The organism is Rodentibacter haemolyticus (assembly GCF_015356115.1).
Classification (GTDB): domain Bacteria; phylum Pseudomonadota; class Gammaproteobacteria; order Enterobacterales; family Pasteurellaceae; genus Rodentibacter; species Rodentibacter haemolyticus.
Genome location: NZ_CP063056.1, coordinates 2,187,921 through 2,245,591, shown reverse-complemented (window position 1 = coordinate 2,245,591; position 57,671 = coordinate 2,187,921). Strand labels below are relative to the sequence as shown.

The 57,671-nt window shown below is 40.0% G+C and carries 53 protein-coding genes and 1 tRNA gene (2 of these 54 cut by a window edge); 19 read left to right on the top strand and 35 right to left on the bottom strand.

Translation table 11 applies throughout. From position 1 onward, the window contains the following. Window positions 1–67 (top strand) — tRNA-Asn (locus IHV77_RS10730); it begins 9 nt to the left of the window's first position. Between the two features lie 97 nt (window positions 68–164). Here the strand turns inward: IHV77_RS10730 and zevB are convergent. Next, complete coding sequence (gene zevB / locus IHV77_RS10725) at window positions 165–1,148, bottom strand: zinc transporter permease subunit ZevB (RefSeq protein ID WP_408635299.1); 984 nt, start codon at window positions 1,146–1,148, stop codon at window positions 165–167. A 7-nt stretch (window positions 1,149–1,155) separates the two neighbouring features. After that, on the bottom strand, window positions 1,156–1,737 hold the full coding sequence (zevA, locus tag IHV77_RS10720; protein ID WP_232842179.1) for a zinc transporter binding subunit ZevA: 582 nt from the start codon (window positions 1,735–1,737) through the stop codon (window positions 1,156–1,158). A gap of 395 nt (window positions 1,738–2,132) precedes the next feature. On the opposite strand from zevA, the gene ettA reads away from it, so the two are divergent. The 5 genes from ettA to IHV77_RS10695 all read left to right on the top strand — a co-directional run bounded on the left by ettA (window position 2,133) and on the right by IHV77_RS10695 (window position 6,760). Next, entirely contained in the window at window positions 2,133–3,803 is a 1,671-nt protein-coding gene (gene ettA / locus IHV77_RS10715) for an energy-dependent translational throttle protein EttA (RefSeq protein ID WP_194811942.1), read from the top strand. Window positions 3,804–3,856: 53 nt separating this feature from the next. Then, on the top strand, window positions 3,857–4,282 hold the full coding sequence (locus IHV77_RS10710; RefSeq protein ID WP_194813303.1) for a hypothetical protein: 426 nt from the start codon (window positions 3,857–3,859) through the stop codon (window positions 4,280–4,282). Window positions 4,283–4,478: 196 nt separating this feature from the next. Further along, the gene (locus IHV77_RS10705; protein ID WP_194811941.1) at window positions 4,479–5,432 is read left to right on the top strand and encodes a glycosyltransferase family 9 protein; all 954 of its coding nucleotides are present in this window, start codon (window positions 4,479–4,481) and stop codon (window positions 5,430–5,432) included. Between the two features lie 117 nt (window positions 5,433–5,549). Next, window positions 5,550–6,407, top strand: coding sequence for an FkbM family methyltransferase (locus IHV77_RS10700; protein WP_194811940.1), 858 nt, complete (start codon window positions 5,550–5,552; stop codon window positions 6,405–6,407). 11 nt (window positions 6,408–6,418) lie between these two features. Further along, window positions 6,419–6,760, top strand: a complete 342-nt coding sequence (locus IHV77_RS10695) for a SirB2 family protein (protein ID WP_194811939.1) — start codon at window positions 6,419–6,421, stop codon at window positions 6,758–6,760. Between the two features lie 47 nt (window positions 6,761–6,807). Here the strand turns inward: IHV77_RS10695 and yciH are convergent, their stop codons facing one another. From yciH to dsbC, 11 genes are all read right to left on the bottom strand, one after another. Then, window positions 6,808–7,128 (bottom strand): stress response translation initiation inhibitor YciH, encoded by a 321-nt coding sequence (yciH, locus tag IHV77_RS10690; RefSeq protein WP_194811938.1) that lies wholly within the window; start codon window positions 7,126–7,128, stop codon window positions 6,808–6,810. A gap of 2 nt (window positions 7,129–7,130) precedes the next feature. After that, complete coding sequence (gene pyrF, locus IHV77_RS10685; protein WP_194811937.1) at window positions 7,131–7,826, bottom strand: orotidine-5'-phosphate decarboxylase; 696 nt, start codon at window positions 7,824–7,826, stop codon at window positions 7,131–7,133. 24 nt (window positions 7,827–7,850) lie between these two features. Next, window positions 7,851–9,041, bottom strand: a complete 1,191-nt coding sequence (gene lapB, locus IHV77_RS10680) for a lipopolysaccharide assembly protein LapB (RefSeq protein ID WP_194811936.1) — start codon at window positions 9,039–9,041, stop codon at window positions 7,851–7,853. Beyond that, the gene (locus IHV77_RS10675; protein ID WP_194811935.1) at window positions 9,041–9,340 is read right to left on the bottom strand and encodes a LapA family protein; all 300 of its coding nucleotides are present in this window, start codon (window positions 9,338–9,340) and stop codon (window positions 9,041–9,043) included. The genes lapB and IHV77_RS10675 overlap by 1 nt, the downstream gene beginning before the upstream one ends. Before the next feature lie 84 nt (window positions 9,341–9,424). Then, window positions 9,425–9,709: an integration host factor subunit beta gene (locus IHV77_RS10670; protein WP_194811934.1), complete on the bottom strand. Its 285-nt coding sequence runs from the start codon at window positions 9,707–9,709 to the stop codon at window positions 9,425–9,427. Between the two features lie 143 nt (window positions 9,710–9,852). Further along, the gene (gene rpsA / locus IHV77_RS10665; protein WP_194811933.1) at window positions 9,853–11,502 is read right to left on the bottom strand and encodes a 30S ribosomal protein S1; all 1,650 of its coding nucleotides are present in this window, start codon (window positions 11,500–11,502) and stop codon (window positions 9,853–9,855) included. Window positions 11,503–11,599: 97 nt separating this feature from the next. Beyond that, window positions 11,600–12,271: a (d)CMP kinase gene (cmk, locus tag IHV77_RS10660; RefSeq protein WP_194811932.1), complete on the bottom strand. Its 672-nt coding sequence runs from the start codon at window positions 12,269–12,271 to the stop codon at window positions 11,600–11,602. Window positions 12,272–12,296: 25 nt separating this feature from the next. Then, a complete protein-coding gene (locus IHV77_RS10655; RefSeq protein WP_194811931.1) occupies window positions 12,297–12,986 on the bottom strand; it encodes a 5'-methylthioadenosine/adenosylhomocysteine nucleosidase in 690 nt (229 codons plus the stop codon). Beyond that, complete coding sequence (locus IHV77_RS10650) at window positions 12,983–13,684, bottom strand: thiol:disulfide interchange protein DsbA/DsbL (RefSeq protein ID WP_194811930.1); 702 nt, start codon at window positions 13,682–13,684, stop codon at window positions 12,983–12,985. The genes IHV77_RS10655 and IHV77_RS10650 overlap by 4 nt, the downstream gene beginning before the upstream one ends. Beyond that, window positions 13,677–15,404 carry a single-stranded-DNA-specific exonuclease RecJ gene (gene recJ, locus IHV77_RS10645; RefSeq protein ID WP_194811929.1) on the bottom strand — a complete coding sequence of 576 codons (1,728 nt, stop codon included), beginning with the start codon at window positions 15,402–15,404 and terminating at the stop codon, window positions 13,677–13,679. Before recJ ends, IHV77_RS10650 begins: the two co-directional genes overlap by 8 nt. A gap of 132 nt (window positions 15,405–15,536) precedes the next feature. Beyond that, on the bottom strand, window positions 15,537–16,217 hold the full coding sequence (gene dsbC / locus IHV77_RS10640; RefSeq protein ID WP_194811928.1) for a bifunctional protein-disulfide isomerase/oxidoreductase DsbC: 681 nt from the start codon (window positions 16,215–16,217) through the stop codon (window positions 15,537–15,539). A 142-nt stretch (window positions 16,218–16,359) separates the two neighbouring features. Here dsbC and prfB point away from each other — a divergent pair. Beyond that, window positions 16,360–17,458 (top strand): peptide chain release factor 2 gene (gene prfB / locus IHV77_RS10635; protein WP_194811927.1). Its coding sequence is split into 2 segments (ribosomal slippage): window positions 16,360–16,434 and window positions 16,436–17,458, totalling 1,098 coding nucleotides; the frame shifts between segments, so codons are not numbered across the junction. 102 nt (window positions 17,459–17,560) lie between these two features. After that, a complete protein-coding gene (gene lysS / locus IHV77_RS10630) occupies window positions 17,561–19,069 on the top strand; it encodes a lysine--tRNA ligase (RefSeq protein ID WP_194811926.1) in 1,509 nt (502 codons plus the stop codon). Window positions 19,070–19,220: 151 nt separating this feature from the next. Here lysS and IHV77_RS10625 read toward each other — a convergent pair whose 3' ends face one another. The 10 genes from IHV77_RS10625 to IHV77_RS10580 form a co-directional block, all read right to left on the bottom strand. Continuing rightward, window positions 19,221–20,423 (bottom strand): glycosyltransferase, encoded by a 1,203-nt coding sequence (locus IHV77_RS10625; RefSeq protein WP_194811925.1) that lies wholly within the window; start codon window positions 20,421–20,423, stop codon window positions 19,221–19,223. Between the two features lie 262 nt (window positions 20,424–20,685). After that, the gene (gene ilvN, locus IHV77_RS10620; protein ID WP_194811924.1) at window positions 20,686–21,177 is read right to left on the bottom strand and encodes an acetolactate synthase small subunit; all 492 of its coding nucleotides are present in this window, start codon (window positions 21,175–21,177) and stop codon (window positions 20,686–20,688) included. Next, window positions 21,170–22,900, bottom strand: a complete 1,731-nt coding sequence (locus tag IHV77_RS10615; protein WP_194811923.1) for an acetolactate synthase 3 large subunit — start codon at window positions 22,898–22,900, stop codon at window positions 21,170–21,172. Before IHV77_RS10615 ends, ilvN begins: the two co-directional genes overlap by 8 nt. Window positions 22,901–23,690: 790 nt before the next feature. After that, on the bottom strand, window positions 23,691–24,404 hold the full coding sequence (locus IHV77_RS10610; RefSeq protein ID WP_194811922.1) for a TerC family protein: 714 nt from the start codon (window positions 24,402–24,404) through the stop codon (window positions 23,691–23,693). Between the two features lie 75 nt (window positions 24,405–24,479). Beyond that, on the bottom strand, window positions 24,480–26,306 hold the full coding sequence (uvrC, locus tag IHV77_RS10605) for an excinuclease ABC subunit UvrC (RefSeq protein WP_194811921.1): 1,827 nt from the start codon (window positions 26,304–26,306) through the stop codon (window positions 24,480–24,482). A 1-nt stretch (window position 26,307) separates the two neighbouring features. Then, entirely contained in the window at window positions 26,308–27,072 is a 765-nt protein-coding gene (gene kdsB / locus IHV77_RS10600; protein ID WP_194811920.1) for a 3-deoxy-manno-octulosonate cytidylyltransferase, read from the bottom strand. A gap of 60 nt (window positions 27,073–27,132) precedes the next feature. Continuing rightward, window positions 27,133–27,315, bottom strand: a complete 183-nt coding sequence (locus IHV77_RS10595; protein WP_194811919.1) for a Trm112 family protein — start codon at window positions 27,313–27,315, stop codon at window positions 27,133–27,135. A gap of 1 nt (window position 27,316) precedes the next feature. After that, window positions 27,317–28,306, bottom strand: coding sequence for a tetraacyldisaccharide 4'-kinase (gene lpxK, locus IHV77_RS10590; RefSeq protein WP_194811918.1), 990 nt, complete (start codon window positions 28,304–28,306; stop codon window positions 27,317–27,319). 298 nt (window positions 28,307–28,604) lie between these two features. Next, entirely contained in the window at window positions 28,605–30,353 is a 1,749-nt protein-coding gene (gene msbA, locus IHV77_RS10585; protein WP_408635298.1) for a lipid A ABC transporter ATP-binding protein/permease MsbA, read from the bottom strand. A gap of 58 nt (window positions 30,354–30,411) precedes the next feature. Further along, complete coding sequence (locus tag IHV77_RS10580) at window positions 30,412–32,799, bottom strand: DNA internalization-related competence protein ComEC/Rec2 (RefSeq protein ID WP_194811916.1); 2,388 nt, start codon at window positions 32,797–32,799, stop codon at window positions 30,412–30,414. A gap of 250 nt (window positions 32,800–33,049) precedes the next feature. Between IHV77_RS10580 and dksA the strand changes: the two genes are divergently transcribed. The 3 genes from dksA (at window position 33,050) to folK (ending at window position 35,582) form a co-directional block, all read left to right on the top strand. After that, on the top strand, window positions 33,050–33,487 hold the full coding sequence (dksA, locus tag IHV77_RS10575) for an RNA polymerase-binding protein DksA (protein WP_194811915.1): 438 nt from the start codon (window positions 33,050–33,052) through the stop codon (window positions 33,485–33,487). Window positions 33,488–33,830: 343 nt separating this feature from the next. Beyond that, complete coding sequence (gene pcnB / locus IHV77_RS10570; RefSeq protein ID WP_232842178.1) at window positions 33,831–35,102, top strand: polynucleotide adenylyltransferase PcnB; 1,272 nt, start codon at window positions 33,831–33,833, stop codon at window positions 35,100–35,102. Between the two features lie 3 nt (window positions 35,103–35,105). Continuing rightward, window positions 35,106–35,582 (top strand): 2-amino-4-hydroxy-6-hydroxymethyldihydropteridine diphosphokinase, encoded by a 477-nt coding sequence (folK, locus tag IHV77_RS10565; protein WP_194811913.1) that lies wholly within the window; start codon window positions 35,106–35,108, stop codon window positions 35,580–35,582. A 231-nt stretch (window positions 35,583–35,813) separates the two neighbouring features. Here the strand turns inward: folK and IHV77_RS10560 are convergent, their stop codons facing one another. Genes IHV77_RS10560 through IHV77_RS10550 form a run of 3 tightly spaced genes read right to left on the bottom strand, consistent with a single transcriptional unit; the run spans window position 35,814 to window position 37,174 of the window. Next, on the bottom strand, window positions 35,814–36,278 hold the full coding sequence (locus IHV77_RS10560) for an outer membrane lipoprotein (RefSeq protein ID WP_194811912.1): 465 nt from the start codon (window positions 36,276–36,278) through the stop codon (window positions 35,814–35,816). Between the two features lie 22 nt (window positions 36,279–36,300). Next, on the bottom strand, window positions 36,301–36,600 hold the full coding sequence (locus IHV77_RS10555; RefSeq protein WP_194811911.1) for a hypothetical protein: 300 nt from the start codon (window positions 36,598–36,600) through the stop codon (window positions 36,301–36,303). Window positions 36,601–36,604: 4 nt separating this feature from the next. After that, a complete protein-coding gene (locus tag IHV77_RS10550) occupies window positions 36,605–37,174 on the bottom strand; it encodes a VOC family protein (protein ID WP_194811910.1) in 570 nt (189 codons plus the stop codon). Between the two features lie 78 nt (window positions 37,175–37,252). Here IHV77_RS10550 and argS point away from each other — a divergent pair, with 78 nt between their 5' ends. Next, on the top strand, window positions 37,253–38,986 hold the full coding sequence (gene argS, locus IHV77_RS10545; RefSeq protein WP_194811909.1) for an arginine--tRNA ligase: 1,734 nt from the start codon (window positions 37,253–37,255) through the stop codon (window positions 38,984–38,986). Between the two features lie 41 nt (window positions 38,987–39,027). On the opposite strand, the gene IHV77_RS10540 is transcribed toward argS, so the two are convergent. The 5 genes from IHV77_RS10540 to proQ all read right to left on the bottom strand — a co-directional run bounded on the left by IHV77_RS10540 (window position 39,028) and on the right by proQ (window position 44,591). Further along, window positions 39,028–39,654, bottom strand: coding sequence for an MBL fold metallo-hydrolase (locus IHV77_RS10540; RefSeq protein ID WP_194811908.1), 627 nt, complete (start codon window positions 39,652–39,654; stop codon window positions 39,028–39,030). 56 nt (window positions 39,655–39,710) lie between these two features. Continuing rightward, entirely contained in the window at window positions 39,711–40,271 is a 561-nt protein-coding gene (locus tag IHV77_RS10535) for a YcbK family protein (protein WP_194811907.1), read from the bottom strand. Window positions 40,272–40,341: 70 nt separating this feature from the next. Continuing rightward, window positions 40,342–41,802, bottom strand: a complete 1,461-nt coding sequence (locus IHV77_RS10530) for a L,D-transpeptidase family protein (RefSeq protein WP_194811906.1) — start codon at window positions 41,800–41,802, stop codon at window positions 40,342–40,344. Between the two features lie 63 nt (window positions 41,803–41,865). Further along, complete coding sequence (gene prc / locus IHV77_RS10525) at window positions 41,866–43,926, bottom strand: carboxy terminal-processing peptidase (protein WP_194811905.1); 2,061 nt, start codon at window positions 43,924–43,926, stop codon at window positions 41,866–41,868. Window positions 43,927–43,952: 26 nt separating this feature from the next. Next, a complete protein-coding gene (proQ, locus tag IHV77_RS10520; RefSeq protein WP_194811904.1) occupies window positions 43,953–44,591 on the bottom strand; it encodes an RNA chaperone ProQ in 639 nt (212 codons plus the stop codon). A gap of 210 nt (window positions 44,592–44,801) precedes the next feature. Here proQ and IHV77_RS10515 point away from each other — a divergent pair, with 210 nt between their 5' ends. The 3 genes from IHV77_RS10515 (at window position 44,802) to IHV77_RS10505 (ending at window position 49,368) form a co-directional block, all read left to right on the top strand. Continuing rightward, window positions 44,802–46,064 carry a paraquat-inducible protein A gene (locus tag IHV77_RS10515; RefSeq protein ID WP_194811903.1) on the top strand — a complete coding sequence of 421 codons (1,263 nt, stop codon included), beginning with the start codon at window positions 44,802–44,804 and terminating at the stop codon, window positions 46,062–46,064. Continuing rightward, window positions 46,039–48,717, top strand: coding sequence for a PqiB family protein (locus IHV77_RS10510; protein ID WP_194811902.1), 2,679 nt, complete (start codon window positions 46,039–46,041; stop codon window positions 48,715–48,717). The genes IHV77_RS10515 and IHV77_RS10510 overlap by 26 nt, the downstream gene beginning before the upstream one ends. A gap of 306 nt (window positions 48,718–49,023) precedes the next feature. Further along, window positions 49,024–49,368: a hypothetical protein gene (locus tag IHV77_RS10505; protein WP_194811901.1), complete on the top strand. Its 345-nt coding sequence runs from the start codon at window positions 49,024–49,026 to the stop codon at window positions 49,366–49,368. A gap of 66 nt (window positions 49,369–49,434) precedes the next feature. Here IHV77_RS10505 and IHV77_RS10500 read toward each other — a convergent pair whose 3' ends face one another. Beyond that, a complete protein-coding gene (locus IHV77_RS10500; RefSeq protein ID WP_194811900.1) occupies window positions 49,435–50,286 on the bottom strand; it encodes an endonuclease/exonuclease/phosphatase family protein in 852 nt (283 codons plus the stop codon). Between the two features lie 103 nt (window positions 50,287–50,389). On the opposite strand from IHV77_RS10500, the gene IHV77_RS10495 reads away from it, so the two are divergent. Beyond that, the gene (locus IHV77_RS10495) at window positions 50,390–51,715 is read left to right on the top strand and encodes a cation:proton antiporter (RefSeq protein WP_194811899.1); all 1,326 of its coding nucleotides are present in this window, start codon (window positions 50,390–50,392) and stop codon (window positions 51,713–51,715) included. Window positions 51,716–51,952: 237 nt separating this feature from the next. Here IHV77_RS10495 and IHV77_RS10490 read toward each other — a convergent pair whose 3' ends face one another. From IHV77_RS10490 to IHV77_RS10480, 3 genes are read right to left on the bottom strand one after another with little or no spacing between them, the layout of a single operon-like run. After that, a complete protein-coding gene (locus tag IHV77_RS10490) occupies window positions 51,953–53,884 on the bottom strand; it encodes an LTA synthase family protein (RefSeq protein WP_194811898.1) in 1,932 nt (643 codons plus the stop codon). Between the two features lie 53 nt (window positions 53,885–53,937). Then, on the bottom strand, window positions 53,938–54,600 hold the full coding sequence (locus tag IHV77_RS10485) for a tetratricopeptide repeat protein (protein ID WP_194811897.1): 663 nt from the start codon (window positions 54,598–54,600) through the stop codon (window positions 53,938–53,940). A gap of 11 nt (window positions 54,601–54,611) precedes the next feature. Beyond that, window positions 54,612–55,328 carry a YwiC-like family protein gene (locus IHV77_RS10480; protein ID WP_194811896.1) on the bottom strand — a complete coding sequence of 239 codons (717 nt, stop codon included), beginning with the start codon at window positions 55,326–55,328 and terminating at the stop codon, window positions 54,612–54,614. 122 nt (window positions 55,329–55,450) lie between these two features. Between IHV77_RS10480 and IHV77_RS10475 the strand changes: the two genes are divergently transcribed. The 3 genes from IHV77_RS10475 to IHV77_RS10465 form a co-directional block, all read left to right on the top strand. Further along, on the top strand, window positions 55,451–55,801 hold the full coding sequence (locus tag IHV77_RS10475) for a RidA family protein (RefSeq protein ID WP_194811895.1): 351 nt from the start codon (window positions 55,451–55,453) through the stop codon (window positions 55,799–55,801). Between the two features lie 87 nt (window positions 55,802–55,888). After that, complete coding sequence (locus IHV77_RS10470) at window positions 55,889–56,290, top strand: YhcB family protein (RefSeq protein WP_194811894.1); 402 nt, start codon at window positions 55,889–55,891, stop codon at window positions 56,288–56,290. A gap of 185 nt (window positions 56,291–56,475) precedes the next feature. Beyond that, on the top strand, window positions 56,476–57,671 hold the 5' portion of the coding sequence (locus IHV77_RS10465; protein ID WP_194811893.1) for a DegQ family serine endoprotease. 196 nt of this gene lie beyond the right edge of the window; 1,196 of the gene's 1,392 nt are visible here — the first part of the coding sequence; it begins with the start codon at window positions 56,476–56,478; its stop codon lies off the right edge, out of view.

Genomic DNA, 57,671 nt, shown 5'->3' with positions numbered 1-57,671 from the left:
GTTCAGTCGGTAGAACGGTGGACTGTTAATCCATATGTCGCTGGTTCAAGTCCAGCAGGAGGAGCCAATTTTCTTTTGGCTTAGTTTTCGTTTGTCTCCTTTGACGAATTCTAAATGACAAACCAAGAGAGTTTTGGGCCTATCCGGTGATAGGCTTCATTTTTTTAGCGAAAGAGTGCTGCACCGCCCGTTGCCGATAATGTTGTGCCGTACAATAAGCTAAGCGCAAAAAATATCATTATCGCCCCCGCTATACATTTCAATATTACATCACTTTTTTCCAACCAACTCGGTGATCGATACCATTGTGCTAATTTAATCGCATGTAAACGAATATATCGTACTAACAGTGCAAATGCCGATAACATCAAGCCCGTACCGAATGCCATTGCAAGTGTTGCCACCACGCCCCACCAATAAAGATCTAACATATAGGCAAAAAACAAAACGAAAATTGCCCCGGAGCAAGGGCGAATACCAATACTCAAAATCACTAATAATTTCGCTTTCCAATCATTCGCTTGCTGTAATTGTAAATCACTCGGTAAATGCTGATGCCCGCATGAACAAGAAGCTGTCGATTTTATCGGCAAAAAAACACGCGGATTTTTTACCGCACTTTGTTTTAACACTGAGAATTTTTGTACGGATTTAATCTGCAATCTATGCAACACCATATTTTTCTTACGCCAGTCTCTTATCCCCTGATAACCCCAACGCATTCCTAAAATTAATAAGAGCAAAAATGCCACACGTTCCAACCAAAGCTGACTCAATTGAAAATAATGTGATGAAAGGCGGAGTATCACGACAACAATCGTAGTGGCGGTAATAGCGACTATCCCCTGCATTAATGAAGATAAAAAAGTGAGTACCATACTGGTTTTCAATTGGCTTTGATGTGTTGAAAGATAACCGGCGATGATAAATTTGCCGTGTCCCGGTCCCAAAGCATGAATAACGCCATACAAAAAGCTCACGACAATGAGAGTAAAACCTGCCGTACCGGAATGCGCTTTGATTTGATGTAAATTTGCCGAAATAAACTGATTAAATACCCGTTGCCATTCCACGACTTTAACGAATAAATAAGGGAAGGCAACCGCAGCAATCAAAATTGTGGCGAACAAAATAATCCATTTTTTTATCATAATATTACTCACATTGAATTTGAATGGTTTGTGCAAACATCGTCCCCAGCGAATCATCTGTATCGCGCTGTGATTTATCTAATGAAGTAGCATAACGTCGCCATTTTTCATCAATATTCGGTTCAATCAGTTTTCCCTGACAATTTGCCGGCAACGCAGAAAAATCTACGGATTGCCGAACAGGTTCGGGATATAACATCGCTACATAATAGGTTTTATCATAAGTCATCAAGCTAAACTGATTAGCCGTCAATTTTTGCGGTGTCGCCAATAACACATCAAAATAATAATCTAAATAAGTGCCTTGTGCGCGCATACCGTAATTTTGCGGTGTCGCTTTATATTTAATCTTTTTATTATCTTTATCAAAGAAATAGCTGAAATAATGCTCCGCGACCACGTTTTTCATCACGTCATCCACTAAACGTTGTTTAGCCGTGGCATCACCTTCTGCCAGTACTAAGTCGTACAGCATTTCTGATGAACTTGCCTCATCCAACCGCCATTGCATACGAAATCCGGTCAGTTTCTCTTCATCCACCAATAGTTTAATCTTCATATCAATAAACGCATGGGGATGCGCCATTACCTGCGGTATCCAAGCCAGAAAAAGTAAGAAAAACTTTCTCAATGAATCCTCCTTTTTATTCATATTCGCTACAAAGTGGGGCATTCTACCACAATCAATTTCTTGATTTCTTTTAATTAAAAATGAAAATATCTCTCAATTTTTTTGACATATATCAAATAATTGTTTTATCACGGTTTTCTCTTCAAAAAATTTTCTGTATTATCCCGCCCCGTCAAGTGATTGCTTGATATTCATAAAGTTCCTAAATAAATAATCATAAATATAGCTAAACTACTTTCCTACCACCCTATTCGGGTGGTTTTTTTTTGCCTAAAATTTTTGGAATGTTAGGCAAATCAATAAACTTCAAGTAAAATGACCGCACTTTTTAACTGACGAAAAAGGTAATTATGTCCACTCAATTTGTTTACACAATGCACCGTGTCGGTAAGGTTGTTCCGCCGAAACGGCATATTTTAAAAGATATTTCCTTGAGCTTTTTCCCGGGGGCGAAAATCGGGGTCCTCGGCTTAAACGGAGCGGGGAAATCCACCCTGCTTCGCATTATGGCGGGTATTGACAAGGATATTGAGGGCGAAGCTCGCCCACAACCAGGGATTAAAATCGGCTATCTTCCGCAAGAACCTAAACTTGAGCCGCAACAAACGGTGCGGGAAGCGGTGGAAGAAGCGGTTGCCGAAGTCAAAAATGCTTTAACCCGTTTAGATGAAGTCTATGCCTTATATGCCGATCCCGATGTGGATTTCGATAAGCTCGCCGCAGAGCAAGCGGAATTGGAAGCGATTATTCAAGCTCACGATGGGCATAATTTAGACAATCAGTTAGAACGTGCCGCCGATGCATTACGCTTGCCGGATTGGGAGGCAAAAATTGAACATTTATCGGGAGGGGAACGCCGCCGTGTCGCCCTTTGCCGTCTGTTATTGGAAAAGCCGGATATGTTGCTACTGGACGAGCCGACCAACCACCTAGATGCAGAATCGGTGGCGTGGTTGGAACGTTTCCTCCACGATTACGAAGGTACGGTAGTGGCAATTACCCACGACCGTTACTTCTTGGACAACGTTGCCGGTTGGATCTTGGAGCTTGACCGTGGCGAAGGGATTCCTTGGGAAGGCAACTATTCCTCTTGGTTGGAGCAGAAAGAAAAACGCCTTGCCCAAGAGCAAGCGGCTGAATCGGCACGGCAAAAATCCATTGAGAAAGAGTTGGAGTGGGTTCGCCAAAATCCAAAAGGTCGCCAAGCGAAAAGCAAAGCCCGTATGGCACGCTTTGAAGAACTTAATTCCGGCGAATATCAAAAACGTAACGAAACCAACGAACTCTTTATTCCACCTGGCCCTCGCTTAGGGGATAAGGTGATCGAAGTGCAAAACCTCACTAAATCCTACGGCGACCGCACCTTGATTGATAATTTATCCTTCTCGATTCCGAAAGGTGCGATTGTCGGTATTATCGGGGCGAACGGGGCGGGTAAATCCACCTTATTCCGTATGCTTTCAGGGCAAGAACAACCGGATAGCGGCTCAATCGTACTCGGTGAAACCGTGGTAATAGCATCGGTGGATCAATTCCGTGATGCAATGGATAACAGCAAAACCGTGTGGGAGGAAGTGTCTGGCGGTTTGGATATTATGCGGATCGGCAACTTTGAAATTCCAAGCCGTGCCTATGTGGGACGATTCAACTTCAAAGGCGTAGATCAGCAAAAACGGGTGGGCGAACTCTCCGGCGGTGAACGTGGGCGGTTACATTTGGCAAAATTATTGCAAGTGGGCGGCAACGTGTTATTACTGGACGAGCCGACCAACGATTTAGACGTGGAAACCTTGCGGGCATTGGAAAATGCGATCTTGGAATTTCCGGGCTGTGCCTTAGTGATTTCCCACGACCGCTGGTTCTTAGACCGTATCGCCACCCACATTCTCGACTACGGCGATGAAGGCAAAGTAACTTTCTACGAAGGCAACTTCACCGATTATGAGGAATGGAAAAAGAAAACCCTCGGGGCTGATGCCGTTCAACCGCACCGCATCAAATATAAACGGATTGCGAAGTAATAAAAATTTGACCGCTCTTTTTTTTAAGAGCGGTTTTAATTAAGGAAAGCAATATGAATTTATTATTACTCTCTGAACCGCCTTATCAAGAATTAGGCCAATTAGATCAAGAATGGATAAAAAATTTAGATTTACAAACGCTCCCTGATCATATTCACAAAGGATATTTGACGGGAATTAATGATAATTTATTTGACAATATTCTAATCTCTCAAAAAATTTTATCTGAATTATTACAGACAGACAGACAGACAGACAGACAGACAGACAGACAGACAGACAGACAGACAGACAGACAGACAGACTATGCTATCAATTGGTTACGGATACTCAAGCCCAATGGTCAACTAATTCTTGAAAAATCAGAATATTGCGATTTAGATTCTTTGGTCATTACGCTTTCTCCTCTTATTTCTCATTTTGAATGGAAAAATAATCTTTTTGTTATTCATAAAAAAACATTATTTATTACCTACTGAATTTCTACTTAATAAAGCCTTAGTTGCCGAGCATAGAAACCAAATAGCACAAGCTCATTACTATTATCAGTTATTAAAATATAGCGCACCTAAAAAGTTAGAAACCTATTACCATATCTCTAATTTTCACCTAAGGCAAAAACAATTAAACCAAATAGATTCACTATGGAAGGAGGGATTAACTCAAACAAATAATATGCCAGCGATTAAAAATAATTGGGTGGATAATATGCTGAGAAAAGGTGAATATCAAAGAGCATTCCAAATTCGAGAAGAAATTTTTACAGATGATCCTGAACGCTGTTCTATCCTTCCTCCAAAAGAAAAACGCTGGAAAGGCGAAGATTTAAATGGAAAAACTTTTGTTTTTTGGTCTGAAGCCGGCTTTGGAGATGAAATTATGTTTAGCCAGCTTGCCTATTATTTTAAGCATGAATTAAAAGTTAAACACCTTATTATTTTTGCAAGGCAAACTGTCGTTCAACTATTAAAATCTAATTTAGATGTCGATGAAGTTTATGCCTTGGAAGATGGTGTAACTTTTAGCTATGATTATTGGGAATGGCCACATGGTTTACTCGCCCACATTAGTACGCCTTTACAACAAATTCCTCGACGTATGCCATTTTTATTTGCTGAGCCTAAAAAGATTGAGTTTTTCTCTTCACTGGTTAAAAAATCCCAACAAGATAGCATTGCTGTTGGCTTAGTTTGGCATGGACGATTAGATCTTCCCATTAGTCCATTACGTTCTATCTATGATCTTCACCTGCTTGAACCCTTACTTACTCTACCAAATATCCGTTGGTTTAACTTACAGTTTGAACTCACCGATGAAGAAAAAACTTGGATAGATAAGCACCATATTGTTAATTTAATGGATAATATCCGTGATTTTAGCGATACTGCAGCATTAATCAGTTCATTGGATTTAGTTATCAGTGTTGATACCTCTATCGTACATTTATCGGGCGCATTAGGTGTCCAAACCTTTGTCCCTACCTTGCCTATTTTCAGTTCTTGGCGTTGGGGATTACCGCAGCAACGACGTACCGATTGGTATGATAATGTACAAATTTTTCGCTCGCTTGATCCTCTTGCTAACTGGCAAGATATTCTGGAGATGATTAGAAATGAGCTAAAACAATAGAGTATCAACTTATTGAGAAAAAAGTGCGGTCAAACTATCGTTAGTTTTTTTATTCATACTAAAAATACGCTATTATGCTAGCTTTCAAACCTCTTTCCCCATTATCAGGAGTAAATTATGAAGCATATCACCAGACCACAACCCTTTGTGTTAAGCTCAACCAATTTCGGAACCTTAATTATTAATCACCTTGACAAACAAACTAATTTGGCAGGACATACTTATGGAGTCGGACATCAATTTCTATCCACAGGATCTTTCGATCCTCAAGAAATACAAAATGCGCTGACGATTCTTAATCTTCGCCGAAAACATTTTGGGGATAATGTGATCGCATTAGACTGTGGAGCCAATATTGGAGCGCATACTATTCCTTGGAGTATTGAAATGACAGAATGGGGAAAAGTGATCGCTTTTGAAGCACAAGAACGAATTTACTATGCCTTAGCCGGCAATATTGCACTAAATAACTGCTTTAATGCGAAAGCCATCTATGGTGCATTAGGTAATCCTCAGCCAGCCAGCCAGCCAGCCAGCCAGCCAGCCAGCCAGCCAGCCAGCCAGCCAGCCAGCCAGCCAGCCAGCCAGCCAATGTTAGACATTCCTATCATTGATTACAATAGACCTTCATCATTTGGTAGCTTAGAATTACAATCTAGTCCGACTAATGAAAATATCGGTCAAATCGTTGATTATCAAAAAACACAGAAAGTTCCACTAATAAGTATTGATTCACTACAACTTGAACGAATTGATTTCATCAAAATTGATGTAGAAGGAATGGAACTTAGCGTATTAACCGGTGCATTAGAATCTATTAAGCGGCATAAACCTATTATGACGATTGAAATATTAAAATCTAATCAACAAGATATTATCAATTTACTCTCACCGCTTAATTATAAATTCTTCCCAATGGGAATTAATTTATTGGCAGTGCATCAAGATGATCCTACTATTCAAAATATTAACTAAATAGAGCAACTATGTTAATTAACTTACACATTTTATTTGCATTTTTAAGTTTAAGCTTATTAATCATTCGTGCATTTATGCAATTAACCCATAAAGATTGGCGAGGCGTAAAATTACTAAAAATTTTACCTCATATTAGCGATACAATATTACTTGCCAGTGGCATTTATATTCTCTCGCTTTGGCAATTCGAGGTTCCTTTGTGGCTTACAGGAAAGTTTGTTTTATTAATACTGTACATTATTTTCTCTGCAAAATTCTTTAGTAAAAAACAAGCTAAAAATCGACCGCACTTTTTTATCCTTGCTCTCAGTTGTTTTGTTGGAGCAATGTTATTGGCATATTGGCATTAACAAAAATACCGAGCAATGCTCGGTATTTTCTTTTATTCTCACCTCAATCAGCCACCGGCCAATTTAACGACAAATCCCTTTGCTTCTAATAAAGTTTTGAGTAAATCCCGCTTTTCACCTTGAATTTCAATATTCCCTTCTTTAACCGAACCGCCACAACCACAACATTTCTTGAATTCTGCCGCAAGTTTCTTCAATTCATCATCAGGAAGATCCAGTCCTGTAATAACTGAAACACCGGCGCCTTTTCGACCGCTTGTCTGCTTTTGAATACGAACAATGCCGTCTCCTTTAGGACGTGATGATTGTGTTTTTTCTTGTTTAATACGCCCACTTTCCGTGGAATAGACCAAAATAGAATCCGACATAACTATTGTTCAATTGAAGTATTAATTGAGCGAAGCACTTCCGCCGGATTTTCAGCCTGTGTGATCGGACGACCAATGACTAAATAGTCCGAACCGGAGCGAATTGCAGCCGCCGGCGTCATTACGCGGCGCTGATCGCCAAAATCCGCACCAATAGGGCGAATCCCCGGTGTAACCAATTTAAAATCCGAGCCACAAGCATTACGTAAAATTTCCACTTCTTGCGGAGAACAAACTACGCCGTCTAATCCTGCACGTTGAGTTAAGTGAGCAAGACGCAATACTTGTTCCATTGGTGAGGCATTAATACCAATTTGCAATAGATCTAAATCTTCCATACTGGTTAAAACCGTTACTGCAATCAAAAGCGGCGCATCTTTACCATAAGGCTCAAGAATTTTTTTCGCCTCCTCCATCATTTTGAGACCACCACTTGCATGCACATCCACCATCCATACGCCTAAATCAGCGGCTGAACGCACTGCTCTTGCCACTGTATTTGGTATATCATGGAATTTTAAATCAAGGAATACATCAAAATCACGTTGGTGGAGCTGTTTAACAAAATTTGTTCCTAGTGTCGTAAACATTTCTTTTCCGACTTTTAAACGGCATAAACTCGGATCAATCTGATCAACTAATGCAAGTGCTTCCGCTTCCGTTTCATAATCAAGGGCGATAATAACTTTACTGGTCATAATTTTTACCTCTCTGTGTATCTTTTAATTATGTTCTTGTGAAGACAATGGTTTAATACTTTCCCAATGACGGCAAGATGGACAATTCCAAAGTAAACTGTGAATTTGGTAGCCACAGTTTGAACAGCAATAAGCTGCACTCTGTTTGATTCTCTCCCCCACCATTTTATGAAGTAAGATAAGACTTTCCTTTCCTCTACCCTCTCCTACATCATCAATTTGATATTGAATAAAACGGTGAAAGATAAGTGTACTCGGCTTTTTTGTCAGTTGTTGGTAAAGTTTGGCTTGTGCCGCGGATTTACCATCTTTTTCTTCAATTAACTCGGCTAAGGCCAGATCAACATCATCATTTTTTACTTGTTGGCCTGCCCGAATTAAAAATAATTCAAAATTTTCAATCTGATCTAATTCTTTATAGCAATACTTCAATGTTGATAATACTTCACCAATATAATCCGAATTTTGATGAAGTACGTTTTCCAATGTTTTAATCGCTCGTTGATATTCGTTTTCTTGAATATCTAAATCTGCTAATAATATGGAAGCTCTAACACAAGTTGAAGAAACAAGAAGGGCTTTTTGCAAAATACTACGTTTTTCAACCGCACTTTCAGCGCTTAAACTTTGGGCATATTCACAATAACACTGTGCTAATTCAATACTATTTTCTTGCGGACAAATTTTAGCGAGCTTTTCAGCGATATTAACCGCTTTTTTCCATTCTTTTGTTTTTTGATAAATCAGCAAGAGTTGTTGTAATGCGTTTTGAGCAAATTCAGGTTCATCAACCAATAAAATATAAAGATTTTCAGCACGATCAAAAAAACCAATAGTCATAAAATCACGTGCCAATTGTTGCTTCGCAAGCAATTTCTGTTCAAAAGAATAATGAGGACTGCGATCAAGCGCTTGATGAATACGGAGTGCGCGATCAACTTCGCCACGAGAGCGAAATAAATTACCGAGGGTGAGTTCGGCTTCAAATTGAGAGTGGCTTTCTATTTCATTTTCAGTTTCTTGCTTTTGTAATATATTCAAAAACAAATCTACTGCTTTATCGGTTTGGTTAGAAAGTAAAAAATTGACGCCCGTGACATAATCACGGGAAAGTTTGTTGCTAATATCTTCCTGATCTTTTTTTGCACTACGCTGACCCATGTACCAACCATAAGCCGCAGCAATAGGCAAAAGCAGAAAGAGTAATTCAAGCATTATTCAGCCTTAGCCTTATCACGCGCGGTCGTTAATTCATTAATTTGTAAAGTTTGACGCTTAATTTGGCGATTCAAGGACATATTTTTGAGTTTCAACTTTAAATAGAAAAAACCAGTAATAAACCAACCTAAAATTAATCCTAATCCGAATAAAATGGCAACGAGTGTTGAAAGTTGGAATTGGCTTTCTGCAACAATGTAATTGAAAGTGATAATTTGATCATTATTCGCTCCCACCGTAATTGCAACAAGCACAATAGCCAAAACAATAATAAATCCCAAAATGTACTTAATCATAAAATAACCCTTTAAGAAAATTTTTTCTATTATGCCAAAATTTCCTATGAAAAACGACACTAAGTGCCGTTATTTCATTATTTTTCAAGCGAATACATCCACTCGTTCTTTCAGTTCTTTACCTGCTTTAAAATGAGGTACACATTTTGCTTCTAGTTTGACAGTCTCACCCGTCTTCGGATTTCTACCTAAGCGAGGCTGACGATAGTGAAGCGAGAAACTACCAAAGCCACGGATTTCTACGCGATTGGCGTCTTCCAGCGATTGAGCAATGAGCTCTAAAATATCTTTTACGATGCCTTCAACTTCCTTTGCTGATAAAGAGGGATGCTTGGCGGATAAATTTTCGATAAGCTCTGATTTCGTCATCGTATTGCTCCTTTGTTATCTATCAATGTACTCACTTACGACAATAAGACCTATTAATAATTCATTATTTTGCAACGATAAATTATTAATAACTCTTTTTAAAAAAAAGGCTGGGATTTACCCAGCCTTACCGAATAAATTAATTATTCACCTTTAGCTGCTTTGAATGCTTCAGCCATAGCATTTGGAATAGCAACTTCTTCTTGTTTGTTATTCACACTTGCCACTGCTGCCGCTTCTTCAGCTTGATCTTTCGCTTTTACAGATAAATGAACGATACGGGCTTTACGATCCACACCGGTGTATTTCGCTTCCACTACATCACCTACTGCAACTTCGTTTGTTAAGTCAGATGTACGAATGTAACCTTCAGCACCACCGACCAATTCAACTTTAGCACCTTTTACGTCCACTTCAACTACGGCTGCAGAAACAACCGCACCTTTTTTGTTAATTGAAATGAAGTTATTGAACGGATCTTCTTCAAGTTGTTTAATACCTAAAGAAATACGTTCTTTAACTGCATCTACCGCTAATACCACAGCAGAAACTTCGTCGCCTTTTTTGTAGTTACGAACAGCTTCTTCACCCGGTACATTCCAAGAAATATCAGATAAATGCACTAAACCGTCAATACCGCCTTCAAGACCGATGAAGATACCGAAATCAGTGATAGATTTAATCTTACCGGTTACTTTATCGCCTTTATTATGAGTTTCAGCGAACTGAGTCCAAGGATTAGGTTTGCACTGTTTTAAACCTAGAGAAATACGACGACGTTCTTCATCGATTTCTAATACCATTACTTCAACAGTATCGCCTAAGCTCACTACTTTAGACGGATGGATGTTTTTGTTAGTCCAATCCATTTCAGAAACGTGAACCAAACCTTCAACACCATCTAAAATTTCTACAAAGCAGCCGTAATCGGTTAAATTAGTTACTTTACCTGTTAATTTGCTATTTACAGGGTGATTTTCAGCGATTGCAGCCCAAGGATCTTGACCTAGTTGTTTTAAACCTAAAGATACACGGGTACGATCTTTGTCGAATTTTAATACTTTAACCGTTACTTCATCACCTACATTTACGATTTCACTTGGATGTTTAACACGTTTCCAAGCCATATCGGTGATGTGTAATAAACCGTCAACCCCACCTAAATCTACGAATGCACCGTAGTCGGTTAAGTTTTTAACGATACCTTTAACTTCTGAACCTTCAACAAGGTTTTCTAACACTTGTTCACGTTCTTGGCTGTTTTCAGATTCAATCACCGCACGACGAGAAACAACCACGTTGTTGCGTTTTTGATCTAATTTAATTACTTTAAATTCTAATTCTTTACCTAATAAATGATCCGCATCACGAGCAGGACGAGTATCAACTAAAGAACCCGGTAAGAATGCACGAACACCGTTTAACTCAACTGTGAAACCACCTTTCACTTTGCCGTTGACTAAACCGATAACGGTCGCTTTATCTTCGTAAGCTTTTTCTAATTCGATCCAAGATTCGTGACGAACCGCTTTCTCACGAGAAAGTTTAGTTTCGCCGAAACCATCTTCAACTGCGTCTAATGCCACATTCACAGTGTCGCCGACTTGAATTTCAAGTTCGCCTTGTGCATTTAAAAATTCAGCAACCGGAATTGCAGATTCGGATTTTAAACCGGCATCAACGAGTACGAAACCTTTTTGGATAGCTACTACAGTACCGCTAACGATTGAACCTTGACGAGTTTCAAGACCTTTTAATGATTCTTCAAAAAGTTGAGCAAAAGATTCTGACATATAAATAATCTTCTTTAAAAGTTAATAACATCCACATTTTATCCATAATATGTGGGGTTGGTAATAAACGTTTATTCATCCTTGAATAAACCGGAGATTAACCCTTTGTACGTTGCCGAATATAATCCAACGCCTGAGCAATGACCTCATCAATACTCAATGTCGTGCTGTCTAACAACAACGCATCTTCAGCCGGTTTAAGAGGCGCAACTTCACGGTTTCTATCCCGAAAATCGCGTTCCTGTATCTCGGCTAAAATCTGCGCAAAGTTACCACTAATTCCGTTATTTTGCAACTGTTTGTAGCGTCTTTTTGCACGTTCTTCCGCACTCGCATCTAAAAATAACTTCACTTGTGCATTCGGAAACACCACCGTTCCCATATCCCGCCCATCTGCAATCAGCCCGTCATTTTTGGCGAAATTTTGCTGAAGTTGCAATAAAGCGGTTCGAACTCTCGGAAAGATTGCGATTTTCGATGCGCCATTCGCTACTTCCTGGGTACGAATTAAATGGCTTACATTCTCACCATTCAATACAATCTTCACTTCTCCATCTTCCGGTATGAATTGAATATCTAAACTACGCGCCAACTCTGCCAACGCTAATTCATCCGATAAATCGACCGCACTTTTCAACGCCGCTAACGCTGTAACACGATAGATTGCCCCACTGTCCAGTAAGGCATACCCGAGTTTTTCAGCTAAAGCATAACACAGCGTACCCTTACCTACGCCACTTGGACCATCAACGGTAATGATCATTCCCATCTCATCGCTCCTAATAAACCATTAACTACAATCTATCCAACATTCCTAACACTAATGCCGAGGATTGTTTCGCCGCCAATGGTAAAAACTCGTCAAAAGACATACTAGCCTCCCCATCTCCGGCATCAGAAATAGCTCGAACCACCACAAAGGGCACATCAAAAGCGTGGCATATTTGCGCAATAGCGGTTGCTTCCATTTCTACGCCCACTACATTCGGAAAATCAAGTTTAATCGCTGTGATTTTTTCTTCGCTATTGATAAAACTATCACCCGAACAAATCAAACCCCGTTTCACCGATTGCCCTTGTGCTTGTGCGATTTCTTCCGCTAAATCCGCCAAGTTTTTATCCGATAAAAATGCCGCCGGATTCGCAGGCAGTTGACCTTTTTCATAACCAAATGCGGTAACATCCGCATCGTGATAGCGTGTTTCATCAGAAATAACAATATCACCGACTTTTAACCCTTTTGCCACACCGCCGGCAGAACCGGTATTTATTACCATATCCGGTTTTGTCAGTTGCAATAAGGCGGTTGTACCTAAGGCTGCCGCCACTTTACCAATGCCCGATTGCAATAAGGCGACATCTTTTCCATTAATTTTACCCTCAAAAATGACCGCACTTGCAATGCGTGTTTCCGTTTTATCTTCCATTAACCCGGCTAAAATTTCCACTTCTTGCGCCATGGCGCCGACAATACCGATTTTCATTTTTTACGTTCCCTTTCTAATTTATCGACTAAATAATCCAACACCGCTACGGCATAATCATCATTATAAAGCGTGCTGGCAGTAAGTACGTATTTACCGCCAATAACAACGTAAGGATAAGTAAATACCCCATATTCCTCCGTTAATTCAACGGCATCTTGCACCTGCTCTTTCACGGAATCCGAATTTTTTATTTGTGAAAAGGCATACTTATCAATCCCCTTTTTCTCCGCCCATTCCAGGATTTTGGCAGAAGAAGCCAATTCTTCATAGCGAGATTTTTCCGAAGTTTCAAATAACAGCACATTTAACAGTTCATCTGCTTTTAGTGTTTTTAAAGTATAAAATACCCTTGCGCTAAATTGGCTTTCCGCCGTTGCGACGGGGTATTGTTCCAAAGCAATTTTATTCGGGCGTATCTGAGCATAAAGCTCCAAAATATCCAGTGCAGACGAACATACTCGACAATCATAATCAAAAAAGAATTGAATACGAATTTTTTTGTCTGCCCGTAAAGGTTGTTTAATTGGTTCTTGATAGGAAAAATAATCCCGTCCGTCCTCAAATCTTAACGTATCTACAGAAGGTAAATAAGGTTGATTCTGAACGAAAAAATCTTTTTGGTTCGGTTCGGCAAAGGCAAATTGTGTCACACTAAACAAAGCGAAAGAATGCCATCGCCGTTTTATTTTACTCATCAATGGGCTCAATATAATCTATCAATAACTGTACACAACGATTACCACGAAACTCATTTATATCCAGCTTGTAAGCTAGACGTGCCTGTTTTATGGATAAATCCGGATAGCAGCGAGTGTCAATATTAAAAGCAATGGCATCTAAAAGCGGTCCGCCTGATTTCGGTTCAACCAACATTTTTAGATGATTACGGCTTGCCCCCACTACCCGCTGTTCCAAAATTTTAAATTCCCCGTCAAAAGAAGGTTCGGGAAATCCCTGTCCCCAAGGCCCTGCTGCCTTTAGTTGTTCAGCCGTATCAAGCGTAAACTCACTTGAGTTCAGCTCGCCATCAGTCCAAATCACACCTTGTAGACGTTCTTCGTCCAACCATTTCATAACGGTTTGATTAAAAATTTGCTGAAATTCTCCAAAGCGCTCTTCACGAATGCTCAGCCCTGCCGCCATTGCATGGCCGCCAAATTTTAGGATCATATCGGGATATTGAGAATGAATTCTTTCCAACAGATCCCGAATGTGTAAACCTTCGATAGAACGTGCCGAACCTTTCAACACGCCCGCTTCATCTTGTGCAAACGCAATGACCGGTCGATGATATTGATCTTTAATTCGAGAGGAAACAATCCCCAACACGCCTTGATGCCAATCCGCTTGATAAAGCGCAATACCGATGGGTAATTCCTTGAAAAGTGCGGTCAAATTTCGGCAAATTTCTAAGGCCTCAAGTTTCATTCCCGCTTCAATTTCTTTACGGGTTTGGTTTAGCTGATCGAGATCTAAAGCCAATTCGCGCGCCCTTTGCATATTTTCGGCGAGTAACAGTTCCACACCAAGGGACATATTATCCAATCGCCCTGCCGCATTTAAACGGGGAGCAATAGAAAAGCCGAGATCCCCGGCTGAGCATTGTTCAATATTACGGTTTGCCACTTCCGCTAAAGCGACAATTCCCGGGCGACAATGTTTGGCACGAATACGCATTAATCCTTGATGTGCCAAAATGCGATTATTTTGATCGAGCGGTACGACATCGGCAATCGTACCAAGTGCGACAAGATCGAGCAATTCGGTAAAATTGGGTTGCGTTTTTTCCGTAAAAACGCCGATCTCTCGAAATTTAGCCCGCACGGCAAGCATAAGATAAAAAGCAACCCCTACGCCAGCCAAGGATTTTGAAGGGAAATCGCATTGACTCAAATTCGGATTCACTATCGCATCGGCAGGCGGCAAAATTTCCGAAGGTAAATGGTGATCTGTGACCAAAACCTGCACACCTCGCGCTTTTAAAAATTCGACACCTTCAAAAGAGGAAACGCCGTTATCTACCGTCATCAATAACTGAACGCCTTTTTCAATCGCCATTTCCGCCACGGGAATACTTAAGCCATAACCTTGCTCAAAGCGATTAGGCACAAGATAATCAACATCGGTAAAACCCAACTGACGGAGAGCAAGCACGCTCAATGCCGTGCTTGTTGCGCCATCCGCATCAAAATCGCCGACAATCACTATTTTCCGTTGCTGTTGATAAGCCGACACCAGCAATTCTACGGCTTGAGTAACGCCGTATAGCCGGGCCGGATTCAACATTGATTTTAAAGTGCGGTCTAATTCTTGAGTGTTTTTTATATGGCGTGCACGATAAAGACGATCCAGCAACGGATTTTCTGAAACAAAATTTCCTGCCGGAATTTCACGACGTTTGATGAGTTTGTTCACAACAATTAATAAACTAAATAAAGAACCCGAACAATAAGCACTGTGTCCCCACTTTACATACCACAATCATATTTTGTGCAACGGGCTACATAATACCGTTAAAAACAGCGGGCAATAAGCCCACTTTAAATACTATCCTTCTAACGCAGACAATAAATCCGCCGGTTTTAAATATCCGCCGATGAGTTCACCGCTTGAAGTAATAATACTTGGCGTACCGTTTACACCGAATTGAATACCCAATTCGTAATGTTTTTTCACCATATTCGGTGTTTTTACTTCTTTCGGTAAATTACCTTTTTCCGCTTCATTTAAAGCGAAAACCGGATCTTTCGCCGTCCAAATCGCTTCCATCTGTTTTGCCGTTTGCGTTTTCATACCACCGCGAGGAAAGGCTAAATAACGCACGGTGATACCAAGATCATTATATTCTTTTAACTGCTTATGTAACAAATGGCAATAATGACAGGTAATATCCATAAAAACGGTCACGACATGCTTTTCATTTTTTGCCGGATAAACAATCATTTCATTTTTGTATGAATTAAGTTTATCCATCAATAACTTACCGGCAACATCCACAGGCCCTTTATTGGTTAATTCATAAAGTTTACCTTGAAAAGCATATTTACCATCTTCGGTCACATAAATAATACCTTCATCGGTTACCGCGGTTTTAATACCTGAAATCGGGGAGTTTTTTACTTCTACGTTTTTCGCACCAAGTGCTTGCAGTCTATTCTTAATAGCGGCATCATCCGCCATTGCGTTAACTGAAACGGCGCATAAAAGTGCGGTTAAAATTTTCTTCATTTTTTGTTCCTAAATTTTCTAAACTAAGAAAGTTTGGAATTATAAAGAGATTGCAAATTTGCGCAAGCCCAACTACCCAAAAATTAGAAAATAGCTTATAATCCCACAACTTATAATATTTTATAACATTGCGTTTCTATTTATGTTTGAAATTAATCCCATAAAAAATAAAATCACCGACCTTTCCGACCGCACTTTCGTGCTTCGGGGGTATCTTTGACTTTGAAGCGAAAGTCGAACGTTTAGAAGAGGTTAATGCAGAATTAGAGCAACCGGATGTATGGAATGCCCCGGAGAAAGCACAAGCCTTAGGTAAAGAACGTGTCTCGCTTGAACAAGTTGTCAATACCATCAAAAATCTTGAACAGGGGTTAAAAGACGTTGACGGTCTGTTGGAGCTTGCTATTGAAGCGGAAGATGAAGAAACCTTTAACGAAACCATAGCTGAACTGGAAGAGCTTGAGCAACAGCTTGAAAAACTGGAATTTCGCCGAATGTTCAGCGGAGAACACGACAGTGCGGATTGCTATATTGATTTACAAGCCGGCTCCGGCGGTACGGAAGCGCAAGATTGGACGGAAATGCTGTTGCGAATGTACTTGCGCTGGGCTGAAAGTAAAGGTTTCAAAACCGAATTAATGGAAGTCTCGGACGGCGATGTAGCCGGCTTGAAATCCGCGACTGTTAAAGTCAGCGGAGAATATGCTTTCGGTTGGTTGCGTACGGAAACCGGCATTCATCGTTTAGTGCGTAAAAGCCCTTTTGATTCCAATAACCGTCGCCACACTTCTTTCAGTGCCGCCTTTGTTTATCCTGAAATTGATGACGATATTGATATTGAAATCAATCCGGCAGATTTACGCATTGATGTTTACCGCGCCTCCGGTGCCGGCGGTCAGCACGTAAATAAAACGGAAAGCGCCGTTCGGATTACCCATATGCCAAGTGGCATTGTCGTACAATGTCAAAATGATCGTTCCCAACACAAAAATAAAGATCAAGCAATGAAGCAATTAAAAGCAAAATTGTATGAACTTGAATTACAAAAGAAAAATGCCGATAAACAAGCCATGGAAGAAAATAAATCCGATATCGGCTGGGGCAGTCAAATTCGTTCCTATGTGTTGGACGACTCGCGTATTAAAGATTTACGCACCGGCGTAGAAAACCGCAATACTCAAGCGGTGTTAGACGGTGATTTGGATCATTTTATTGAAGCGAGCTTAAAAGCCGGGCTGTAAATATATATGAAATTGCGTTTCCCCCCTCTCCCCTGTAAAAAATAATCACAAAGTGCGGTTATTTTTTTAATAGATTTTAAAGTAAAAATGAAGGTAACAAAAATGTCAGAACAAGAAGTAAAAGAATTGGATCTCAATGGCGAAATGCTTGTTCGCCGAGAAAAACTCGCCGCATTACGAGCAAAAGGTAATGCTTTCCCGAATACATTCCGCCGTGATGCGCTTGCTCAAGATTTACACGACAAATACGATTCTGAGGAAAGCGAGGCACTAAAAGAAAAAGCAATTGAAGTACAGGTAGCAGGCCGTATTATGACACGCCGAACAATGGGGAAAGCAACCTTTATCACTATTCAAGATATGAGCGGCAAAATCCAGCTTTATGTCGCACGTGATAATCTGCCTGAAAATGTCTATAAAGAAGATGTTAGCCATTGGGATCTCGGCGATATTATCGGTGTAAAAGGCACCCTTTTCAAAACCAAAACGGATGAACTTACTGTAAAAACCACCGAAGTTCAGCTTTTAACCAAAGCACTTCGCCCTCTGCCGAATAAGTTCCACGGTTTAACCGATCAAGAAGTACGCTATCGCCAACGCTATTTGGATTTAATTTCTAACGAAGAGTCCCGCCGCACTTTTATCATTCGCTCTAAAGTCGTGGCCGGTATCCGTGAATATTTTATTTCCAAAGGCTTTATGGAAGTAGAAACCCCAATGTTACAGGTAATTCCCGGTGGCGCTTCCGCCCGTCCTTTCATCACTCATCATAACGCACTTGACGTGGATATGTATTTACGTATTGCCCCTGAACTTTATTTAAAACGTTTGGTTGTCGGCGGCTTTGAGCGTGTATTTGAATTAAACCGTAACTTCCGCAATGAAGGCGTCTCGGTGAGACATAATCCTGAATTTACTATGCTTGAATACTATCAGGCATACGCGGATTATCACGATTTAATGGATAACACGGAAGAATTATTACGCAAACTTGCACTTGATATTCTTGGCACGACTATCGTGAAATATGGTGAATATGAATTTGACTTCGGTAAACCCTTTGAACGTATCACTTTACACGATGCAACCATCAAATACGGAGCGGATAAAGGTATCGTAAAAGAAGATTTATATGATTTTGATCGCGCAAAAGCCACTGCAGAACGTTTAGGTATTGAAGTACAAAAATCTTGGGGCTTAGGCGGCATTGTAAATGCAATCTTTGAAGAAGTAGCGGAACATCACTTAATTCAACCGACTTTCTTAATGGCTCATCCGGCAGAGATTTCGCCATTAGCACGCCGTAATGATGAAAACCCTGATGTAACGGATCGTTTTGAATTGTTTATTGGTGGTCGTGAAATCGGTAACGGTTTCTCAGAACTTAACGATGCCGAAGATCAAAACGAACGTTTTGATGCGCAGGTTGCCGCAAAAGAAGCCGGTGATGATGAAGCGATGTTTAAAGATGAAGACTTTGTAGTCGCCCTTGAACACGGCTTACCGCCAACCGCCGGCGAAGGCTTAGGCATCGATCGCCTCGCTATGTTATTTGCAAATGCAGCATCTATCCGCGATGTCATTTTATTCCCGGCAATGCGTCAGAAATAATCAAAGCAACACTATAAAGGAAGTCGAACGACTTCCTTTTTGATTACACTAAAGTTTATTCCTTATTCGTACCGATAAATTTATCACTTAAAACAATCAACGTAATATTTAGGGTTAATCCCCTTACTTTTTTTCATCAATTTCTCTATTTTTAACCTAAAATTTGGTTTAACAAGCTATCCAATTTATTCGTAATCGTTTGTTCAGAAAAAGGCATAATAGCTTCAGGCAATGATTGAATATAAGTTTGTCGCTTCATTTCGTTTTGTAATAATTCAAAGGTTTTTTCAACAAAGGCTTTTTCATCGAATAGTGGTACTAGTACACCGTACTTTCCATATCCTAAGATTTCCTTAGGCCCCACCGGGCAATCCATCGCCACCACAGGAGTGCCACATACCATGCTCTCAATCAATACCGTTGGTAAACCTTCAAATCTTGCCGTGTGAACAAATAGCTTTGCCTTTTTCATAAAAGGAAACGGATTACTTCTATACCCTAATAATAGGCAATCAGCTTCTAAACCTAATTGAGAAATATGCTGTTGTAACAATGCTTTAGAAGGACCATCTCCTATAATATATAATTTTTCCTTAACCCCTTTTTGTTTTAAAGTTGAAAATATATTAATTAACTGAATTAGATTTTTTTGCCCCTCATCTAAACGACATACTTCCACAATAAAATCATCAGTAAGTAATTCCGAATCTTCAATACAATACTGTTTTGCCTTTTCTTTAATATTTTCTATTTTTACAGGATTATAGAGAGAATGAACCTGTGTTTGAGTTACGCCTATTTCAGCTAATTTAGCAGAAATCGCCGTCTGCATCTCATCACAAATACCAAAAATATGTTGATATTTATTTAAGACATAACGATTATGTTCATTCCAGTAAGTAAAATCAACATAGCTGTGAACCCATCTAATAACGGGTATTTTGGAATTTATATCAAACTTTTCAAGAAAATGATCAAAAGACGCTCTTTCATTATTAAACACAATTATTGCTTGATAAAGTTTACTATTGATTTTCTCTAACAATCCTTGATTTAATTTTTGAATTAGTGCATTTCTCCAAGACTGATAATATGCTCTTTTTTCATGGGCTAAATCTCGTGTATCTAAGGTTTCTCCGATATAAATCAAAAACTCCGTTTCAATCGGTGTAATAAGTTGATGAATATCAATTTCCTTAGGAATTTCATTAAGTTTAAAATCTCCTCGATTCATCATATAAACTAAATCAATATGATATTGTTCATATTGATTTAGAATATTTAGATATTCTGCTAAAACCACCTGAACTCCACACATAATAGGTGAAGTACTCACAACTAAAAGATTTTTCATAAATATTAAATCTCAATGTATTTCCTGTAGAAATTCCCCCGATTGCTCGGCTCAACTTTCTTGTTAAAAACAGGGAATAATATCCCTATTTTAGTATTTTCAACGACAATGATAATAGCTTAGCTTGCTATTTCAAAATTCTAGAAACTGCGACTTTCAGTTGTTTCCCGACTATATTCGCCTTTTCGGTGACTGTCAAAAAATTTAACACAAAAAAATCCGTACTAATAAATTTCAGCACGGATTTTTCTCAAAGAAATGATTAAAGCATATTCTTCTCACCACGGGACAAACTAATCAGCCCTGAACGGACGATTTCCAGTAATGTCGTTTCTTCTTTCACGGCGGCAACAAAAGCATCAAGTTTGTCTTTGGTGCCGGTAAGCTGGATCGTGTAGGATTTTGGTGTTACATCTACGATCTGACCACGGAAAATATCTGCCAGACGTTTGATTTCATCACGTGATTGACCTGTTGCACGAACTTTAAGGAGCATTACTTCACGTTCTACGTGTTCGTGCTCGCTTAAACTAATCACTTTGAATACATCAACTAATTTATGGAGTTGCTTTTCAATTTGTTCCAATACCTGCTCATCTCCCACTGCTTCAATCGTCATTCGAGATAAAGTCGGATCGTCTGTCGGAGCTACGGTGAGGCTTTCAATATTAAATGCACGTTGAGAAAATAAGCCCACCACGCGTGATAACGCCCCGGATTCATTTTCTAATAAAACAGATAAAATTCTACGCATTATTATTCTCCCCTTGCGGTTTACTTAAAATCATTTCATTCATCGCCCCGCCACGCACTTGCATTGGGTAAACGTGCTCGGTCTCATCTACGTTAATATCAACAAAGACAAGTTGATTTTTAATACTAAAGGCTTCTTTTAATTTGCTTTCCAACTCATCCGCAGTGGCGATTTTTATACCTACATGACCATAAGATTCCGCCAATTTCACAAAATCCGGCAGTGAATTCATATAGGTTTGGGAATGACGACCGGAATAAATTAAATCTTGCCACTGTTTCACCATTCCTAAGAAATGGTTATTCAGACAAATTACGACTACCGGAATACCGTATTGCGTTGCAGTTGAAAGTTCTTGAATATTCATTTGAATACTGCCATCACCGGTAACGCAAACTACCGTTGCATTCGGTTGAGCCAATTTTGCCCCCAGTGCCGCCGGTAAGCCGAAGCCCATTGTGCCTAAACCGCCCGAATTGATCCAACGACGTGGTTTATCAAAAGGATAATGCAAGGCGGCAAACATTTGATGCTGCCCTACATCGGAGGCAATATAAGCTTCCCCATTGGTGATGCGATATACCGCTTCCATCACTTGCTGAGGTTTGATGACCTCGGAAGTGCGGTCGAAATCCAAACAGTTTTTTGCTTTCCATTCATTAATTTGTTTCCACCAATCTTCAAGATAATTTTGTGAGCGGGCAACTCCTTCTTCACCTAATAAACTTAAAAATTCTTCTAATACGTTTTTCGCATTTCCCACAATCGGGATTGTTACTTGTACATTTTTAGAAATGGAAGTGGGATCAATATCAATTTGGATCACTTTGGCATACGGGCAATATTTCTCAAGATTATTCGTGGTACGATCATCAAAACGCACACCGATACCAAGAATTAAATCACTTTCGTGCATGGCGTTATTCGCCTCATAAGTACCGTGCATTCCCAACATACCTAAAAACTGTTTATCGGTACTCGGATAAACCCCTAACCCCATTAAAGAAGCCGTTACCGGCAAATTTAGATTTTGTGCAAATTTCAAGAGTTCTTCATTGCATTCTGCCGAAACCGCTCCGCCACCGACAAAAAGAACCGGTTTTTTCGCCACAAGTAATGCTTTCAATGCCTTTTTAATTTGTCCTTTATGTCCGTTTACTGTGGGATTATAAGAACGCATCTCAACGGATTTCGGATATTCATAAGGGAATTTATGATTCGGATTTACCGTATCTTTCGGGATATCCACCACAACCGGGCCGGGACGACCTGTTGAGGCAATATAGAAAGCCTTTTTCAATGTTTCAGGAATATCCTCTGCTTTTTTTACGATAAAGCTATGCTTAACCACAGGGCGTGAGATCCCCACCATATCGCATTCTTGGAACGCATCACGACCAATTAAATCCGTCATAACCTGACCGGAAAGCACCACCATTGGGATAGAATCCGCATAAGCGGTCGCAATACCGGTAATCGCATTTGTCGCTCCGGGACCTGATGTAACAAGCACACAGCCGACTTTGCCCGTAGCCCGTGCATAACCATCCGCCATATGCACGGCCGCCTGTTCGTGACGTACCAGAATATGCTCAATCCCCCCTAGGGTGTGAATCGCATCATAAATATCTAATACCGCACCGCCCGGATAGCCAAATAAATATTCTACCCCTTCATCACGTAGCGATTGCACTACCATTTCAGCACCGGATAATTTCTTCATAATTCTCTCCTAAAATTGACCGCACTTTGTGTTGTTACCGATTGTTTAAGCTTATTGTTTTCTTAATACCATTCATCATACTGACAAAAAAATCTTTGTCTAGCATAAAACAGCACATTCAAAAGAATAAAATTAGAATTAAATTCTTAATTTTCCACAAAATAAAGATTAAAATAAAAAATAATCAACTAAAAAAATAAAAAATACGACTTTATTCCATATTTTATAAAAATCACAAAATTTTGTTTTTTTATTCATTTTTTTGAATCGGATCACATTTTTAGTGAAATTAGTTAGATAAACACTGTGTCAATACAATTTTGTTATTACAATGCGTACTAACGAAATAGAAGAGGTGATAAAAATGAACGGTGGTCTTACTATTTGTTGCATTGATAACGAAATCAAACAACTTGCCGCTAAAAATGCTAAGTAGTTAGACTTAGAATTGAAAACCAAGTGATAAAACTCTATCGAGTAGGATCGCACTCAGTGCTATTTAAATAATGGATAGAAATCACGTAAAAGTGCGGTCAAAATCGACCGCACTTTTTCGGTATTATGTATCAGTCAAGAGAATTTTGTACCCAATATTGGGATAAGGTGCATTGAGCTTTGCATAACGCACCGTTTAATCTATTAGCGCGTTACGGTTTCGCCTAACAGCATCCTACCGATGATTTGTGCAAGCGCTACATAATACCTGTGATTTCACGGTATTAGCCGCAATTGCATAAAATGCTGTTTGAATAAGCGTAGGGAACACGATGTTTGGCTTCCCTCAACAATCTTATTTCATCGCCTTTCTCATTTTGATATTCAACATTTCTACTACGGCAGAAAAACCCATAGCAAAATAGATGTAGCCTTTCGGAATATGAATATCAAAGCTTTCAGCAACGAGGCTCACGCCGACAAGAATTAAGAACGCCAATGCAAGGATTTTTAAAGTCGGGTGCGTATCCACAAAATCACCGATTGGTTTTGCCGCAAACATCATCACTCCAACTGCAATCACAATGGCAAGAATCATTACTGCTAAATGGTTTGCCATCCCCACTGCGGTGATCACTGAATCAAGCGAGAATACAATATCCAAAATCGCAATTTGAATGAGTACACCAAAATAACTGACTTTCTTTTTATTTTCACTTTCATGATGTTTTTCAGGATGTATGGCTTCTTTAATTTCACCACTACTTTTCACGATTAAGAATAACCCCCCGATTAATAAAATCAGATCTCGACCGGAAATTTCTTGATTAAACACGGTGAAAAGCGGCTCGACGAGTTTCATCATCCAAGCAAGCGACATGAGAAGTAAGATTCGGGTAATCATTGCCAGACCAAGACCGATAATACGTCCCGATTGGCGTTGTTGAGCCGGCAAACGTCCCACTAAAATACTAATAAAAATAATGTTATCAATCCCTAAAACGATTTCAAGTGCGGTCAATGTCACAAGTGAAATCCAAGCTTCGGGATCAGAAAGCCACTCAAACATAATTCATTCCTAATAAATAAAAAAACAGGGCGAGGATCATAATCACTTTACAAAGAAAAGCAACGTCTATTTGTGCTAGCTTCGTAAGGTTTCAAAAATGCTTTCCGCCAATCGGCGAGAAATCCCCGGTACGGAAGCAATATCGTCCAAGGTGGCATTTTTCACGCCCTGCAATCCGCCAAGATATTTCAACAATGCTTGTCGGCGTTTTGCCCCCACGCCTTCAATACTTTCTAAGCCGCTTTGAGTGAAGGCTTTTTGGCGTTTTTTGCGATGCCCGCTAATAGCGTGATTATGACTTTCATCACGAATATGCTGAATCAAGTGCAAGGCAAGGCTGTCGTCCGGAAGATGAATTTCACGTTCTTGTTTGCTGATAATCAAGACTTCTTGCCCCGCCCTACGATCCACACCTTTTGCCACACCGATTAAGTGCGGTCGATTTTTATTCCATTTTACGTTGAGATGTTGGAACACTTCTAAAGCACGATTTAGCTGGCCCTTCCCACCATCAATAAAAATAATATCGGGAATTTTATCTTCTTCAAGATCACGGTCGTATCGTTTTTTCAACGCCTGTTCCATCGCCGCATAATCATCTCCTCCGGTAATACCTTCAATATTGAAACGGCGATAATCGGATTTCAATGGACCTTCTTGGTTAAACACGACACAAGAGGCAACCGTTTGGTTTCCCATCGTATGGCTAATATCAAAACATTCCATTCGCTTAATTTCAGGCACATTAAGTAATTCACACAAGGCTTGATAGCGTTCCGACATCCGCGATGATTGTTTAAGTTGCGTTGCCAATGCCGCTTTCGCATTCACTTGTGCTAGTTGTAAATATTTGCTTTTATCTCCCTTCACACTTTCTTGAATGGTTACTTTTCGACCGGCTTGTTCGGTCAATAATTGCTCTAATTCCGATTTTTCCAGCAATTGACGATCTACAATGATGTTATTCGGGATACTTCTTCCTTGATGCCCTTGCAAATAAAACTGACCGACAAAGGTTTCCGTCAGTTCCGAAAGATCCGTATTTGCCGGCACTTTTGGGAAATAGCTACGGTTCCCCAATACTTTACCTTGACGAATAAACATCACCTGCACACAGGCCAATCCGTGTTGATAGGCAATGGACATAATATCCATATCGTCCAATCTTTCATTCGATACGAATTGTTTTTCAATCACCGCGCGCACCGCTTGAATTTGATCGCGATAACGGGCTGCCTGTTCAAAATCAAGATCACGGCTTGCCTGCTCCATTTTACCGATTAAATAATCCAGCACTTGTTGATCTTTACCTTGCAGAAATAAGCGAGCCAATTCGACTTGTTGGTTGTATTCTTCATCCGTTACATGACCTTTTACACAGGGGGCGGAACAACGTCCGATCTGATATTGCAAACAAGGGCGGGAGCGATTGCCATAGACGGAATTTTCACATTGGCGCACAGGGAATAATTTTTGCAATAAAGATAAAGTTTCACGCACAGCTCCCGCATGTGGGTAAGGTCCGAAATATTCACCGGCAATTTTTTTCATTCCACGATAAGAAGCAATTCGCGGATGACGTTCTTTCGTAAGCAAAATAAAAGGATAGGACTTATCATCGCGTAATAACACGTTATAACGCGGTTGATAGAGTTTGATAAAATTATGCTCCAGTAGTAAGGCTTCGGTTTCTGAAGAGGTGATCGTCGTATCAATATGATGAATCGCGGCGACTAAGGCTTCGGTTTTCTTACTACTGAGATTAGCGCGAAAATAACTGGACAGACGTTTTTTTAAATCTTTTGCTTTCCCCACATAAATCACCTGATCTTTATCGTCATACATACGATAAACACCGGGTTCATGGGGAACGTCCGAGAGAAATTTTTTTGGATCAAACATATTAATTCATAGCCAAAATCGACCGCACTTTTTCTAAATCTTCCGCCGTATCCACGCCCACTGCCGGCACGGCTTTTGCCAATTCCACGTGAATAGGTTCCCCGTTCCATAGAACACGTAATTGCTCCAGTTTTTCTAGGTTTTCCAGCAGGGTCGGTTTCCATTGCACATATTGTTTAATAAAGCCGGCACGATAAGCATAAATGCCGATATGGCGCAAATAAGCATCTGCTAATTTCGCTTTTGCCACATCCTGTAACGCCATAAATTGATCCCGATCGTAAGGAATCACGGAACGGGAAAAATACAATACATAGCCGTTTTTATCGGTAAGCACTTTCACTGCATTCGGGTTAAATAATTCTTCAGGTTCGTGAATTTTTACCGCAAGGGTCGCCATATTCACGTTAAATTTAACCAAGTTTTCAGCTACTTGACTCACGATTATCGGTGGAATAAGCGGTTCATCACCTTGAATATTGACGATAATTTCATCATCGGCAATCGCCAGTTTTTTCACGACTTCGGCTAAACGTTCCGTGCCGGAATTGTGATGTTCCGAAGTCATACAAACTTGCGCACTAAAATTTTCTGCCGCTTGCGCCACTTTTTCGTTATCTGTAGCGATAATCACACGGCTTGCACCAGATTGTAGTGCTTTTTCAAAAACATATTGAATCATCGGTTTACCGGCGATATCGGCAAGGGGTTTACCCGGCAAACGTGATGATGCAAAGCGGGCGGGAATAATAACGGTAAATGACATAAAATATTCCTTCTTAATGATAAAGCTGCATTTCCACACCTTTGAATATACTTAGACGGCTTAATTCTCTCTTATTATTTCAGCTTTCTCTGCCACCAATATAGGCACACCGTTCTCAATCGGATAGGCAATCTGTTCATAGCGACAAATTAATCGTTGATTTTTCGCATCATATTGCAAACGTCCCAAACAACGCGGGCAAGCAATCACTTCAAGCAATTTGGGATTCAATCGTTCGAACATATCAATATCGCCCCAGTAATTCCTCAATTTTTGCCCAAAAGCGCGGTAATTTTTCGTTGTGTTTTTCGGCTTCAACGATCTCTGCTTCCACCGGAACATACCACCAGTTTTCTTGGGCGAAAGTTTGGCATTTCACGGCATCTTTTTCCGTCATAAAGAGCGGTTGATTTCGGGCAAGTTTTTCTAATTGTGCGGCCTCAAAATGTTGATGATCTTGAAATGCTTGAGTGTGATTTAATACGATGCCCTGTTTTTCCAACATCGTAAAAAAACGCTGCGGGTGACCAATACCGGCAATGGCTGAACCGAATTCAAATTCATTTAACCGGCGTTTTTCCTTACTTTTTAAATTGACGGCATAATGAGGAACTAACGTCATCACCGCATCAGAATACTGATTTTTTCCTCCATTCGTGATAACAAAATCAACGTTTTTTAATCGACTCGGCAATTCACGTAAAGGACCGGCGGGCAATACAAAACCGTTGCCAAGCGCACGTTCGGCATCCATCACCACAATTTCAAGATCCCGTTGTAGTTGATAATGTTGTAAACCGTCGTCAGAAATAATGATGTCGCACTCACTTTGTTTCAAGAGCAGTTCGACGGCTTGTCGGCGATTCGGTGAAATCACCACCGGTACGGAAGTGCGTTTTGCGATAAGAACAGGTTCATCGCCGCCTTCAATAGGCGAAGTGTTTTCCGTTACAAGCAGCGGATAGATTTTTGAGCAACCGCCATAACCACGGGAAATGACGCCGGCACGCAATCCGCGTTTTTTAAGTTCCTCAACAAGCCACACTACAACCGGTGTTTTGCCGTTTCCCCCTACAGATAAATTGCCAACGATGACAACAGGTTTCGGCGCACGATAAGCGGATTTTATACCCAATGAAAAAAAAGCACGGCGAATTTGGCTGATAACCCAAAAAAGCAAAGAAAATGGCAAAAGTAGCCAAGCGAGTTTAGAACGGGAGTACCAAAATGGCATAGAGAATCCTTTCTAAATAGTCTAAAAGTGCGTATAAAACAACACGGATTTTCGGTGTTACGTATCAGTCGCACAAAGAATATTTTATATCCGATATTTATCGGTGTAGGGTGTGTTAACCGTAGGCGTAACGCACCTTTCTATCGATTTATCAATAAATTTCATTATTGGTGCGTTACGGCTTCGCCTAACGGCACCCTACTATGGTTTATGCAACGACTATGGTTTGTGCTACTAAAATGATTTGTACAAATGCTACATAATAACGCGAGTTTTTCAACTTGCGCTTAATTTATCATTAGCCATTAAACTGCATACTATGCAACTGTTTGTATGCTCCATTTTGTTCAAGCAATGCCTGATGATTGCCGCGTTCGCGAATTTCGCCGTGATCAATCACTAAAATTTCATCGGCATTTTCAATAGTGGATAGGCGATGAGCGATAACCAAAACCGTACGATCTTTTTTCAGATCTTCAAGTGCCGCTTGAATAGCACGTTCCGATTCAGTATCAAGCGCAGAAGTCGCCTCATCTAAAATCAATACCGGAGAATTGCGTAATAAAGCACGGGCAATGGCTAAACGTTGGCGTTGACCGCCGGAAAGACTCGCACCGTTTTCGCCGATCACCGTATCGAAACCTTCCGGTAGTTTTTCAATAAATTCTAAGGCGTAAGCGGCTTTTGCCGCTGCAATAATTTCTTCACGTGTGTATTTATCACCTGCGGCATAAGCAATGTTATTGGCAATGCTATCATTAAACAAATGCACTTGCTGTGATACTAAAGCACAATTTTCACGTAAATTTGATAAGCGATAATCCTGAATATTCACGCCATCAAGTAAAATTTCACCCTGTTCAATATCATAGAAACGGGTAACAAGATTAGCGATAGTGGATTTTCCGGAGCCTGAACGACCTACTAACGCAACGGTTTTTCCCGCCGGAATACTGAAGGAAATATTATTTAACGCCAGCCCGTCTTTGCCTTGATAGGCAAAGCTCACATTTTTAAATTCAAGCTTCCCTTTTGCCGGTTTCGCCTTATAAGTGCCTGTGTCTTTTTCCACTTCTAAATCCAAAATTGAAAATAAGGTTTGGCAAGCCGCCATTCCCCGTTGGAATTGTGAATTTACGTTCGTTAAAGATTTAAGCGGACGCATCATCGCAAGCATAGAAGAAAATACGACGGTAAACGAACCCGCACTGAGGTGATCATCGGCAATAAGCGGCGTGGTGGCTAAATAAAGTACCGCCGCTAAAGCAAGAGAAGCGATAATTTGTACCACCGGATCAGAGATGGCATCCGCCGTAACCATTTTCATACCTTTACGGCGCATATCGTTGCTGACGAGGTTAAAACGCGTTTCTTCCACATATTGCCCCCCAAAAGAAAGCACCACTTTATGCCCTTTCAGCATTTGTTCTGTGGTGGAAGTGAGCTCCCCCATCGAATCTTGCATATTTTTACTTAATCTACGAAAAACTTTCGAAACCAAACGAATTAAAATCGCAATGACAGGCCCGATAATAAAAAGCACCAAGGTCAATTCCCAGCTTGTATAAAACATCACTGCCAGCAGGGAGATTATATATGCGCCTTCGCGCACAATAGTCACAAGGGAATTGGAAGAGGAATTAGCGATCATCTCGGAATCGTAGGTAATTCGGGAAAGCAATTTTCCTGAAGTGTTACGATCAAAAAAACTCACGGGCATAAACATTAAATGTTTGAACAAACGACGACGCATTGTCATCACCACTTTGCCCGACACCCACGCTAAGCAATAGTTAGAGATAAAACTACTCACACCGCGCAAGAAAATCATACCGACAACAACAAACGCCATCATTTTTAAAAAAGAATGATTGGTTTTGCCAAACCCATCGTCAAGTAAGGGTTTTAATAAATAAATCAACCCCGAATCGGCTAAGGCATTCAACACTAAAGCGATAGCCGCAGCCACTAATCCTGCTTTAAAAGGTTTAATCATCGGCCATAAACGCTTAAAAGTTTGCATTGTAGAAAAGTCTTTATCTTGCATCTCTTGATTTTGCATATCAGTTATCTTCTATAAAAAATTTTCGGCGGCATTGTACCTTTTATTCGTTTGATAATCCAATCACTCGCGCATACCAAGGTGAAAAAGCGTCTCTGGCGGTATCAATTGTTATCTTATTCCGATAAAAACCCACCCGAATTTGCCCTGAAAACGCCGTATTTTCTACCGCACTTTTATAGCGCGTTAAGCGTTCCGTTACCGAAGAATGGGGGAATTTCCACGGGTTCCAACGACCGCTGGAAATAATCGAAATATCCGGTTGAGTTTGGGCAAGTAAAAATTCTCCCGTAGAGGTTTTACTGCCGTGATGTCCCACTTGCAAGACATTAAGTTTGCCTAAAGTGCGGGCAAAAAACCGCTCGTTTTTCGTTTCGGCATCGCCGGTTAGCAAAACACGATATTGCCCGTCATCAATCAAAATCACGCAAGAATCGACATTATCCGCCCGTGCAACCGATTTCTCAGGAGAAAGTACGCGAAATGAAATGCCACGCCATTGCCAGCTTTTTCCGACAATACAGGAAGTGCGGTCAGTTTCACCGTAAGTTTTTTCTGATGAACTTACCAGTTCTAAATGAGGATAAGCCTTTAAAATCGCCCTCGTCCCACCGGAATGATCATTATCATCATGACTTAAAATCAATTTATCCGGCTCAATTCCCTCACGTTGCAAATAAGGCAATATTTCCGATTCAGCCATTGAACCACCCTGCCACGCCGCACCGGTATCATACAAAATACCTCTTCCGTCTTTTACGATTAACGTTGCCAAGCCCTGCCCCACATCTAATGTATCAAGCTGCCAAAGCGGTTTTTGATATTGCCGATACGCCCCGATCAATAAACATAAAACCGCAATACTTACCGAAATACCGATTACTTGTTTAAGCTCAATCCGCGGAGATGATTTGTTCACACTTAATGTGAAAAATTTTGTCTGTTTCATTTTCCAATCTTGTTGCGTTACCGGTTTTTCCCGATAAATCCCATAAATTATTAAGAGGAAAATCAGACTACAAAGTGCGGTCAAAACAAGCGATACATTCGATGAGACCGCAAACCAACTTCCTTGAAAGTAGGCAATAACTTGTGTTATCCGTTCTGCTAATTCATTAGCCAATTCCCAAGAAGAACACGCCCCCTTCGACAATACGGCAAATAGAATCAAAGGCACAAGGAAAAAACTATAAAAAGGCACGGCAATCAAATTGGCGAAAAAACCATTTAACGCAATGCCATTAAAAAAGAAAAGCTGTAACGGTGTGAACAATAGAAACAAGCCGAACTGCAAATGGAACAAACGCATTATCCACCGCACTTTTTGAGAGAAAGGCTGATGCCGCCATTGAAAAAGAGAAAACGGCACATAGCGATACCATAGGATTAAACAGCACACGGCGCCGACGGAAAGCCAAAAACTGATGGAAAGCGGCATAAGCGGATCCCATAATAAAAGAAATGCCACCACTAAAATAAAAAGTTGAAAAGTAGAATAATATCGCCGAGCTATTTGTATGCAGGAAATAAAAATCAAGGCGGAAATTGCACGAAAAGTGGGAACGGTAAATCCTGCAAGGTAAGCGTAAAACAAGGCAAAAATTCCCCCAAAGAACAAGGGAAAAAACGGATGAATAAAACGGGTTGGAAGAAAAAATTGCATTAAGCGAACCAGAAAAAAACCAATCCCCATTGCCAAACCGATATGCAGTCCCGAAATCGCAATTAAATGCGCGGTATTAGTTTGCTGATAAATTCTCTGCGTTGTTTTATCAAGCCACGCCCGTTCGCCAAAAGCTAAGGCGATTAACAAACCTTGTAAGGAAAGTCCTTCGGTCTGTTTCAATGCTTGCTGTAATATTTTCTCCCGTAATGAAAAATCACTCTTGATTTTGACCGCACTTTTTACCGTTCCTGTTGCAATAATTCCTTCGGAAAAATACCACTTCTGACGATCAAAACCACCGAAGTTCAATCTTCCGGAAAGCGGACGAAGAAAAACTTCGCCTTGCCAGGTTTCCCCTAAAAAAGGACGTTCCTTTGCTTTCCAATTAAGAAAAATACGCTGCTCGCCCCGCCGTTCTTTTAGTACCGTGCGAACAATGACCGTTTGATACGCTTGCTGATGTAGTACTTCTTCAATAGTAAAAATCAACGGTTGTTTTTGAACGGAGACTTCATCGGCTTGCCGCAGTAAATCAAGGGCAAAAGAATGGACGTATCCCAGGGTTAAAAGCGCAATATTGAGAGAAATAAAAAAACGAAAAACAAATATTTTTTTGAACCAATAGAAGAAAACGGCGGTCAGAACGAACGCTAAATGGCAGAACAGCATTTGTTTCCGGCCGATTAACATAAAATCCGGCAAAAACATTAATGACAGTGAAGCAAAAATAACGCAGATAGCTAACGTAAATACATTAAACGGCATAAAATAAAATCCGTAGATAAACTACGGATACGCTATGTATTTTTTAATAAATAAGCAATCATCCTTCATTGATTTTGCGATCTTGATCGACAAATTCAAATTTAGCGGGCGAAATTCTATTTGCTAAAACAAGAAAGTTCTGTTATTTATATCGCCCTCAAAAATCGGGGTTCGTCAGAACCAAACATAACAACAATGACAGGAAGTCGTGAACGTCACGCTTAAATTCTGTTTGTATTAGGAGTGAGGTATGTCAAAAGCATCGTTAAGTTTATTAGAACTCGCCGGCGTAAAACCATATCAACCCAAAAAAGATGAAGAATATATGAATGAAGATCAAATTCTTCATTTCAAAAAAATCTTAGCCGCCTGGCACGAACAAATCGTGGAAGAAGCGTCTCGTACTGTTGCGCATATGCGTGATGAAGCGGCTAACTTCCCGGATCCGGCTGATCGCGCGACACAGGAGGAGGAATTCAGTTTAGAATTACGCAATCGTGATCGTGAACGTAAGTTGATGAAAAAAATTGAATCGACACTGAAAAAACTGGATACCGATGATTTCGGTTACTGTGATTCTTGTGGCGAAGAAATCGGCATTCGCCGTTTAGAAGCACGCCCAACGGCGGATCTTTGTATTGATTGTAAAACCTTGGCGGAGATTCGCGAAAAACAAGTCGCCGGTTAATTTATTCTGTTAAAAAAGAGAAAGTGCGGTTAAAATTGACCGCACTTTTTGCATTTCCAATGAGCCTCTTTATTTAGAACAAAGTTCATCTCTGCCGATGAAGGTTCAAACGAAAATTACATTAAAAACGGAGTTTATTATTTTTACTTATATCAAAAATTTATTTGGCAAAAAGAAAAAACCGCAATCACAAAATGCACCGAAACAATCAGCCCAAATAAAAGCGCATTCCGAACGAATCGAGCCTTCAAACAATGCGTCTCGAGCAACTAAAAAAATCAATAAATCACCTCGCGATGACAAAAGTATTATTAAAGCCGCGCACTTTGGTATTCATCCGCGTATGTTTAGCCGTAATGCACTCAGCGTTGTGGAAAAATTACAACGTCAAGGTTTTGAAGCCTATATTGTGGGTGGTTGTATTCGCGATATTTTACTGGGTAAACACCCAAAAGATTTTGATGTCGCGACCAATGCCCGCCCCGAACAAATTCAAAATATTTTCCAACGTCAGTGTCGCTTGGTAGGGCGCAGATTCCGCTTGGCGCATATTATGTTTGGACGCGATATCATTGAAGTGGCGACCTTTCGAGCCAATCACGATGATGCCCGAGGTGAACATCAAGCCAAACAGAGTAACGCAGGTATGCTTCTCCGTGATAATGTGTACGGCACCATCGAGCAAGATGCCGAACGCCGTGATTTCACCGTGAATGCGCTTTATTACAATCCGCAGAATAATACGTTGCGTGATTATTTCCGTGGAATTGAAGATTTAAAAGCCGGTAAATTGCGTTTGATAGGTGATCCGACTATCCGTTATCAAGAAGATCCCGTACGAATGTTACGTTCTATTCGCTTTATGGCGAAGTTGGATATGTTTCTTGAAAAATCAAGTGAAGAACCGATTCGCAAATTGGCGCATTTACTGAAAAATGTTCCACCGGCACGTTTATTTGATGAAAGTTTAAAATTGTTACAAGCCGGTCATGGTGTAAAAACCTATCGTTTATTACGTCAATACGGCTTATTTGAGCCGCTTTTCCCTTCTCTTTCAGCCTATTTCACAGAGAAAGAAGATAGTTTTGCCGAGCGTATGATCGTAACCGCACTCACCTCAACAGATGAACGCATTGCCGATAAACTACGCATTAATCCCGCATTTTTATTTGCTGCCTTTTTTTGGTATCCGTTACGTGAAAAAGTGGAGCTTTTGAAAAATGAAGGGGGACTAAATAATCACGATGCTTATGCCCTTGCCGGTAATGAAGTGTTAGATTTATTTTGTCGTGCGCTTGCTGCGCCACGCCGCCACACCACTGTCATTCGGGATATTTGGTTCTTACAATTACAACTTTTAAAACGTACCGGTTCCGCCCCCGTGCGTGTAATGGAACATCCTAAATTCCGTGCGGCGTTTGATTTATTGGTAATGCGTGCGGAAATCGAAGGCGGAGAGACGGTTGAACTGGCAAAATGGTGGCATGAATATCAATTCAGCAACGGCGAGCAACGAAATCAACTTGTGCAGGAACAACAACGCTTACATCCTAAGCCTAAGAAAAAATATTTTCGCTCACGCAAACCCCGTAAGTCAAAATCCGTGAAATTATAGAATATGAATACAGTATATATTGCCCTCGGCAGTAATTTGAATACGCCCGTTGAGCAACTCAATAATGCGTTAAAAGCTATCGATAACCTAGCGCAAACCAATCTGATTGCGGTAAGCGCTTTTTACCAAAGCAAACCGCTCGGCCCGCAGGATCAACCCGACTATGTCAATGCCGTCGCAAAAATCGAAACGCAGCTTGCACCATTAGCATTATTGGATGAATTACAACGCATTGAAAATGAGCAAGGGAGAGTACGTTTACGGCGTTGGGGGGAACGCACCTTAGATTTAGATATTTTACTTTACGGCAATGAGATCATTCGAAACGAACGATTAACCGTCCCCCATTATGATATGCACAATCGAGAATTTGTCATTGTGCCGTTGCTAGAAATCGCACCCGATTTAACGTTTCCAAACGGGCTAAATCTCTCGGAATTAGCCGACAACTTTCTCCGACATCAAATGAAAAAAATCTAAAAAATAACCGCACTTTTTTCAGTTCTGTTAAAGTGCGGTTATTTTCATCTGAATTTTGGTGTAATAGACAATCTTGTTACTTGGTGCGTTATGAATTCGCCTAATACACCTTACAATGTTTCGTGCAAGTGCTACATAATACCGCTTTTACCAATACTTTTATCTACCATGCCGAAAACAAAAAAGCGAACATTAAGTTCGCCTTTTTTATACAACAAAATGAAAAACCGATTAATTAATCACAGACACATTCAATGAAGAACCACCCACGATTTGTACACGTTTCCCTGCTACAAATTTCGGATCAGCTTTTTGTACTACAACAATGCTTTTGCCATCATCTTTTTTAATGACAAGTTCAGCACCATTAACTTGGCTTGCTTTTTCTTCAATTTTGCTACCGACGACAGCACCTGCAATCGCCCCTACAGCAGTCGCAATGGCTTGACCTCGACCGCCGCCAATCGCACTACCGGCAATACCACCTATCGCACCACCACCAACAGTACCGATCACGCCAGGGTTATCCGCTTGAATTTTCACCGGACGAACCGAGACTAACGTGCCATAGCTAATTGAGCGTGCTTCCTTTGCTTGATCTGCCGAATAAACATCACCGCTGAAAATATCGGTATTTGCGCAACCGGTTACACTTAAGGCAGCCGCAAGCACTAACGCAACTGTCATTTTTTTCATAATTATTAGTCCACTTTAAAAATTAGATTGGTTTTCTTGGAGACCACGTAGAGATATTTTTTAAACCTTTACCGTCATCTGATACTTTTACACAAGCACCTACAACTAAAGTTGAGTCATATTTGTGAGTAACAGTTTCGGTTTCACCTTCTACTTTATATGAACAATTATTTTTACGAATAGTTAATTGAAGGTTTTCCCCTTGCATTTCGCTAAAAATTACCTGACCTTTATAAGCGTTTTCATCTTTTTGATGATTTGATGAGCAAGCCGCTAAACCTAAGCTTAATAAAGCGGCAAATGCTAACGTTACTTTTTTCATTGTGCTAAACCTCGAGTACTTTTTTAATAGAGTAAGGGTGAACTTTAATGCAAGTATGATTCATTGTTTTATCTACAAAACTCACTGCAATAGAAGGATTAGGTAAACGCTCGCCTTCTACTTTGGGTTCACTCACTTTAATTGTTAGTTGGCTCACACGTTGCCATAAAAAATGATTGTAAATCCTTTCTATCCAATCTTTCGTCGATTCATTTGAGAGAAAAGGAATCACAATCTCAATATGTTCCCAAGTTTCTTGAGGATATTGCTTCTTTTTAGGAAACGGCAATTCAATAATATCAACAAGTTGCCCTGCAAAGGCAAGGGGCTTTTCTAATTGAATTAAATAGATCGGCCGCCCATTGACGATATTATCGGACAAAATTTTACCGTACTTTAATAAAAGTGTCAGCCGGTTTTTTGCATTTTGTTCACTATTCACTCGTAAAGCAAGATGATCGATCTCATAATCGGACAAATTCACTTTCATCACCCTTGCCAACGCTTGAATTTTGTTTTCAAAATCCTCTAATTCTTGCTCAAGTGCGGTCAAATTTTCGTTTAATTTTATCATTTTGTCTCTTTGATAAATCAGCAAAGAACGGTATCATAGCCGATTATTTTTAGAATTCAATTTTGAACGAGGAAAACCTTGAATATTCAATCTATTTTAGCCGACAAAATCAAACAAGCGATGATTACAGCCGGTGCGGATCAATCCTGTGATGCACTTGTTCGCCAATCAGGAAAACCCCAATTTGGCGATTACCAGGCGAATGGCATTATGGCAGCGGCAAAAAAGCTGGGCTTGAATCCACGTGAATTTGCACAGCAAGTATTAGAGCAAGCGAATCTTTCCGATATTGCGGAAAAACTAGAAATCGCCGGCCCCGGTTTTATCAATATTTTCTTAACTCCTGCTTGGCTTGCAGAACAGGCCTCATCAGCACTTACTCAACCCCATTTAGGCATTAAAGCAACAGATAAACAAACCGTTGTCGTTGATTATTCTTCGCCGAACGTCGCCAAAGAGATGCACGTCGGGCATTTGCGTTCTACGATTATCGGCGATGCCGTTGTTCGTACACTTGAATTTTTAGGTCATCACGTAATCCGAGCAAACCACGTGGGGGATTGGGGGACTCAATTCGGTATGCTGATTGCCTATCTTGAAAAAGTGCAAAATGAACAGGCCGATGAGATGGAACTTCACGATCTAGAAGCCTTCTATCGTGAAGCCAAAAAGCATTATGATGAAGATGAAATTTTTGCAGAAAAAGCCCGTAATTATGTTGTGAAATTACAAAGCGGTGATGAATATTGCCGTGCAATGTGGAAACGTTTAGTCGATATCACGATGCAACAAAACCAGCATAATTATGATCGTCTAAACGTTACTTTAACGGAAAAAGACGTAATGGGTGAAAGTCTTTATAATCCAATGTTACCAAGTATTGTTGAGGATCTGAAAAAACAAGGTTTAGCCGTAGAAGACGAAGGTGCATTGGTTGTTTATTTGGACGAATTCAAAAACAAAGAAGGCGAACCGATGGGGGTCATCGTGCAGAAAAAAGACGGCGGTTTCCTTTACACCACAACGGATATTGCCGCAGCAAAATATCGCTACGAAACATTAAAAGCAGATCGTGCCTTAGTTTTTTCCGACACCCGTCAAAGCCAACATATGCAGCAATCTTGGCTAATTACCCGTAAAGCAGGTTATGTACCGGACAGTTTCTCTCTTGAGCATAAAAACTTCGGTATGATGCTGGGTAAAGATGGAAAACCCTTTAAAACCCGTACCGGCGGCACAGTAAAATTAGCTGATTTGTTAGATGAAGCCATTGAGCGCGCAACCGTCCTAATCAATGAAAAAAACAATAATTTATCCGAAACTGAAAAATCTGCGGTGATTGAAGCGGTGGGAATCGGTTCAGTGAAATATGCGGATCTTTCTAAAAACCGCACGACTGACTATGTGTTTGATTGGGACAATATGTTAAGTTTTGAGGGCAATACCGCACCTTATATGCAGTATGCCTACACACGTATTCGCTCTATTTTCAACAAAACAGAGGTAGATTTGACCGCACTTTATAATGCGCCATTATTATTAATCGATGAAAAAGAACGGACCCTCACAATCAAACTTCTACAATTTGAAGAAGCGGTACAAACTGTCGGGAAAGAAGGTACGCCACACGTGCTTTGTGCTTATTTGTACGAATTAGCCGGTGTCTTTTCTTCATTCTACGAGCATTGCCCGATTTTAAATACAGAAGATGAAGCCGTGAAATTAAGTCGTTTAAAACTTGCTTTACTCACGGAAAAAACCTTAAAACAAGGTTTAGATTTACTTGGAATCAAAACCGTTGAAAAAATGTAAGAATTAGCGAAGAACAAAGGCACTAAAAAGTGCCTTTATTTTTACTTCAAGAAAGGATTATTGATTTTTTCACGTTCAATCGTTGTATAAGGTCCATGGCCGGCAATGATGATCATATCATCATTCAATTTGAACAGTTTCTCACGGATTGAAGCAATCAGCTGCTCATAATTTCCACGCGGAAAATCCGTTCTCCCAATTCCTCCTTGGAACAGCACATCGCCGGTAAAAGCGACTTTTTTCTCTTGTTCAATAAACCCGATATGTCCCGGCGTATGCCCCGGTAAATGTAGAATATCGAATTTAAAATCACCGATTGTTAAAATTTCTCCCTCATTTAACCAACGATCAGGTAAAAATGCCTCAATATGAGGTAATCCGAAACGTTTTGCTTGTTCAGGAAGCGTTTCAAAAAGAAAACGATCTTCTTCCTGAGCCCCCCAAATTTCTACACTGAAATGTTTCTTTAACTGCTCGGCAGCCCCAACATGATCAAGATGGGCGTGAGTGAGTAAAATCACCTTTAGATTTAAACTCAACTCTTCAATGCGCTGAATCAGTCTTTCACCTTCACCACCCGGATCAACAATGATCGCATTTTTTTCATCATCCCAAATTAAAGAACAATTTTGCTGAAATGCCGTTACGGGGATAATCTCAATATTCATCTTTTCTTCCTCATAAACAAAAACCGCACCAAAGTGCGGTTAATTTTCTTATTATTTTACACCCCACGCCAAGTTCTCGCCGGGCCGGTATCAATATGAACAAAATTACTGCGTGGGTAAAATCCTACCCCGCCATTGTTCAGTTTTTCTGCCGTTTGTTTAATTCTGGCAAGCGGCGCACCATCAATACGAAAATCAATCGCCTTACCTTTCACATGATAGCTATTACTCGCTACACCGCGGCTTTGGCGATGACGCATTGCATTTGTCGCCGCAGAACGATAACCACAAATAATTTGGATCTCTGCAGTTTGTAATCCTAAATTACCTTGGATACGATACAATTTCATAAATAAATTAGGATCCATACGATGGACTTGATTCGTTCGTTTATCACGCATGAAATAATCAAGTTTTTTTAATATCGAAACATTAAAACCGGTACCGGGTGAAAATGCGGCACTTAAACGTTCACCGGTATTAACATTACGAAATGCCAAAATACGGGGTTTCGGCGTAGAAACCATCGCAAGCACAGAATTAGGCAACATACCTGCCCCTAATATGATACCGCCGAGAGAAAGCCATTTTCGACGTTCATAATTAATCTTACTCATTACTTTTTTCTCTGTTGTCAGTTTATTTCAACTAAAAATAGTGAAATAGTGAATTAAAACCTTTTCAAGATTACAAATATTTTTTCACTGTATTCCAATCAATATCAATGCCGCCAATAGCATTGTCATATTTATAAATATCCGGTAATACTTTGGTCTGACCATTATCAACCCAAGCCGTTACGTAGTATAAAAACACCGGATTGTCAGAACGAACAACGGCCGATGTTGTTTTCTTACTTGCTAATACATTTCTCTTACGTTCTTCCGACCAACCCGCTTCTTTTAACAAAATACCCGCAAGCTGAGAAGATTTCTCCACTCGAACACAACCGGAACTTAACGCACGATCCTTACGAGAGAAAAGGTTGCGATTAGGCGTATCATGCAAATAGATCGCATCGGAGCTTGGCATATTAAATTTATAATTACCCAGCGCACTATCTCCTGCCGCTTGACGAATACGGTATGGGAAATGTTTACCGATGGCATTCCAATTAATCGAATAAGGATCGATTTTATTACCTTTGCTATCTAAGATGCTGTAATTATGCGCTGCCGCATAACCCGGATCACGTTTCAATTTCGGAACAATATCTTCGTTAACCAAACGAGTCGGTGCGTTCCAAGGCGGATTCACCACAACATTACTCAATTTACTGTACATCACAGGAGTCCGACGTTCATCTTTCCCTACAATGACGCGAGATTCCAACTCGAGACGACCATCGCGATAATATCGCAACTGATAACTTGGGATATTCACGAAAATACCATTATAAAAATCAGGAATAACGCGTAAACGTTGGGCGTTAATCGCTAATTTTCTTCCGGTAGGCGTTAAACCTGAAGCGGAAATCATTGAAGGCAAGGCTTGGATAGTTTGACGATAATGTGAATTATTGGTGGATAAACCTTTTACATAAGTCAAAACATCATTATTTTTAACCGCACTTAACCATTGTTGGATTTGCTCATCACTCGGCGCTTGCGGTTTATAAGAACCCGAACCGTACAACCAACGCTGGGCTTGTTGATTGACATTCATACTGTAATAAACATAATCCAGAAACGCATCGCTTAAAAGCGCATCATAAGTCAAACCGCCACTTTGCTCTACCCGGCTTAAATTTTCCAAAGATTGCGCAGAGGCTTTAGAAATACCGCTTGCCACCATCGCAGCATATTCACGGAGAAATTGTTTTTCCGCCGATTTATCCTGCCATAATAATTCATATTTATTCTCGGCATAAAGTTTTGCCAAAACCGACTTAAATTGTAAATGATGTTCGCCGATTTCATGAGTAAGCGACATTTCAAGCATTGCTTGCTTTTCTGCGGCCAAACGCGCTTGATCTTCTTTCATCTCGGCTTCTAATTTCGCACGTTCCTCAGGTGAAAGTTTCGACATATCAATCGTCGGAGTAGCCGACGTAGAGGCTTGTTTTGCCCAATCAGCCAAAGCGCAGCCCGATGTTATCATTGATAAGGGTAATGCCAATACACCTAATTTGATACAACCTTTCAACATAAAAGTTCCTTTAAAGATTTATAGAAAAGATCGCGTTTTATTCAAACGCGATCAAAAAAATTATTATTTTTTATCCGATAGCTGAAGATTTGTCTCTGTTTTTTCTTGTTTTATACTCAGTTTTATCAAATCTGCAACCATTTTCTCCGCTTCTTTCAAGAAGAAATCCGGTGCCTCATAATCTTTCGGCAAATTATCAATATCTTTAAGCGGCTTTTTGCCTTCACGTTTAAAACGCTCATTGATATCTTTCAAACGTCTTGCTTCATCTTGATCATTTTCCGCTTTGCGTTCCTGATAATTTAAAGAAAGAAATTTACGATCACGACGTTCATCACGGATTTTCAATTCCTCATTCAACGCAATAAATTCCGGATCTTTCGCAATGCGCGCCAAATGATTTTTATTTAATTCCGGAATATATTGATGAACATTGCCTGCTTCAGAATAAGTGGCCTCAGGAATTTTATCCCAAGGCAACGCATTATCTTCTTTTTCTTCCCCATTTTCTTTCGCATCAATAATTTCAGGGAATTTAATATCGGCAGCAACACCTTTTAATTGTGTTGACCCCCCGTTAATACGATAGAATTTTTGGATTGTATATTGTAAAACCCCCAGCGGCGTTTGATCCAAGTCATAAACGAAATTCAAAGAACGACTTTGTTGAACCGTACCCTTACCAAAGGTATTTTGCCCCACCACAATTCCGCGGTTGTAATCTTGCATTGCCGCGGCAAAAATCTCTGAAGCCGATGCGCTAAAACGGTTAATCATCACAATTAACGGGCCTTTATATTGCTCCGCCCGATCATCATCTTCGTGAACACGAATACGTTGATAAGCGTCACGAACTTGCACCACCGGCCCATCAGTAATAAATAAACCGCTCAATGCAACAGCTTCGGTCAATGCTCCCCCACCGTTCTCGCGTAAATCAACAATTAAGCCTTTAACCTGCTTTTTCTCGGCTTTCGTTAATAATTTTTTCACATCCTCCGTTAAGCCGATGTAAAAGCTTGGAATTTTAATAACACCGACATTTTCACCTTTTACTTTTTCAACGGTCAATTTCGCAGCTTGATCTTCAATACGTACCTTATCACGAACTAAAGTGATAATCCGTGATTTGCCACCTTTTGCCGGTTCAATCTCCAAGCGAACTTTAGTGCCTTTTTTACCTTTGATTTTGTCAACAATATCTTCTAGACGCCACCCGATGATGTCTTCGATTTCCCCTTTTCCTTGACCCACACCAACAATTTTATCGCCGGCTTGAATTTTTTTACTGCGTGCAGCCGGGGCACCGGGTACAAGAGATTTAATAATGGTTTCATCATCTTCCGATTGCAAAGTTGCACCGATACCTTCTAAAGAAAGGTTCATACTTTCATTAAAGCTTTTCGCTGTACGTGGTGCAAGATAGCTTGTATGCGGATCGATCTCACGGGCAAAAGCATTTAAGTAAACCTGAACAATATCATCCGCTTTGGTTTGGGTGAGACGGCGAATAGCCAAATTATAACGTTTGGTGAGTTTATCTTTAATCTCAGACCATTTTTTATCTTTTAATTTCAGGTTAATCACATCATTCTTAACACGCTCTTCCCAAAGGCGATTCGCCTCTTCCTCTGTTTTTGGAAAATTCGCTTTTTCACGATCGATCTCAATTTGATCCTGACCATCCAAGCGAGGTTCCTTATCCAATAACGAAAGGGCGTAAGCATAACGTTCATAACGACGTTTCATCATCAAATCATAAATAGCGAAAGCTGCGGAAAGATCACCTTGGTTTAACTGATCATCCAATTGCGAGCCGTATTTCTGACGTAATGTATCAATATCCGATTGTAAAAAAGTGTTACGGCTATAATCTAAGCTTTTAATGTAACGATCAAAAATCTTTTCAGAAAAGGCATCATCAAGTTGAAATTTACGATAGTGAGATTGCGTTAAACGTGTTGTCGCACGCTTTGTCGCAAGTTGGTTTTCTTCTGTGGCAGAAGGAATATTTATATCACTTGGCTTCAGCTTTGGCGCAACAGCAAAACCAGTACTTGAATGAAAAAGCAACGCACTTAATACCGCCGTTGCCAAAATATTTTTGGTCATTATCAATTTCATTTGCCCTTTCCGATAAGAAAATAACATTATGCGAATAAACGATCAGCCGTAATATTCATCACTAAACCGTTTTCAAGCTCAACACGTGCCGATTCTTTTAGAACCTCAACAACAGTTGCTTTTTTAGCATGCTCGCCCACTTTCACTTTAACGATTGAACCTTTAGAAAGTGTGGAAAAATCAACCGCACTTAATTCAATTTTCGGTTTACGTGCTGCTTTCGGGTTATTCGGACGGCGTGGTTGACGCTTTTGTTGCGCTTTTTTCGCAGCCAATTCCGCTTTACGTTTTTCCGCAAATTTTGCTTTTGCTTCAGCAAGTTGCGCCGCAGCATGTACAACGTGTTCCGCCTCCAACACGCCTGCCGGATTACCGTATAAATCTACTCGTTCCGCACCTTCGCGACAACCATGTAAATAACGCCAGTTTGATGTATATTGACGAAGAGCGTGGCGCAATTGGGTTTTGCTTACACGCTCATCATCTTTTAACGCTTCGGCTAAATCTTGAAATAAACCGATTTTTAACGGTTTGGCTTCCCCTTCCAAAATAAAACAAAGTGGAAATTTTTCTGCTAAATAGGCAATGATTTCTTTATTATTCGTTAGCTTTTGAACATCTAATGATGTTTCCGAAATTTGAGCGTCGAGTTGAGAATCTGTCATCTGTTGTCCTAGAATTGAAAATAAAAACCCATGCATTTTATCGCACTTTTATGAGAATTGACAATGATTCGAACAGGCTTGGCCATTAAGTTTTTCTCTCAAGGAGCCAATTTTAATAAACCTTCACGCATTTAACTTCACAAATAGGGAGGGTTCAGACTAAAATACGGCTTTTTCCGACCGCACTTTTATTCGTAAAAAGAGACAATAATGACGACGATTCCGAATTTATCCAATGCCAGCTATAAAATTACCCGTTGTGGGGAATGTGATGAGATCGTCTCTATTATTTATCCTTTGCCACAAAATGAACACGCGGAATGCCCACGCTGCCATCACACATTAAGCACAACGAACCGTTGGTCATTGCATCGCTGTGCAATGATTGCATTATCAATTCTTATTTTAATGCCTTTTGCACTAAGCTTTCCTCTATTAAGTATTGATTTACTCGGTGTAAAAGTCGATGCCTCTGTGTGGGAAGGCATTTGGAAAATGGCAACGGCAGGCTATGAATATACCGCTTTTTTAGTTTTTATTTGTGCCGTATTAATGCCGATTTCCTTTGCAATTTTAGTCTTAATGCTGTGGTTCTCAAAATTACTTGGGATTCGTCCGCGTAATGTTCTACTGTTTTTAGGTTACATTAAACCTTGGGTTATGTTTGATGTATATCTCGTAGCACTGGGCGTATCTATGTTTAAAGTCCGTGAATATGCCGCTCTGGAAATCGATGTTTATTTAATTGCTTTTGTATTTACGGCTCTTTTAACAACATTATTATTTATCAAAATCAATTTAGACGAACTCTGGAATGACTTTTATCCCGAACATAACAAAACCTATTCAAACCTTGAACATATTGAACTATGCGCTTCTTGCAATTATTCTTTCCCCCATTCGGCAATAAAACGTCAGTATGGATATTCGACTTGCCCTCGCTGCGATTCTCGTTTAGATTTACCCGAATCCATAAAGTTGCAACGTGTTTGGGCAACACTTATCGCCGGTATCGTCATGCTTTTCCCGGCTAATCTTCTACCGATTTCCGGTGTCTATTTAGCAGGAGCATTATCAGAAGATACGCTTATGTCGGGTGTGATATCATTTATCGAGATGAAAAGCTACTTTGTTGCCTTTGTCGTTTTTTTCGCCAGTATTTTTGTCCCCATTAGCAAAATTTTAATTATGCTTTATTTGCTTGCTTGCGTTCATTTCAATTGGCGACACTCCATAAAATGGCAAATGCGTTTATTACATATCGTTCATTTTGTCGGACGTTGGTCAATGCTCGATTTATTTGTTCTTGCATTAATGATGTCACTTGTTACACGCGGACAAATTATTAATTTTACTGTAGGCCCGGCGGCTTTTTATTTTGGTGCAGCCGTTTTTTTAACAATGATTTCAACCTCACAATTCGATAGTCGATTTATTTGGAAAATTTATGACCGAAAAACAACAAACGAATAAAGAAGCCTCAAATTCGCTTTCAAACGTAGATTCGCAATATAAAACCGTTAAAGCGGTTTTACGTAAAAATAGAAAGGTATCGCCATTTTGGCTCTTGCCTTTTATTGCCCTTTGTATCGGTGCAATTTTATTTTTTCAAATCGTGGAAGAGCAAGGCAAAAGTATAAAAATCACCTTCACTAATGGTGCCGGTTTAGTGGCGGATAAAACGCCAATTCGTTATCAAGGCTTACAAATCGGTGTCGTGAAGAAAGTAAACTTTACCGACAACATGCAAAAAGTGGAGGTGATTGCGAATATTTATCCGGAAGCAACCGGCGTGCTGCGTGAAAATACAAAATTTTGGGTGGTGCAACCAAGCGTTTCCCTTGCCGGTATTTCAGGGTTAGACTCCCTTGTTTCCGGAAACTATATTACGCTACAACCGGGGGACGGCGAGAGTGAAGATACTTTTATCGCGCAAGAAAAAGGGCCTATTGCGCAGGTTACCCCGGGCGATCTACTCATTCATTTAACCTCCGATGATCTAGGTTCAATTTCTATCGGTGCATCGGTTTATTTTAAAAAATTACCGGTGGGTAAAATTTATGATTATCGAATCAATGAAAACAACAAAGTAGAAATTGATGTGGTTGTTGATAAAGAATATTCCCATTTTGTGAAAAAAGATTCGCGTTTTTGGAACATCAGCGGTGTAACTGCCAACATTAGCCCTGCCGGTTTAAATTTTAGTATGGAAAGCGTTAATGCGATTGTGCAAGGTGCGATTTCCTTTGATTCCCCGGCAAATAGCCCGAAAGCGGAAGAAAACACGACTTATACGCTTTATGCCAACTTACAGGCGGCAAAACGCGGTATTGAAGTTGAAGTGACCATTCCGACTTTGAGCGGATTAGAAGCCGATCACACAGGTGTGTACTATCAAGACCATAAAATCGGTATCCTTTCCTCTCTTACTACGGTGGAAAACAATAAAGATATGCTGAAAGGCACATTATTAATCGATCCTAATCAAGCCAATTTATTAAAAACCAATTCACATATTATTTTACGCAATAGAAAACCGAATCTTGGTGATTTAACAAATCCGCAACGTTTCTTCCGTGGCGATTATTTAGAAATTATCCCCGGCGATGGTCAAGAAAAATTACAATTTAATGTCATTAAAGAAAATGAATTACTGTTAAAAGAACCGAATACACTTGTGGTGAAACTTACCGCACCGGAAAGCTACGGCGTGTCCGAAGGACAAAATGTGTATTACAACAACATTGCTATCGGTGAAATTGTTAAACAAAAAATTGATGTGGATGGTGTGGAATATGAAATTGCCATTGCAGCGGCATATCGTAATTTAATTAATCCTAATACCCTTTTCGTGGCGGCATCAAACTTTGATGTAAGTCTCGGCGTGGATGGAGTTCGCTTTGAATCCGCTCATCCGGAAAAATGGTTGCAGGGCGGCATTCGGATTATTGCGAAAAAAGGCTTGGGAGAGGCACTCAACAGTTATCCGCTTTATAAAGACGCACAAAATGCAGAATCAGGCATTACGGGCAAGTTGGTTGAACCAAGTATCACCTTAAAAACATCAACCTTGCCAAGCATCAATAAAGGCTCTATTGTGCTTTATCGACAATATGAAGTAGGAAAAATCACAAACATTCAGCCGCAAACCAACCATTTTAATGTGGATGTTTACATTTATCCGCCTTACAAACATTTACTGACAGATAAAAGCCTATTCTGGGTAGAAAGTGCTGCACAAATAGACATCACGCCAAAAGGAATCAGCATTCAAGCGACCCCGATTGCCCGATCATTAAAAGGTGCGATTAGTTTTGATAATAGCGGAACCGGGAAAAACAAAACCCTTTATTCGAACGAATTACGTGCAAAATCAGCCGGACAATCGATCACCCTTATCACAGATGATGCCGGCAATCTTAGCAAAGGAATGAATTTACGCTATCTAGGCTTATCAATTGGTGAAATTGAAAGTATTACACTGGATACAAAATCACACAAAATCATCGCCAAAGCACTCATCAACCCTGCTTATATGGGAATGATTGCAAAAGAAGGCTCAACATTTAAGATCATTTCACCGCAAATTTCAGCCGGTGCAATAGAAAACTTAGATAGTCTTTTACAGCCTTATATTGATGTAGAGATAGGGAAAGGAAAAACTCAAACGCAGTTTAATCTCACACAAACATCGGCAAACCGCAGTAAATACAACAACGGTGTGCCTTTTATTCTTGAAACAAACGATGCGCTGAACCTTACCGAAGGTTCACCGGTACTTTACCGTGGTGTTGAAGTCGGGACAATTCGAAAATTCGACCTAAACAGCTTAGGCGATCGCGTGTTAATTCACATTGTTATTATGCCGAAATACCAACACCTCGTACGTAAAAATTCCGAGTTTTGGATATCATCAGGCTATGATTTCAGCTTAGGCTGGAAAGGGGCGGAATTTAATACCGGCAGCGTACAACAATTACTAAAAGGCGGCATTTCATTCTCAACGCCATCAAGTCATATTGTTCAACCGCAAGCTTCTGCAAACCAACGTTTCTTATTACAAATTAAACGCCCGGCAGAATCTCCGACATGGAACAGCGGTGCCTTGCCTTCTTCAAATCCATAAGGATTTCTGACCGCACTTTAATCAACCTCAAAATGGAGGTTGATATACACTTTCAGTTTGAGCCGAGTTTATCCGGCTCAAATTTTTACTTTTGGTCTCCCCGCCTACATCTCATTAAAATCAAAAAAACCACAAATATTTTGATGATTTCCGTAAACTTTAGTGTTAGTCTAGCGCCCCGTTTTTTCTGCGTAAAAAACAAAGAAGCCAGCGTTCATCAAATACGACAATAAACAATTAGATGACGCGCCCTTGAACGGGTGGCTTATTACGCGAATATGATCCTTGACAAATAGAGAGAAAATAATGAAGAAAACAACTATTTTTCTGACCGCACTTTTACTGGCAGGTTGTGCGGTTTCCAACGAAACGCCCTCCAACTCACGCAAACCTTTTAATATCAACGGTTATGAAAAACGCTTAAATATCGCCGCTTGTAATGATATAGACGATTGGTATTTAGACGGGTTCGGTGTTGGGCAAAAACACGCAGCCTACAAACAAAAAATCTTAGCTCAACGAATCGCTTATTGCGGAAAAGTTGAAAAAGCTGCAATTCAGGCGTGGGAAGACGGCTTTAAAAAAGGTACGATAACGACGGTGAAAAAAAGCAAACGAACAGTCAAAAAAACCAAAAAACGTAAGCGTTAATGTTCCCCAAAAAATAAAAGCTCAAACAAAATTTGATTTGAGCTTTTGTACTTATCAATACAACCCTCACTCTTTTTGAATATCCATCTCAAACTCCCCCCAAATCGGCGAATGATCGGAAGACACTACCCGTTCCGTTTTTGAGGAAAGCATCTTCATTCCTCTCACGAATACATAATCAAGCGGATTACCCAAGAAGCGCACACGCTCATCTTGCGAAAAAGAAACCTCATTTAAACCGAATTCTTGGATAAATTCGTTTAAGATGGCTTTCCGCTCTTTATTCCAAGCATTAAAATCTCCCGCCAAAATGACCGCACTTTTAGGATTATCAAGCAATGAGAAAATCTTTTTCAACTGTGTGCGATAGGCCTCCGGTTGCCATTCAAAATTAATCAAATGAACATTCACTACCCATAATTCACCACCATTTTTAAGCGAATATTGTGCTGCATTTGCCACTTTGGGAATATGAATCCAAGGTTCAGGCTGCGAAATGCCGCAATAGCGTTTAGGTATCGTTTTTGAAAATGTTTTCACGCCGTAGGCTGTCCCTTGATAAGCAAAGCTTGAAACAAAAAGTGCGGTTGAAAATGAAGGTAAATTTTGCTGCGGTGTCGCTTCTTGTAACAATACAAAATCCTGATTTCGTGCAAAACGTGTTAAATCTTGCTGCCATCCTTTATCCGCCTCTTTATGTATGTTCCAGCTCAATAAACGAATATGTGTTTTTTCTAAGGGCGGATTCAGTGCCTCATTAATAAAACACGACGGATTTATCCGTTTAAAATGATTTTGTGAGGTACTTTTTAGCATAATTTGAAGAGATTCAAAAATATGCAATCCGCTAACACGATAAGCTCCTATTGCAATACCCATTAAGAGTAAAAATGCAAAAATTTTATTAATCTTTTTCATTATTTTATTTCTCTCAAAGCAATCTTTATAAATAATAGCAGTTTACTTATACTAGGCAACCGCTGAATCTCCATCAGATAATCCTTTTATTTAGGAATAATATATGAACATTTACACATACCTCTGCTTTCTCACCGCTATCGCGATTTTAATCAGTTTTGTTACGCGAAAAATAAACGACAATATTCAATATACAATTGCCATCACCGCCACTTCAATGGTCGGTTCGCTAATATTGGTCTTATTAGGCTATTTGAACTGGTTTAATTTGGACGATATTGCAACTAAAGTGATTGAGCGAATTGATTTTAAAGAATTTCTACTTAACGGAATCTTAGGTTTTTTATTATTTGCCGGCGCCTTGGGTATAAAATTACCGGTACTTAAAAATCAAAAATGGGAAATCACTACTTTCGCCCTCTTCTCCACTTTTGCTTCCACTTTTTTTATTGGCTTTTTATCATACGGCGTAGCCCAACTGTTCGGTTGGCACATTGATTTAATCTATTGTATTTTATTCGGCGCATTGATCTCGCCTGATGACCCAATCGCCGTACTCGCGATTATTAAAAACTTGAAAGCACCAAAACGGTTATCAATGCAAGTAGAGGGAGAATCTCTATTTAACGATGGTATCGGCTTAGTGATTTTTACCACCGTTTTTGCCGTTGCATTCGGCGGACAAGAACCGACTGCCGGCGGTATATTACACCTTTTCTTTAAAGAAGCCCTCGGCGGTATCGTATTCGGCTTTGTCATCGGCTTAATTGCACATTATTTAATTTCCGCCACGGATGATGGCTCATTGGAAATTTTATTAACTTTAACCATTCCTACGGCGGGTTTTATGTTGGCAAATCTGCTCCATGTTTCCGGTGCGCTTGCAATGGTCGTTTCCGGTATACTAATCGGTAACTGGACACGTTATACCGGCTTTTCAAAGCAAAGCCAACGCTATTTCGATCATTTTTGGGAAATGATCGATCACTTTCTTAACTCTTTATTATTTATCCTAATCGGTTTGGCGATTTTACTGATTAACGTTTCATGGCAAGGCTTAATTTTAATTGTTCTCGCTATTCCTATTTGTCTGGTTTGTCGTTACGCCAGCGTATGGCTACCTTTCCAAATAATGAAACGCTACCGCAAATATAACCCTTACACCCTACGGGTTCTTACCTGGGGAGCCTTACGTGGCGGCCTCGCGCTTGCTATGGCACTCTCCATTCCTATGGGAAAATCTTATATTGAAGGGCTAAATATGGATGTGCGGGATCTGATTTTAGGTATGACATACGCCGTGGTTACTTTCTCTATCTTAGTACAAGGTATGACGATTGAAAGTATGATCCGCAAGTCTAAAGAAGTGATTATGCGCGAACGCGGTTATAACGGTGTGGGATTAGCAAAGGATCAAAAGAATAAATAACAATCCGCCATAAAAAAGTGCGGTCAAAATGACCGCACTTTCTCGGTATTATGTAGCAATTGCACAAAACATCGTAAATACCATCGTTCCTGTAAGGTGGGCAAATTTTTGCCCACCTTTCTAATTACGATATTTCAATGGTGGGCAACTAGTTGCCCACCCTACCCCAAGAAATATCAAAGCGCTTTGTGCAACTGATACATAATACCGCACTTTCTTCTCTGTCGGGCTATTGAATCAATCTTTCTTTTCGTCACCGGATTGATACAGGCGATTTTTATACAAATAACTCCCCAATAAAGCATAAGCCAGAGCTTCTTTTTTCATTGTGTCAGGTACTTCTTTTTCTGTGAGGGTTTCTGCTGTTTTATCATAAAAATAGCCTTGTGCCGCTTTATTTGGAATTTGGATCACTACATCGTTGTTTCCTTTCATTAAAGCTTGGGTTTGATCAAACTGCATAATCGCACGGTCAGGTTTAACATCTTGGGTCAAATCAAATCCTATCATCGGGTAATTTCCGCTTACACCGGCTAAAGAAAGTAAAGTGGTCGGAATATCAATTTGACTTACCAGACGATCATCACGGCGTGGTTCAATCCCATCTCCCAGAATCAATGCAGGAATGTGGAAATTTTTAATCGGCATTAATGATGCGCCCGCTACCCTTGAATCGTGATCTGCAATAATTAAGAAAAGGGTATCCTTCCAATAATTTGATTTTTTCGCCAAATCAAAAAAATGTCCAATAGCATAATCTGCATATTTTGAACTATTATTACGCGTGGCTTTCGGCTGTTCATAAAGCTTGATTTTATCGTCCGGAAACTCAAAAGGATCGTGATTGCTTGAACTGAATACAAGACTAAAGAACGGTTTTCCTTCTTTTTGTAAATTAGTGAAAGTTTCGTGTGCCTTGTCGAACAAGTCCTCATCACTTACCCCCCAAGTTGCCGTGAATTTTGGGTTGGTATAATCTTGTTGATCAACAATGGTTTTAAAACCGTTTCCATAGAAAAAGCCTGCCATATTGTCAAAATGCTTTTCACCGCCATAAATAAAGGAAGTATCATAGCCTTGTTTACCCAATATTTCCGCCAGCGTAAAAAAGTTATTTTGTGCATTGTTAAGTTTCACTACCGCACGTGCCGGTGTGGGTGTAAAACCTGTCGTTACGGCTTCAATTCCACGTACTGAGCGAGTACCGGTTGCATAAAGATTTTCAAATAACCACCCTTCTTGCGCCAATTTATCAATATTCGGTGAAAGCGGTTTTCCACCCAAAGTACCGATAAACTGCGCACCAAGGCTCTCTTGTAACAAGATAACGATATTTTTCGGCTTACCTTGATAAGTCGCCGTATTTTTTGTGAGGGTTGGAAATCTATCGGAAATATAATCACTATCCGGTCTGCCACGCGCTGCTTTTATTATGCGTAACATTTCATCGGTATCCATTTTACCGTATAGTTCCGAGGATTTTTCTTCATCTTTAAATTGCTGAGCCGCATAAATCACTGAATAGCCGGAATTGAGAACAAGAGAATTGATCAATGAATCGGAGGAAAAGGCGACCATCGCCGGATTAATTCCACGGTGCTGAAAAGTCGAACGCGCCCCAAAAAAACTTACCGCAATAACGAACAACGCAACAACGGGACGTAATTTCCAGCTCATCGTACGCAAGTTCTGCACCGCCCAACCGGAAAGTTTCCAATAAGTAATTGTCGCTAAAACGGTAAAAACAAGGCTGAAAACGACCGCACTTAAATGCCCGCTAACAAGCATAGAAAAGACTTCTTTCGGATAAATTAAATATTCAATAAATAACCGATTCGGTCGATAATCATAGGTTTCAATAAACGCCGGAGTGGCAATTTCCATAAAAAGAATGAATACGCTACCGGCAGTTAACCAAATACGTAAAATTTTTTTCCAAAGGGATGAAGTGTGAAATAATACGGTGAAAAGTGCAGGAACACCGAACAAATAGCATAATGCGACAATATCAATTCGGATACCCTGTAGCAATAATTCCCCCCAGCCATTAACAGCGGAAACACGTTCTACTTGCCATAAAGATAAACCTAAGCGTGATAAGGAAAAAATAAAAAGATTGAGCAGTACAAAAATAAAGATGGGAAATAAAGTAAAACGGTTGTTTTTCATAAATGACCTTTTTAATAATTTTTTAATAGAAATATTTTGAACTTCTGTAACGATTAATGAAGACGGGACAGCCGTTGCCCGGCAATATTTTTAATGTCGTCCGGTACGTTATTCGTCATTAAAATTTCTCGGTAAATTAATGCGGCAAGGGATTTATTCCGTGAAGTACCAATACCTTCCTCATAATAAATACCTAAACGTAACTTTGCGTTTGGATTTTCTAAATCGGCGGCCTTTTTCACCCATTCAAAAGATTTCGTCGCATCTTTTTGTGCCAAATAAATATCTGCCAACATCATCATTGCATCAAGATCTTTTGCTCTCGCTGTCGTTTGAAATAGTTTGATGGCTTGTGGAATATCTTTTTTCACATAACTTCCGTTGTAATACATCACGGCTAAATTATTAATTGCACGAATGTTGCCACTTTCAGCCGCCTCACTAAACCACCAATAGGCTTTTTCTTTATCTTGCGGCACACCGCGACCGAGGTTATACATCATTCCCAAATTACCTTGAGCCTGTATATTCCCTTCTAATGCAAGAGGTTGCATAATGTCAAAAACAGATTTCCAATCTTGTTTATTGGCAAACCCTTGCGCCATATCCAAACGCTGCTGATCTGTTAAATTCGAGGTATTCGATAACTCTTCCGCATAACCTGGTAAGCTGAAAAAGCTAAAAAGTGCGGTCAAAATCATAACTATTTTTTTCATAACAAAATCCATTATAAAGTCTCGAGTAAAAGAAAAATAAAGAAAACGGCTGTAATAACCAGCTCGATTAGACCTACTTGTTTTACGGAAAGTTTCTTACGAGGTAAAAAAACCGCACGAATCCAACTTACAAAAAATGCAAGTGCCAAATAAAATTGTCCGATAAGGGCGAAATACAACACCAATAAAGAATGAAAAATAATCGAAACCCATAAATATTTCGGATTTTTTCGTTCCCTCATCACAGATTTTACATAAAGCGTCGTACCGATAAAGAAAAGAGTCGGATAAATCGCTACCCACCAGATTTTGCCATCAAAAGCGCGTTCAGGAAAATAATAAGCTCCCATTCCGGCAAGAGCAAAAATCACAATACCGGCAAAATCATTTAATAAATTTCGTTCATCTTTTTTCTTGGTGAAATAAACGGTTACAAAAACCAAAGGCAACATTGCCGCCATAAAATACAAAACTTGCCAATTATAAAGTAAAGCAGGTACGGCAAAAATGAAAGTTGTAGAGGCATAAATCATCGTCCATTTTCCATATTCCGCCTTATTTTTACCTTTAAACAAATTCAGGAAAGGATAGCTCATCAAATAAAGGGAAAACCATGCAGCCAGTAAAAAAGTATGTTCCCACACCGGATGTGCAAGTAACGTTCCATAAATAAAAGGCAGTAATGCCATCACTATGGCACCATGTTGATTGGAAATCAGCAACTTCATCTTTAATTTCACCTTTGTGTATAAGTGAGAATAATTCTCGCCATTCTACCTTGACAAACTTGAATTTACAAAGATTCGGCGCCGTTTTAGAATAGAAAAAATTCAATCTGAAAGGAGTTATTATGTCTATTCAACGCATTCAGCCAAGCCATCGTTTTTGTGAGGTATCTATTCATAATGGTGTTGCCTACTTTGCCGGACAAGTACCGGATAGCACAGTCGGAAAAAATGCCTATGAGCAAACAAAAGAAGTCTTATCATTAATTGATAAATTATTAGCGGAAATCGGCTCACATAAAGGGAATATTTTAAATGCACAAATTTTCCTTGCGGATATGCAAGATTATACCCTGTTAAACCAAGCCTGGGATGAATGGGTCGATCGTAAAAACCCACCGAGCCGCGCAACAGTCGAAGCCAAATTAGCCGTGCCGGAATGGAAGGTAGAAATCGTGATCACAGCCGCCGTGTAAATGTTAAATTTGTGATCCTCCGCAAAGAAATTTTGTTTCATTTCCTTTACAATTCAGCTTTCTAATAAACACAATTAAGGAGTAATTATGCAAGTATGGACAACTGAAATGTGGCTGGCTGCCGGTATCGGCTTAATCGTCGGAGTGATTATCGGCTACTTAATTTTACGTTTCACCAAGGGTTCAGTGAAACACCAAGTACAAACGGAAGTCGAACTCAAAACAGTAAAGGCTCAACTTGAAGCTCAAAACGAGCAGCTCGAAAAACATTTTTCCGAAAGTGCGGAATTATTTAAAACCCTTATCGGCGATTATCAAAAGCTCTATCGTCACTATGCAAATTCTTCCGACACCTTGCTTGGTAAAAATCCAAAGGGGTTATTCACCCAGCAATTGATTACGGCGACGGACAAACCGCAGGAAGAAGCTCCGAAAGATTATTCGGAAGGCTCTTCGGGATTATTAAAGACAGATAAAGAAAATCATTAAGTCTTTTAGTATTATGCAGTGCTTACACAAAATATTGTAAGATGCGGTCAGAAAAAACAATTTCAATTCTGACCGCACTTTTTTTAATCATTTTACAATACGCGCTTGTTTTTCTTGAACATTTACCCTATTTTTTTGTCTCACGAAACGCTCATTTAGCAAGATATTTTTTACTTGGAGATTTTATGAAAAAAAGACATTTTATATTAACGAGTATCGCATTAGGTTTAAGTGTTTTAGGCGCCTCTATCAGTACACAGGCAAGCCTGCCGAGTTTTATCACCGAGCAAAACAGCCTAGCGCCAATGCTTGAAAAAGTACAGCCTGCGGTAGTCACCATTTCCGTGGAAGGCAAAGCAAAAACCAATAACCGCTCTCCAATGTACGATGACATTCCGGAAGAGTTTAAATTTTTCTTTGGCGATCAATTCGCCGAACAGTTCGGCAACCGAGGCGGTGGTCGTAATTTCCGCGGGTTAGGTTCCGGCGTCATCATAAATGCCGATAAAGGTTATGTATTAACCAATAACCACGTTATCAATGGTGCGGATAAAATTAACGTTACCTTACAAGACGGGCGTGAATTTAAAGCGAAATTGATCGGTAAAGACGAACAATCCGATATTGCGCTGATTCAAATCGAAAAACCGTCAAATTTGACCGCACTTAAATTTGCGGATTCCGACAAATTACGCGTGGGAGATTTTACGGTAGCAATCGGAAACCCATTCGGTTTAGGACAAACCGTTACATCCGGAATCGTTTCGGCTTTAGGACGTTCAACCGGTTCTGATAGCGGTGCTTATGAAAATTATATTCAGACGGATGCGGCGGTAAACCGAGGTAATTCGGGCGGTGCTTTAGTCAATTTAAACGGCGAGTTAATCGGGATCAATACAGCAATTATTTCTCCAAGCGGCGGTAACGCCGGAATTGCCTTTGCCATTCCAAGTAACCAAGCAAACAACATTGTTCAACAAATTTTAGAATTTGGTGAAGTACGTCGTGGTTTATTGGGGATTAAAGGCGGTGAATTAAATGCTGATTTAGCAAAAGTATTCAACGTGAATGCACAGCAGGGCGCTTTTGTGAGTGAAGTTTTACCGAATTCCGCCGCAGAAAAAGCAGGCATTAAAGCCGGTGATGTTATCACCGCGATGAATGGGCAAAAAATCTCAAGCTTTGCGGAAATGCGCGCTAAAATCGCCACTTCCGGTGCAGGCAAAGAAATTGAATTAACCTATCTGCGTGATGGCAAATCACAAAATGTGAAAGTCAAATTACAATCGGATGACGGTAAAGGACAACATAGCGGTAGCGTTGAATTACAAGCCTTAGACGGTGCAGAATTAACCAATTACAACGCTAAAGGTGTTAAAGG

What these genes read in the sequence shown, in the direction of transcription:
- zevA (WP_232842179.1), bottom strand. Translation starts at nt 1,737, where the DNA reads ATGGCGCATCCCCATGCGTTTATTGATATGAAGATTAAACTATTGGTG.
- ettA (WP_194811942.1), top strand. Translation starts at nt 2,133, where the DNA reads ATGTCCACTCAATTTGTTTACACAATGCACCGTGTCGGTAAGGTTGTT.
- IHV77_RS10710 (WP_194813303.1), top strand. Translation starts at nt 3,857, where the DNA reads ATGAATTTATTATTACTCTCTGAACCGCCTTATCAAGAATTAGGCCAA.
- IHV77_RS10705 (WP_194811941.1), top strand. Translation starts at nt 4,479, where the DNA reads ATGCCAGCGATTAAAAATAATTGGGTGGATAATATGCTGAGAAAAGGT.
- IHV77_RS10700 (WP_194811940.1), top strand. Translation starts at nt 5,550, where the DNA reads ATGAAGCATATCACCAGACCACAACCCTTTGTGTTAAGCTCAACCAAT.
- IHV77_RS10695 (WP_194811939.1), top strand. Translation starts at nt 6,419, where the DNA reads ATGTTAATTAACTTACACATTTTATTTGCATTTTTAAGTTTAAGCTTA.
- yciH (WP_194811938.1), bottom strand. Translation starts at nt 7,128, where the DNA reads ATGTCGGATTCTATTTTGGTCTATTCCACGGAAAGTGGGCGTATTAAA.
- pyrF (WP_194811937.1), bottom strand. Translation starts at nt 7,826, where the DNA reads ATGACCAGTAAAGTTATTATCGCCCTTGATTATGAAACGGAAGCGGAA.
- lapB (WP_194811936.1), bottom strand. Translation starts at nt 9,041, where the DNA reads ATGCTTGAATTACTCTTTCTGCTTTTGCCTATTGCTGCGGCTTATGGT.
- IHV77_RS10675 (WP_194811935.1), bottom strand. Translation starts at nt 9,340, where the DNA reads ATGATTAAGTACATTTTGGGATTTATTATTGTTTTGGCTATTGTGCTT.
- IHV77_RS10670 (WP_194811934.1), bottom strand. Translation starts at nt 9,709, where the DNA reads ATGACGAAATCAGAGCTTATCGAAAATTTATCCGCCAAGCATCCCTCT.
- rpsA (WP_194811933.1), bottom strand. Translation starts at nt 11,502, where the DNA reads ATGTCAGAATCTTTTGCTCAACTTTTTGAAGAATCATTAAAAGGTCTT.
- cmk (WP_194811932.1), bottom strand. Translation starts at nt 12,271, where the DNA reads ATGGGAATGATCATTACCGTTGATGGTCCAAGTGGCGTAGGTAAGGGT.
- IHV77_RS10655 (WP_194811931.1), bottom strand. Translation starts at nt 12,986, where the DNA reads ATGAAAATCGGTATTGTCGGCGCCATGGCGCAAGAAGTGGAAATTTTA.
- IHV77_RS10650 (WP_194811930.1), bottom strand. Translation starts at nt 13,684, where the DNA reads ATGAGTAAAATAAAACGGCGATGGCATTCTTTCGCTTTGTTTAGTGTG.
- dsbC (WP_194811928.1), bottom strand. Translation starts at nt 16,217, where the DNA reads ATGAAGAAAATTTTAACCGCACTTTTATGCGCCGTTTCAGTTAACGCA.
- lysS (WP_194811926.1), top strand. Translation starts at nt 17,561, where the DNA reads ATGTCAGAACAAGAAGTAAAAGAATTGGATCTCAATGGCGAAATGCTT.
- IHV77_RS10625 (WP_194811925.1), bottom strand. Translation starts at nt 20,423, where the DNA reads ATGAAAAATCTTTTAGTTGTGAGTACTTCACCTATTATGTGTGGAGTT.
- ilvN (WP_194811924.1), bottom strand. Translation starts at nt 21,177, where the DNA reads ATGCGTAGAATTTTATCTGTTTTATTAGAAAATGAATCCGGGGCGTTA.
- IHV77_RS10615 (WP_194811923.1), bottom strand. Translation starts at nt 22,900, where the DNA reads ATGAAGAAATTATCCGGTGCTGAAATGGTAGTGCAATCGCTACGTGAT.
- IHV77_RS10610 (WP_194811922.1), bottom strand. Translation starts at nt 24,404, where the DNA reads ATGTTTGAGTGGCTTTCTGATCCCGAAGCTTGGATTTCACTTGTGACA.
- uvrC (WP_194811921.1), bottom strand. Translation starts at nt 26,306, where the DNA reads ATGTTTGATCCAAAAAAATTTCTCTCGGACGTTCCCCATGAACCCGGT.
- kdsB (WP_194811920.1), bottom strand. Translation starts at nt 27,072, where the DNA reads ATGTCATTTACCGTTATTATTCCCGCCCGCTTTGCATCATCACGTTTG.
- IHV77_RS10595 (WP_194811919.1), bottom strand. Translation starts at nt 27,315, where the DNA reads ATGTTCGAACGATTGAATCCCAAATTGCTTGAAGTGATTGCTTGCCCG.
- lpxK (WP_194811918.1), bottom strand. Translation starts at nt 28,306, where the DNA reads ATGCCATTTTGGTACTCCCGTTCTAAACTCGCTTGGCTACTTTTGCCA.
- msbA (WP_408635298.1), bottom strand. Translation starts at nt 30,353, where the DNA reads ATGCAAGATAAAGACTTTTCTACAATGCAAACTTTTAAGCGTTTATGG.
- IHV77_RS10580 (WP_194811916.1), bottom strand. Translation starts at nt 32,799, where the DNA reads ATGCCGTTTAATGTATTTACGTTAGCTATCTGCGTTATTTTTGCTTCA.
- dksA (WP_194811915.1), top strand. Translation starts at nt 33,050, where the DNA reads ATGTCAAAAGCATCGTTAAGTTTATTAGAACTCGCCGGCGTAAAACCA.
- pcnB (WP_232842178.1), top strand. Translation starts at nt 33,831, where the DNA reads ATGTTTAGCCGTAATGCACTCAGCGTTGTGGAAAAATTACAACGTCAA.
- folK (WP_194811913.1), top strand. Translation starts at nt 35,106, where the DNA reads ATGAATACAGTATATATTGCCCTCGGCAGTAATTTGAATACGCCCGTT.
- IHV77_RS10560 (WP_194811912.1), bottom strand. Translation starts at nt 36,278, where the DNA reads ATGAAAAAAATGACAGTTGCGTTAGTGCTTGCGGCTGCCTTAAGTGTA.
- IHV77_RS10555 (WP_194811911.1), bottom strand. Translation starts at nt 36,600, where the DNA reads ATGAAAAAAGTAACGTTAGCATTTGCCGCTTTATTAAGCTTAGGTTTA.
- IHV77_RS10550 (WP_194811910.1), bottom strand. Translation starts at nt 37,174, where the DNA reads ATGATAAAATTAAACGAAAATTTGACCGCACTTGAGCAAGAATTAGAG.
- IHV77_RS10540 (WP_194811908.1), bottom strand. Translation starts at nt 39,654, where the DNA reads ATGAATATTGAGATTATCCCCGTAACGGCATTTCAGCAAAATTGTTCT.
- IHV77_RS10535 (WP_194811907.1), bottom strand. Translation starts at nt 40,271, where the DNA reads ATGAGTAAGATTAATTATGAACGTCGAAAATGGCTTTCTCTCGGCGGT.
- IHV77_RS10530 (WP_194811906.1), bottom strand. Translation starts at nt 41,802, where the DNA reads ATGTTGAAAGGTTGTATCAAATTAGGTGTATTGGCATTACCCTTATCA.
- prc (WP_194811905.1), bottom strand. Translation starts at nt 43,926, where the DNA reads ATGAAATTGATAATGACCAAAAATATTTTGGCAACGGCGGTATTAAGT.
- proQ (WP_194811904.1), bottom strand. Translation starts at nt 44,591, where the DNA reads ATGACAGATTCTCAACTCGACGCTCAAATTTCGGAAACATCATTAGAT.
- IHV77_RS10515 (WP_194811903.1), top strand. Translation starts at nt 44,802, where the DNA reads ATGACGACGATTCCGAATTTATCCAATGCCAGCTATAAAATTACCCGT.
- IHV77_RS10510 (WP_194811902.1), top strand. Translation starts at nt 46,039, where the DNA reads ATGACCGAAAAACAACAAACGAATAAAGAAGCCTCAAATTCGCTTTCA.
- IHV77_RS10505 (WP_194811901.1), top strand. Translation starts at nt 49,024, where the DNA reads ATGAAGAAAACAACTATTTTTCTGACCGCACTTTTACTGGCAGGTTGT.
- IHV77_RS10500 (WP_194811900.1), bottom strand. Translation starts at nt 50,286, where the DNA reads ATGAAAAAGATTAATAAAATTTTTGCATTTTTACTCTTAATGGGTATT.
- IHV77_RS10495 (WP_194811899.1), top strand. Translation starts at nt 50,390, where the DNA reads ATGAACATTTACACATACCTCTGCTTTCTCACCGCTATCGCGATTTTA.
- IHV77_RS10490 (WP_194811898.1), bottom strand. Translation starts at nt 53,884, where the DNA reads ATGAAAAACAACCGTTTTACTTTATTTCCCATCTTTATTTTTGTACTG.
- IHV77_RS10485 (WP_194811897.1), bottom strand. Translation starts at nt 54,600, where the DNA reads ATGAAAAAAATAGTTATGATTTTGACCGCACTTTTTAGCTTTTTCAGC.
- IHV77_RS10480 (WP_194811896.1), bottom strand. Translation starts at nt 55,328, where the DNA reads ATGAAGTTGCTGATTTCCAATCAACATGGTGCCATAGTGATGGCATTA.
- IHV77_RS10475 (WP_194811895.1), top strand. Translation starts at nt 55,451, where the DNA reads ATGTCTATTCAACGCATTCAGCCAAGCCATCGTTTTTGTGAGGTATCT.
- IHV77_RS10470 (WP_194811894.1), top strand. Translation starts at nt 55,889, where the DNA reads ATGCAAGTATGGACAACTGAAATGTGGCTGGCTGCCGGTATCGGCTTA.